We start from the raw sequence: 57,671 nt of genomic DNA, 5'->3' as shown, positions 1-57,671 counted from the left end.
TTGATACTTCAATGTCTTTTTGATAGTGATTATCGACACGACGAAACACATACTGAAGTCCTCGTTCGCCGTATTTCAGGTTAAACCGTTTGAAAATACGCCCTATCAAATTGCCAATATCATTGAAAGACAAAAAGTTGTAGGTAGTTTCAAAGTATTGATGGCTTCTTACAAAAAAATCTACCTGAAAATTTTTATACACTGTGCTAAACACTGCTCCTGCCGATTTGGATTGGCTAATGCCCAAGTCTTGAACAATTTCTTTTTGGGTTTGCTCCCAGCCGTTGGTGATGCCCGCCGATGATACTACAATATCCATATCGCCAAAATCGGGTTTATTGGTATAATAGCGGGGAATACGGTAATGTTGTCCAAGTTTTTGATCCAAGTATGCTTTGATTTCTGTTTCTATTTGTTTGTAATCGGCACGAGGTAAGCGCCCCAGTTTAAATAAGTTTCCACCCATAATAAGTAAGGTTTAATTCATGTAAGTTTGGATTTTTTTTGCAAATTTGAAAAAGCGAATGTACAATGTAAAACAAAAACTTTGGTACCCAATAATATATACTCTAACAAAAAGCTGTGATTGGAGTAGCAACAAGTAATTAGACTATCAACTACAAGCAAGGATAATTCGCTTATAGTGTGATAATTACACCTGGTCATTAGGTATGTTAGATTTTGCCTCAGCACTTACTTATCAATAGTTTACACTCATTCGTAATTCGTAATTAATTATTTATACATTTTGTTTATGAAACCATTCAATGTACACAATCTACTACAATGGGTAGAAGAAAATAAAGATGAGCTAAAGCCCCCAGTATGTAACAAAGAAGTATACCCTGGAGGAGATTTTATAGTAATGGTAATAGGAGGCCCCAACCTGCGTAAAGACTATCATTACAATGAAGGACCTGAGTTTTTTTATCAAATCAAGGGAGATATTACCCTAAAAGTGATAGAAGAAGGAGAGTTTAAAGATGTGGTGATTAAAGAAGGGGAAATGTACTTACTGAACCCCAAAGTGCCACATTCTCCTCAACGCCCAGAGGGGACTGTAGGGTTGGTAATAGAAGAAAAACGCAAGGACTATCAAACCGATGGTTTTCAGTGGTATTGCGATAGTTGCGGACATAAACTGCATGATGAGTATTTTAAACTGGTAAACATAGAAAAGCAATTGCCCGAAACATTTGCTAAGTTTAATGGCAATGTTGAATTACATAAGTGTAGCAACTGTGGTGATGTGCTCAAAGTACCCAACAAAGCAACAACTGCTAAGTAAAAGCAGAACCCTGCCTGATACTTTGGGCAGGTTCCTTTTCAGCTCTATACTATGAGCTCTTAGGAACGGTGTCAAAATAAATTTACATTCTTAACCTCATCTTTTTTAGACATGCTTCGTTAAAAAAACTTGCCATAGCTATGGCTATGCCGCGTTTTTTGACCTCGCCTGACCAAAAAATATTTCCTTAAACTATAGAACTTTATTTTTGCATCGTTCCTTAGGAATGGTGAGAAATTAAATTACCATTCTTGAGGTAGAAGTTTTGTTTTGAGACGAGGCTATTTTTTGCGCCCATAGCAGCGCTACGGGCAATAAAAATAACGAAGTATCAAGGCGAAAGATCACCTCTCAGAGTGTAAATTTATTTTTGAACAATTCCTTAGATTGAAATACAACCACATATATGGAAGCACCTACTCCACCTAAAAACGAGAAAGAGCGTTTAGAAAACTTACTTTCCTATCATATTCTTGATACATTTCCAGAAGAAGACTACGATGCCATCACTACCATTGCTGCACAGATTTGTGGTACTTCTATTTCGTTGATCAGCCTGATTGACGACAAACGTCAATGGTTTAAGTCTCGTTATGGTTTGGCGGTTCCCGAAACCCCCAAAGCATACGCTTTTTGTGCCCACGCCATCAATACTCCAGATGCTCCTATGATTATTAATGACTCGCGCAAAGATCCACGTTTTTACGATAATCCGTTGGTCACTGGTGCCCCTTATGTTATTTTTTATGCCGGCATTCCACTTAATACCAAAGAGGGTTTTCCGCTGGGTACTTTATGTGTGATAGATGAGCAACCTAAAGAGTTATCTGAAAAACAATTGAAAGCTCTTCAGGCATTGTCCAGGCAAGTCATTAGCTTACTAGAACTGCGCAAAAGCAAGCGGGAGCTTGAAGATACTAACCAAAGACTAGCTGAGGCAAACGAAAACCTCAATAAGTTTGTGCACGTGGTAGCCCATGATCTCAAAACTCCCTTAAATAATATCACCATGATTGTAGACATGTTGCTTACAGGTCAAAACATGACAGGAAAGCAAGCCCGCTATACCCAGATGATTGGAAAAGCTACCGGTAATCTGCGTCATATCATTGATCGTTTGCTGGAGTATTACAAGAGTGATGAAATAGGCAAAGCTAAAAAAGTAAACCTGGTACTCAGTGAATTGATTGATAATTTAAGGTCTTTGTTGAGTATGGAAGCTGAAATAAATATTCAGCTGCATACTGTGATTCATCAGTTAAATACCAATCAGGCAGTTGTAGAGCAAGTGTTGCTAAACCTGGTAACCAATGCTGTCAAGTATAATGATAAAGAGGTAGTTGAAATTAGCATTACAGTAACCGAAGACCCAGCAGTGTATGTGTTTCAGGTAAAAGACAATGGGGTAGGCATTGCCCCCGAATATCAGGAGAAAATATTTGAGATTTTTACTACCGTATCCAGGCAAGACCGTTTTGGGGCGCAAGGATCAGGCATAGGGTTGGCCACTGTTCAAAAACTGGTGAGTTCACAAGGAGGGGTGGTAAATGTAGTATCTGAGCCTGGACAAGGTTCAACATTTAGTTTTACTATTAAAAAATAACCTATGACCGACAATAAAACCATCCGCTATTTTGCCGATCCAATGTGTTCTTGGTGTTGGGGGGCGGCAGCATCTGTAACGCGTTTGAAAGAGCAATACCACGAATTTGACTTTGAATTGATAATGGGTGGTTTGCGCCCCTACGAGACCCGCCCACTAGATGCCAACAGCCGCGACAAGCTGATACAGCACTGGAGGCAAATTGGCGAAGCCACTGAACAACCTTTTGACGAGACTATTTTACACACCCCTGGTTTTGTTTATAACACCGAAGCTGCGGCAAGAGCGGTGGTTACTGTTAAAAAAATAAACCCTGCAATGACTTTTGTTTTTTTTAAAGCAGTACAAAAAGCTTTTTATGCAGAAGGCAAACACCCACAGCAGTTAAGCACCTATCTTGAGCTTTGCCAAAACATGGGCATTTCTGCGGAGGAATTTGCGCGTATTTTTGAGTTACAAACTACTAAAGAGGCTACTGAGGAGGAGTTTATGCGTGCCAAAACTTTTTATGGTATTACAGGGTTTCCCACATTATTGCTACAGTTTGGTGCTAAAGCCAAGCCTATAGCCAGAGGGTACCTGCCCTATGAACAAATGGAGCAAAACATAGAGCAAATTTTAATGAAATATGCTAAGTAGTAGTAAACGGTTAGTTAAGAACTGACATTCAGTGTTTAGGCTGAATTTGCCATTCTTAAGCCAATTTTGTTTTAATGCTTATACTTCATTGCTTCTAACTTGAAGCTTATCGCTCATAGCTTGTTGTTTCTATACTCATTTGTAATTGAATAATTTGTAATTGCTTATCATGGATTCTAATCAGAAAATTATCATTGTTGGAGCTGGACTAGCTGGCTCTTTATTGTCTATTTACATGGCACGCCGTGGGTTTCAGGTAGAAGTATACGAAAAACGACCCGATATGCGTAAGGCAGACATCAGCGCCGGAAGGTCAATCAACCTGGCTTTGTCGCATCGAGGCATTCGTGCGTTGGAACGTGCCAACATTGCCAAACAAATTCTTGCCGATGCCATTCCTATGAGAGGACGCATGTTGCATAGCGTAGAGGGTGCCCTTACTTTTGTACCTTATGGCAAGGACGATTCTGAGTATATCAACTCTATCTCTAGAGGGGGGTTAAATATTGCCTTGATGAACATAGCCGAAGCGTACGACAAGGTGAGCTTCATGTTTAACGAAGCTTGCGAATCTGTAGATTTTGAGGCGGGTACCATTGAGTTAAAAAACACCCAATCAGGCGAAAGCCGTCAAATAAAGGGTGAGGTGATTATTGGTGCTGATGGAGCTGGTTCGGCGATTAGAGCCGCTATAGATGGGCGTCTAAAGGAACAAGATGACTTTCAAAACACCACCGAGTTTTTGGCGCATGGTTACAAAGAACTGACAATTCCTCCGGGCGAAGCAGGTGCTTTTTTGATTGATAAAAACTCATTACATATTTGGCCACGGGGTTCTTATATGCTCATTGCTTTGCCCAATCTGGATGGAAGCTTTACTTGTACCTTGTTTTTTCCAAACGAGGGTGAAAATAGCTTTGCTACCTTAGATACGCCTGACAAAGTCAAAGCGTTTTTTGAGGCAACTTTTGCCGATGCAGTACCTTATTTGCCTGAGCTTACCCAAGAGTTTTTCGACAATCCTACTGGTTTGTTAGGTACTGTACGTTGTTATCCCTGGCACTTTGGTGGCAAGGCTGTGTTGGTAGGCGATGCTGCCCATGCCATTGTTCCTTTTTATGGGCAAGGAATGAATGCCTCGTTTGAAGATTGTATTGCTTTTGACGAATGCCTGGAGAAATATGGCAACGAAGGCTGGCAAAAAGTGTTTGAGGAGTATCAGACGTTACGTAAAGCCAATTCAGATGCGATCGCAACCCTTGCGGTAGAAAATTTTTACGAAATGCGCGATGGAGTGGCTGATCCGGCTTTTTTGCGTAAGCGACAGCTAGAACGTATGCTCGAAAACAAATACGACGATTATCACTCTAAATACTCTATGGTTACATTTAACCCTGCTATCTCTTATGCAGAGGCGCATAAGCGTGGCAATCGTCAAAACGAGTTTTTACTGGAGGTTTGCCGCAAGGTAGATTCGGTAGATGAGTTGAATGTAGACGAAATTTATGCACAACTAAAGGCCGCTTTGGTATAGGGGCGCTCTATATCAACCCTTACTTTTATATCGATTGCGCGTGTCCTCATGCGCAATTTGTGTTAACTTGCCACTTTATTATTGGGTTGTGATTGATTTGACGTTGGGGGCTATGCTTACATCGTTGATTAATAATGATTTATAACCTTTACTCTGAAGTTTGAATTACTATGATAAAATACGGCGAACATAATCGCTTAAGAATTAACCGCGAAGTAGATTTTGGTGTCTATTTGATAGACGATGATGGAACAGAAGTATTGATGCCTGCCAGGTATGTACCCGAAGATGCCCAAATAGGCGATGAAATAGAAGCTTTTGTATATTTTGACTCTGAAGACCGAATTGTAGCTACTACCGATACGCCCAAAGCCAAGGTAGGGGAGTTTGCTTACCTCAAAGCGGTGGCAGTGTCTAAGGTGGGGGCTTTTTTAGACTGGGGTTTACCCAAAGACTTAATGTTGCCTTACAGCGAACAAAAACGTAAAGTGTATACGGGCTCTCATTACTTGGTGCGGATATACGTAGACGACAAAACCAACCGTATAGTGTCTACTACCAAAGTGGGGCGCTATCTCGAAGACAGTGTACTTACTGAGTTGGAGGAAGGGCAAGAAGTAGATATTACTGTATGCGACTCTACCTATATGGGGTACCAGGTCATTGTAAATAAGCAATTTTTGGGTTTGTTATACAAAAACGAGGTTTTTCGTAACCTTGAGCCCGGTGAACAGACTAAAGGCTATGTAAAGAAGATTCGTTGGGATGACTTTAGGGTAGATGTACGTTTGCAACCCGATGGTTATGGGCAAGTAGAGCCAGCGGCAGAAACTATTCTACGCGTATTGAATGAGCGTGGTGGCAAGTTGCCATTGTCGGACAAGAGTGCCCCTGAAGAAGTGTATGAACAACTGCAAATGAGTAAAAAAGTATTTAAAAAAGCCATTGGGGGCTTATACAAAGATCGTAAAATAATTATTGGAGTAGACGAAATAAAACTGGCCATACCCAAACGTCGCCAACGTGAATAATTTTAATCAGGGAAACGATGTATATTACTGTACATGGTTTCCCCATCTTGCACCTTTAGGGCAAATTTATCAAAATTGAGAAATTACTCAGGGCAAGCTTTGAAAACAGGTATTCAAAAATAAAAAAGCAGAAGCCGTTGCCTTTGGTGAAAAAGGTGGGCTTCTGCTAGATAATTTATTCATTGAGTGTGGATCAAAAGCAAAGCAACACTAGAGAATATTATAAAATCGACTACTGATCAGTGCCCTGATTGTTCATTTTGGCTCTTAGTTTGGCCAAGTCATCATCTACATTATTGTCAGCACTTATTTGTTTTATTTCGTCGTCTAATGCTTTGTCTGCACTGCCCAAACTCTCGTAAGCTTCTGCCTCGGCTTCGGCCTTCATAATTTTTTCTTCGTATTTATCAAACTTGCCCAAAGCACTTTCTGCGTCAACGCCATTGCCCAGCTCTTTTGCCATTTTGGTGCGGGCTTGAGCTGCTTTTCCACGAGCAATGAGCATGCTTTCCTTGTTTTTAGCGTCCTGAAGCTTAGTTTTCAGGTCTTGTACCTGTTCGCGTAGCTTTACAGTATCGGTCTGTGAGCGCTCAAACATTGTTTTATATTGATTGGCTTGGGTTTCGGCTTCGCTCTTTTTTGATAAACACTGACGGGCAACGTCTTCGCTACCAGCCTGCAAAGCCTGCATCGCCTTATGTTCCCAGTTTTTAGCAGCACTGGCATTTTTCTTATATTCGTGCTCCATCTTTCGTTCCTGACTCATAGCCGTTGCCAAAGCCGATGTTGCCTGAGCTACCGCCTTTTGCATGTCAGTTACTACTTGTTTGATCATCTTTTCTGGGTTTTTTTCTTCAATTTTGTCCAGACGATCATTCACATTAGACTTTACTATATCCTTTATTCTTTTAAATATTCCCATAATGTTTGTTGCAGTTTGTGGTATTTAAACCAAAATATGTATAATAATACAAACTTTTTTTTGAATGTAAAAGTTGCGCTTTGAGATTAAATGCTAAAAATAATAAAGAAAATGTTGTTACGTAAATCGAAATTTTTTTATCTGCAGTGGTTACTTTGCTATTGTGTAATAGTTGGCATCAACGGAACTTATGCTACTTTACAAGCCCAAACTAATCCTACCACGACTCCAGATAGTGTTTTTACAAGAGCCCGTGAATACAACTTGTTTAGGTTCAGTTATCACCCTGCCAATGCCATCCCCAGCGACTCAGTAGTTATACATCTCAATACATCATTACCTTTGTTGCCTTATGTGGTCAATGCCCGCCTTGACTCAGTTTTTGCGGGTTGGTTTCCAGATGGAGAGCCCACCCAAACTTTGAAAAGAATGGCAGGATACCGGATCATTGTATACCGGGGAGTTTCGCATAAAAAAGCAGTGAGAACCCGCGAACTTATATACAAAAACTATGGTAAATGGAGGTCTTATTTGACGTTCAAAAACCCTAACTATATTGTAAAAGCTGGAGATTTTACTAACAAGCAAAATGCTGAAAAAGCCCGTGAGAAACTTAAAAAACGTTTTGGTGATATCTCTTTGGTACCCGATCGGATTACAATATGGTTTGCCACCTATTCAAACCCCTGGAAATAGTTTCTTATATAACAACCAATGTTGTCTGAAGTCGTTTGTAATGAAAACTTTACAAACTTAAACAAGCTCACTAATATTAAAAAAATGAAAACGAACCTATTCTCTAAACTATCTCTTGTATTGACCCTATTTTTTATGGGATCGATGACTGTAAAAGCGCAAACCCAGTTGACCCATAAAAGTGGCCTTAAAGTAACGGTGCCTGCCACCTGGAAACATGAAGTAGACGACGATGATATATTGACAATGGTAACCCCTGACGAAAATGTGGCCATGACTTTTGTAAATATCCCAGCAAGTGCTTTTGATGCTGCATTGGCTGAGGCCGAAAAGCAAATCAAAAGCGTGGTAAAAAACTTTAAAGAAAAAGGAGAAGGCAAAGAAACCAAAATCAATGGTATGGATGCCTTTATGGGAGAAGGTACCGGACAGGTAGAAGGGCAAGATGTAGAGGTAGGCTTGTTATTTGTAAAAAATGGCAATAATGTGTTGTTTGTGTTTGCCATAGGTGTAAAGGGCAAAACCGATGCGCACGACAACGCCATAGGTCAAGTCCTGAATAGTATTAAAAAGTAAAACAATGCATCTATCAATACTCCGCAGTGATTTTAGCCAAAGTTGACTACTGATTACCTTCGGTGAGCACCGATATACATCGGTATCTAAGGACTCGCCAGAGGCTTGGTTATCAGTAGGTTATGATTTTAAAAACTATTTAATTACACGGCGTAGACCTAAAACTGAAACCCTTTTAAAAATAAAGTAGGTAAACAACTTTAGTATAAACTACTGGTTTACAGGGTTTAATAAGGTAAATATTTACTCGAATCAGCTACGGACTATGGACTAAATACTATGGACTATTGATCTATAGATTAGCCCATATTGTAGAATATGGGTTAGTTTATACTAAAACTTTATCCTTACCTGTGCTTTTATCTCCGATCGTATACTGCCTTGCACCTCTTCTAAACCTGAACCTACCGTGTTTTGATTACGATAACTAAACTGTGCATAGCGTAACCAAATATTTATTTTTCGGCTAAGCCTGTAGCGTACCAAGGCATAGTTTCGAAAGCCTACCCCACTATAGGCAGGAATAGAGAAAGCCCACAGGACATCTTTTTCAAACACATATTGACGATTGTTAAAATCTTCGGTATCAAATAAACTAAAACGGATATCAATAGTAAATTTACCCACTTTAAAGCCTACATCTTGTACTAGGGCGTATCCCTGGGTGATGGGCATATCACCTTCCTGGTAAGAGCTCATCTGTAGTCTGGAGTGTAAAGTAAGTATTCTGGGGATACGGTAGTTTAGATTGATAATATAATTGCGTCGGGTAGTGTTGATTAAAAAATCGATATTGCTGCTATTGTTGGGTTGGTTTTTTTGTTTGACTTCCTCTCTGTATTGCCCAAATAGTTGAACTTGACGAGAAAATTTATAACTGGCTCTGGCTAGAAACTCATGACCACTGGAGGGGGCGTCTGCCTGGAATCTAAGCCAGGGAAAACGAAAGCGATCGTAGTATGCTGCTAACTGAATTTTTTTGAATGGTCTTATCTTGATTCCCCAGTAGATACCTTCTTCATTGATGTTGCGACTGCTTTCGCCCAGTGCCGAACCGTAAAAACTATGAAAGTTTTTGTCAAAATTACGATAAAGCATTGCCAGCTCTATGTGGGGTGCCAAGCTTGATACAAACCCTGCTACAGCACCTTTGCCACCACTTTTAGATTGAGCCCCTTCGCCAAAAAAAGTGAAATTTTGCCAGTTATAGCTCAGGTGTGCCCCAAGGTTGTAATTCTCTTGACCATTAAACTCAAATCTATTGTAAATCCGGTCTTCACGTTTTAACTCTTTACTGTAGCGTGTATGTAACACAATAGCGCCTGCCTGAAAGTTGCGATCTTTACTTCTATACAGCACATTACTGCCTACAATGCGTTCGCCTATATTGCCTTTGGCATTTATTTCGGTGGCTGTCCGGTGAAACCCACTGGTTTGAAAAGATTGAATGAAAGCTTCAGTTTGCGAAAGTGTATCACCACTATTTAGTACATTGGCATCCATTAAGTTATAAGAATAAAACCCGGTTACTTCAATCCTGTTAAATTGGTAGGTAGCAGCTACTCCTCTAAAAAAGCCTGATTCTAGTGTAGAAGTATAAGGTCTTATGCCCAGGTTACTCCGGCGAATGGTTTGTACTGTTTCTGCTCCTTTACCTACATTAAATCCCCCTGCCAATAGTAGACTTTGCCCAAACTGTAGTTGATAATCGCCCAGCGCCAAAGCTTTGAGCCTGCCTTGGTTCTCAACAAATGCGTGGAAAGAGAGAAAATCTGCCCCGTAACGCCGGGTGCGGGTATCCCAAGTTAACTGTTCACCATCATCTTTTTCTACAGTAAACCCCAAACTGAAGTCTTTGCGGTGGCTTACCCTATAGCGGGCATACATTCTGCCAGGTGAGCCTTCATAACGACTGTTGGGTTCACCTTTAGAGTTGGTGTCGGCAGGGGTAAAGCCTTTTTTCTTTTGCAACACACGGTCGTAACGCAAAATCAAGTAATTACTTTCCCGTTCCCGTAAAATGCGTTGCCAAAGTGGGCGGGCATCGATGTATAAACCCGCCGGACGAACAAATACAAAAGGCAACAAACGGTAAATAGTAGTGGCGTCAAAGTGAGGAATGGCTTGTATTTCATAGATGCTTAATAGCTTGCCATTGGTGTTAATGTGCTTGAGCAAACTATTGATTTGTAGTTCAGATAATACAAACAGCGATTCCAAATCTTCGCGATTGGCGGTGTTGAGGTTCAGCGGGCTCCGGTAAAACTGAAAAAGTGTTTCATATACATCTTCGTAGTTGATATCTTCACTTTGTACTGAAAAAAGCTCTTGAATGAAATTATCAATATCTATAGCCGGGCGTGGGTAATCTTGAGCCCTTACAGTACTAAAAAGACTCACAACAAGTAGCACAATAAACAGGGCAAGTACCTTGTTTTGTCGTTTTGATAAAAAATAACTAAACATATATAAAAAAGGTTAAAAGGCTATTTTTTACCTAGTTGATAAGTAAATGACAAATGGTGTGAGATGCCTAGCAGATTGTTGGTAGTGAGGGCATAATTTAAATGAAATCTTTTGGGCTGAAAGCCTACTCCAAAGTAATTGGTCATTGGTTGGGTTTGTATACCAGTACGGACATATATTTGAGGCACTATTTCATACTCTAGCCCAACTTTAAAAGTAGCGGGCAGGTCTATGTTTTTCTCAGTTTCTGCATTAATCATGAGTGCACTCAAAGGCTGGTAAGATATACCTGCCTTCATAATTACCGGAAGCTTTTCTTCTTCGCCCAAAGCGGTATTAAATACCCCTTGGTTAAAATTATAAATATGTGCTCCAAATAGCACTTCTTTACTTAGTCGGGCAATACCTCCAAATTCGAATACCAGTGTGCCTTTGCTCCCTAAATCCTGAATACTTACCTGTACATAGTTAATTTTGCCTCCCAGACTTACATTCTTTATTTGGTGGCTATATCCTAGTCCAATCCGTTGTTCGCTGTATAGATTGTCACCAAACCTAGACACACTTAAGCCTGCTGCCCCCACTTTGACCGGAGCCGTAATGCCCAAAGCAAAAGTTTGAAAATTGGCAATTCCAAAACGGTTATTGTAGGCTATCTGTCCTGTATATTTTTTTATTCCAGCCAGTCCTCCTATATTATTAAATATAGCCCAGTGGTCACGTATTGCTACTGAGGCATTGGCTATACCTTTTGCTCTGCCACCCATTGCTGGGTTTTCGAGCTGAGCCCACACTATTGGAAGCGAAGCAAAACAGCTGAGCCAGAAACTTAAAAAAAACTTACCCATTACTAAAAAAAACCTATTGAGGAGGCAATAAATAGGTTTATTCATAAAAAAACTAATGAGCGTAATTATAATTTTGTTAATAACAAATACGACTGTACAGAAATCAGTAAATTTGAGTAATAAGGCTTCGCACACCTGATTTTTTGGTAATAATTGCTTTTGTCAATCCTCCTAATATTACAAAGCAAATGTTAAAAAGTAGTTACCAATTATCCAGAACAAGAATTTATCGTTAACAGAATAGCCCAGTTTTTACATAAAACATATTTGCAGGTAAATGTCTTTGCTTGCAAATAATTTTTTTAATCAACTCAAAGCCTGAAAAGCTTTACCTTAAAATATCTGAAATTAATGTATAGTTGTTACTTCCTTAAAAGAACACTCGTTTTACTCTTGGCAGTGGTACTAAGTAACGCCACCATTGCCCAGATTATCCCACCTGTACAATTCGCCGGAGATGTTTGTACAGAAGCCAAATCAATCAATGTGGGAGATTGTAATGTCTTATTTGATATCCCTTCCACCTTTACCGACTCAGGAGAGCCTGTGGCAGGTTGTGCCTATTCAAAAGATGCTTGGGCGTCTTTTACTACAGACGATGCCGGAGACTACCTGATTCGCTACACCAATAATAGTGGTAGTCAGGATGCTGCCATTGCCATTTATAGTGGTACTTGTGGCGGGCTGACCCAAGTAGGTACTTGCGTAAACTCAGCTGCCAACCTCGATGAATTTGAGGCTACCGGATTAGCTGCCAGTACGACTTATTACATTCGTATTATGAATGTATTTGGAGGTTCTTCCATAGAAGGTTTTCTCTGTGTGACGAAAAAATACACCAGCGATGATGCCGCTACTGCCCTTGCTGCCAGAAAGTTGTCTGTAAATTCTTGTAATGTTCGCTTTGATGTAAATGGAACCGAAAGTGGCATTGCTGATCCTGGGGGAAGCTGTAGCACGATCAATCCAACCGCCAATGCTGCGTTAAATAAAGACGCCTGGATTACTTTTGACGCCACCGCCGGAGATGTATTGTCAGTAGAGTATCAGGCAGATAATAGCAGCGTGTTTCCTGCTATCGTAATTTATCGGGAAAACGGAGGTCCTGATGTAGATCTTGATCCAGGTACTGGCGGAAACCAACAAGTTTGTTACGATGGTAACAATACCTCCTCACCTTTTGCCAAAATAGATTTTACTGCTCCCACTACCGCTACCTACTATATCCGTGTTATTAATATGAACAATACCGGAAATATGGAAGGTGTCTTGTGTTTTTATAATAGTACCAAAAGAGCCTATGATAATGGCACCAATGCAGCAGCCAACCTCTTGACGATTGGCGACTGTAATATCCAATTTAACTTATTTGCGGGTGGTGGTGCTTTCAATCAAAATGATGGATCAACTACTATTCCTTGTGCTACTCCACCAGGTATTCCTTCTGATGCCTGGGGGGCTTTTACGGCTACCAATGGACAAGTAGTGACCGTGAAATACAACAATGACAACAACGACCCTTCTACAGCCACTACTACAGCACTGGAGGTGTATAGGGGAGGAACAGCCCCTGCAAATCGTCTGGAGTGCTCCAATGTAGTCACCGAAGGAATAGAAACCATTACTTTTACAGCCCCGGCAAATGACACTTATTATGTACGCATAGTCAATGTAAGTAACCCAACCGATGCTTCTACCATTAACGGCACCTTGTGTTTAGTGGATGGGACACTTACCAAAGAAGATTTATGTTTTACTTCGATAGGCATTGGAGTAGGCGACTGTGATGTAGACTTCAATGTAACCAATACTGGTTTTATTGATAACGAAAGTCGTAGCCTTCCCGCTTGTGCTGGCGCACCTGCCAACTATCGGGATGGTTGGATGAATTTTAAGGCTTTGACTGCCCGAACACGCATACAGTATAAATACGATGCGGGACAAGATGCGGTGTTGGCGGTTTATACTGGCGACTGTAGTTCACTTACTTTGTTAAGTTGCTCAAACTTAGTGACGGGTACAGGAACAGGCGGTACCGAAGACCTGGAAATAACCACTGTACCTGGGGACTCTTATTTTATAAGGGTGATTAATGTAACGGCATCGGGCGATATGACAGGAAGGGTTTGTGTAACCAATGTAGTAAACCGAGATGATTGTAATGATGCTGACATCCAAGAAATACCCGTAGGCTCTTGTAATGTTTTGTTTGATTTGCCTGCTTCTTATACTGCGTCAAGCCCCAACGCTGATGGAGGCTGTAGTGGAGGACCATTTGCTGTAGAAAAAGATGCTTGGGCACGTTTTACTGGAAACGGAGGAAATGTAACCATTAGTTATGAAAGTACTGACCCCAACAGCAATGCATTCATTGAAATATCAAGGGGTACTGGTTGTGGTGCAAGAACTTTAGAGGCTTGTTCAGGGCAAAATTGTAATTATAGTGGCGCTCAGACTGAACAGGTAACCATATCCAACACTACCAATGGAGCTACTTATTACATTCGGGTAATAAACACGAGCAGTGCCAACGGAGGAGTAATGACTGGTTACATTTGTGTGTATAACAGCAGCACAGTGCCACCTGTAGCGGTTACTTCTAAAATAGCTACCAATACTTGTGCTTCGGCAAACACCATTGAGGTGGGTGATTGTGGCTTAAGAATGAACATACTGAAAAGTAGCGCGGCTTGTGCCAGCGACTTGACCAACTTCACCAATTCAGGAGAGCCTTTGGGAGCTTGTACTCCCACCATACCTATTGGTGCGGTGACTGCCGATGCCTGGTCTACTTTCTCGGCGATCAACACAGCCACCCATACTATTGAGTATGGCAACGAAAATCAAGATTTATCAGCTGCCAATGATGTGGCAATTGCAGTGTATAGTGGTACTTGTGGTGGTCCTCTTACTTTTGTGGCTTGTGCCAACGACATTGGGGCAGGAGCCGAAGGGGTAGAAAAGCTTACTTTCCCTGCTACGGCTGGGGTACAGTACTATATCAGAATGATGAATATTTCGGCAAACAATACGGGTACTTATGGCAGGTTATGTGTATTTGAAGGCACCAGCCTTGCCTCAGATAACTGTAGTGCTGCACCTACCCTTGCCATTGGCACCAGCGATGAACAGTTCAACATAGAGTCGTCTTATTCTCTGGATGGTTCTAACTCTGCTGTGATTTCAAACTGTATACTTTCAGGAGCCGCCGAAAAAGATGTGTGGGCTAGATTTACCACCGCCGCTGATATTGATTCTACCATTACTGTAGTATATGACAACGACGATGGTGATGCCATTAAATCGTTAGACCCTGATGTAGTAAACGTAGGGGTGGTTATTTATGAACAAACTGGAGCTGATTGTAGTACGCTCAACTTGGTGGCTTGTGCCAACTCAGTAGGCGAAGGAAAAGAAACGATTACTTTCCAAACCAGAAATGATGGGGCAGGTAACATTATTCCCACCACTTATTATATCCGGGTAATTAGCACCAATTCTAGTGATGCAGTGCAAGGGAAAATTAGTATCTTCCCTTATTTGCAGTGTACCTTAGGGGGCGAACGGGTAAGAGATGGACATTTTACTGCTTTTGATAAAACCTATTCGGGAGACAATACTAATACAACTTTACTCAATGCTAAGCAACGAGTGCAGGTTTTTGCCAGTGAATATGGCTACCGTCCTGATGTAAATGGTGTATCCACTCGAAATGAGCTAAACCCAGAAGGGTATTATAGTGTGGCAAATACCGCCAATAATGTGCACTCTGCTTTTTATGCCTATGGCTACCCTTATACTGGTTGGGGACCCAACGGTTCTTATTGTAGTTCGGGAGGTGGAGTAGGTTCTGATGCTTGCCCTTATGTGAGCCCTACTACTATAGAATCAAGCCACGGTAATGATGCCAACTTGTTGATTGTAAATGGTCGTCGTCAAAGGGGGAAATTTTGGTGTCAAACCATTTATACCCTTACTCCGGGTAATTTTTATGTGTTCAGTGCTTGGTTCAATAGTTTGATTCCTACCAACCGTAGTTCTTTAGATGATCCCCAATTACGAATTACAGTATGTGAAGGAACCGCCACGAACCCTCTGTATGATGGTTCTGCGGGGAGCAAAGGAGTAACCTTAACTCCTGCTGACGCTACATTGTATGAAACAGCCCACCCCGGAAGCATAGGAACCATTACTGCCGCCGAAACCGCTGCCAATGTAGTGCACCGTCCTATTCATCCTGGCATAAATGGCAGATCAGGTGGGATTAGTTATCCTGAACTGGCACCAAGTGTTCCTTATGGAGCTGCCCGTGCTTGTGGCACCAACAACATAGACCTTAAAATCTTAAACTCAGATGTGTTTTTGCCCGAAAGCCCCGATCAGTGGGTGCCTATGCGTTGTATTTACAAAGCCCCTGATGCTGGTAACGAAGGTTATGATGTGAACCAGATTAACTTATGTATAGAAAACATTTCGGCTACTGCCAATGGTAATGACTTTGGAATCGATTTTATCTCGTTTCGTGAATGTACCAATTCTACCGATCCACAGGTAAGAAGTGTATTGCAAAGTACTAACTGTGAGTTAACAGGTAACCCTACTGTATTGGGTATTCCTTTGAACATTCGCTTGATAGAGTTAAATGGGATATTGAGAGGTAATAAGGTGTTTTTAGATTGGATTACATTAACCGAGCAAGGAGCTTCACGTTTTGAAGTAGAGAGGGCGGTTGCCGGAGGCGAGTTTAAAACTTTGGCAAATATCAATGCCAAAGGTTACTCTGATACACCTACTCCTTACAATTATGTAGATACTGACTTACCTTTAGGACAACAAGTAGTATTTTATCGATTAAAAGCGTTTACTGTCAATAATACTTTTGGCTATAGCCCAATTGTAAAAGTGAGCATAGATGCCTTGAATGACATGAAGCTCAAGCTGATTCCTAACCCTGCTACTACCAGTTCAGATAATGCTGTACTGCAGTTTGAGTCTCCAAAATTGGGTGAGGCCACTGTATCAATATCAAGCATTATGGGAGTACAAACCAACAAGTTTACAGTGCAAACCAATGCTGGTTTAAATCGTGTAGTACTTCCTGTTAAAAACTTGAAAGCGGGAATCTATATCATCCGGGTCACTCAAGGTTCGTTGATAGCCTCTAAAAAACTAGTGGTAAACCGATAAAAATATTTTGTTTATAATTCATCTAAAAGCCAGGCTTTACAAAGTCTGGCTTTTTGTATATAAAAATAAATGTAAATTTGCCATGACTTCATAACACTACACCTGATTTACAGATAAAAGAAACGGGGATAAAATATGCTCACAGATTATTGGGTAATTGCTTTATTATTGTCACAGTTAAGCTCTTTTGTATTATTAGCAGGCGCTGCTTTACTCAGTAGCCATATCATTAAACGATGGTCTGTAAACGGTTTCGGTGAGGAACAACTCATGCTGGAACGTAGAAGCTACTTGGTAGGCTCTATTGTACAATTTGTACTTATATTTCAGGTAGCAGCCCTGTTGATGTTTCTTAATGTCGCCAACCATCACCTGACAGGCGTAATCAAAGGTGCCATGTGTGCCGATGGAGTTTTAGGAGTGAATAGTTATGGCAAACCTCTACTATACATCAAAATGGGAGCAATGCTATTGTACATTGCTTATTTGTTATTAAATTATTTAGACAACAGCGAGCCTGCTTACCCTCTTACCCCAATAAAGTACTGGTTGATTTATCCTGTATTTTTGCTGCTAGGAGTAGAGCTGGTGTATACTGTGCTATTTTTCTATCATATAAAACCCGATGTAATTGCTACTTGTTGTAGTGTTACTTTTGTTGCTCAAAGTGGCAAAACAGGTTATTTTACTTTATTTGGCAGCGACTTTACATCATCTTGGTTGTGGGTATTTGGGTTGAGTGGTGGAGGGTTGATAGCTATTTTGCTGACCAGTAAGCGCTTGGCTTGGCTAAACCTTATATTGGGCTTTGCCTTTATTACTTCGGGCATCTATAGCCTCAAGCAGTTTTTTGTAAAGTACATTTATGGTTTACCTTCACATAATTGTTTGTATGATATATTTTGGATAAAGCACTATCTGATCGGATATGTCTTTTTTGGTGGATATTACCTGCTTGCCGGGGCATTACTTGGGGCATTTCTGTTGCAAATATTTAAGGCAAGACTACATCAACAGCATGCAAGCTTAGCACGTAAGATGCGTTGGGTGAGTATATTCACTGTCATTATTTTAATTCTACTTCCCCTATATTATTGGTGGAAGTGGGACGGAACACTTTAACAATAACTACCCGATGAACTTATTATATATTCATGGTTTAGACAGTAGTCCACGCCCCGACAAAGTGGCTGTGTTGCAAGACATTGCCGATAATGTGTGGGCTCCCCAGTTAAATTATCGCGAAAACCCAGATACCTTTGCCTATTTACTCGAAGGGGCTAAAAAACGTGAGATAAACTATATTGTAGGTAGTTCGGCAGGAGGCTTTATGGGATATTGGTTGGCGCCTCATTTACAATGTAAAGCTTTATTGTTTAACCCTGCCCTGGCTTTTCAATCAATAATTCAACAAATAGTTACTCTAACTACTGTTACATCTTTTCAACCATTTTATTCTATCATACTGGGTGGGCAAGACGAGGTGATACCACCACAAACTACCCTTGACTTTTTGATGAAGCATAACTCCCCAACACAGTACTATATAGACCATATAAATAGTCTTGGGCACCAAATAGATATGCCAACTTATGAGTATGCATGTTACAAATACATTGTTAAATAACAGGTCAATTGGAAGAGGCAAGATCTACTCCTTTATTATCATTAATTGTGGTTTATCGAAATCGTGATATTACGCGAGTAAAAAACTGTTTAGAGTCGTTGGCTTGGCAAACTAACCAAAACTTTGAGTTAATTTTTTTAGATTATGGTAGTAGTGACAAGTATAGCACACAAGTACAGCATTTGGTAAATTCACTCTCTTTTGCGCAGTATTTTTATACAGATACAAGAGGTATGTTTTGGAATCGATCGCGGGCACTTAATACAGGTATGAAGTATACAAAGGGTGCTTATATTGTCACTATAGATATCGACCTTATTTTTTCACCTGACTTTATTGAGGTTACTTATTCTGCCCTTTCAGCTACTCACTATATAAGATACAGCTATTATTACTTACCAAAAAATTTTAAACAACACCATTTACTGTTTGATGATTCCGTTTGCCTGTGGAAAACCCTCAAAAAAACCTCTGATGTAACCAACTATGGAGTGTTGGGATTTCAAAAAGAAGCTTTTGAAAAAATAGGAGGGTACGACGATTTTTACAAGCTGTGGGGGCTCGAAGACATAGATTTTGCTCGCCGACTAGAACAAGCAGGCATACCCTCAAAAGGCAGTATTCAAAACCTGCTTATTTACCATCAATGGCACCCGAAGTCTAAGCAAGCATTGCCCAATGGTTGGTATGATCAAATGTATAAGTACTATAAAGCAAAAAAGCATACTGAGTCAGGTACGTATGCAATGACAAGCTTGTACTATACTAAAAATCGTGTGGCGCTGCATTTAGCGAAAAAAGTAGGTTTTACCGATCAACTTACTTTTGAGTTTATGTACCCTAAAGAGCAGGTTTTTGTGAGCTTTTGTTGCCAGTTTAATAAATTGGCAGCAGGAGAGGCTTTAGTTGTGAGCCAAACTTTTAATCTAATTAAAAATAATAAGACAACCTGGACGAGTAAATTTTTGCATCGTTCTAATCAAATGCTTTCTAAAATAGGGATATCATATAGGTGGGTCGATATGGCAACATACAATTTAGAAGTTGTAACCAAGCAGGAGGTGAGAGATTTTTTATTTTATTTCTTGATCAACTATCAACCTCAAATTTTAGATTATTACTTTAACCACGAGGCTGCCAATGATCACTTATATTTGGTAGTGGTTAAGAAGTAACTCAATAGACTGACTAATGAGGGGTACCTAAGTTTATTTCAGCGTTATCACCAATGTTTAGGCTTTGGTTTAAACCTGTAAGTGATGTATCATTGCCAATGATAGAGCTTTCTAAAATTACATCTTTCAACTGGCTAAATGAGCCAATAATAGTGTTTTTTACTATAGTATGCTCCATAATGGTATTGTCACCAATGGCCACGTTAGGGCCTATAATAGAGTGATGTATCTGGCAGTTTTCGCCTATGCTTACTGGAGGGATAATAATAGTCTTGGGGTATTCTGGATATTTTTTATTTCTATACTCACTTAAGTTCAGCAATATAGCATTTGCCTCAAGCAGCGTTTCTTTTTTACCACAGTCAAACCAATTGTCTACCTGAATAGTATCTATACGTTCATCTTGATTAATCATTTGCATTAGAGCATCTGTCAGGTGAATCTCATTGTTAGTGCGGATGTCATTTTCTATCAAATGCTGTATAGCATTTAATAAAGTCATGGTATTGGTAATCTTGTAAATACCCACTAGTGCAAGGTTTGATTTAGGAATGCGTGGCTTTTCAACCAGTCGTTTAATTCTTCCTTCTTTGTTGGTTTCTACAATACCAAAATTTAGTGGATTACTGACTTTTTTTACTCCAACAATAGAGTGGGGGGACTTGAAAATCGCTTCCAGGTTTACATTGGCTATAGTATCACCCAATACAATCAACACTTCTTTTTCATCTTTGATATGTTCACGGCTAATCCATATCGCATGGGCAGAGCCTTCTCTGGGTTCCTGTACCACAAAGTCCATAGTAATACGATCACCATATTCGTGCAATAAAAAAGACTCGATTTTGTCGCCTAAATATCCTAAAACAAAAATAAACTCCTTTATACCACCTTCTATAAGTTGATCAACTATGTGTGCAAGCATGGGCTTGCCTGCAATAGGTACCAGTGTTTTAGGTTGTGTGTGTGTATGTGGGCGAAGTTTAGCTCCTATGCCAGCAACAGGTATAACCACCTTCATAGATAAGAGTAATTTATAAAGTTTAAAATATTATTATGTTTTCTCCAAAAAATCAACTATTATGCATTAATGAATAAGGAAAGGCGAGAAAAACTTAACAAACGTATTTTCAACTAATTATTAGTTTAAAACAAGCACAAAGTTAAACATTTAATTGATTCATGGTAGTAACCATAAATAAAATACTAACTAACAAAAAATGAACTTGTCTGTTTTGTTATACTAATCAAACTTTTACATAGAAAATACCAAATGTTTTTTCTTTATTACATACTTTTGACAATCAACACTCACTTATACAATGTATCAGGGGTGACTCAATTTATAACATCAATTATTTGTTTTAGAAATTATATAAGTGTAGAGTAATTGTGAAATTTTAACTTCAAGCTTCTTTCTTTAAGATCACAAAACATATAACATCAGATTAAAAATAATTTCAAATTATTTCTTAATATTACAAAAAGTTTGTACCTGTATTGTCTTGTGAATAGCAAACAAAGTGAGTTACAAAACTCTGTTTTTGGCTACTAAATTATACTACCATATTTAGCATGAAGTTTGTTTCTTGAGGTAAAGTCAAAAAGCAAAAATCACCGAAATACCAGGTCAGGGATTTAGTGTGCTAGTTAAGTCACTTACATACTCAAATCATACAAGCAAGAAGAGTTTCATCAATAAAAAAATCATAAATGTTCACTACTTACACTTGTGTAACAATATGCGCGAATTATTATGCAAGAGATTGAAATAACACAGTTACGCACATTGGTCGACATAGTAAAAAAGAACTATGACTACGACTTTTCTAATTATGCAATGTCTTCTTTCCGAAGGCGCATTCAGCGGATCATAGAACTGTACAAGTTTTCGTCAATAGAGGCGCTCTGTGAAAGACTATCAACGGGCGATGAGAAATTCTTTCATGATTTTTTATCTGAAATCACTGTCAATGTTACAGAAATGTTTCGTGACCCTTCGTTTTGGAGAGAACTACGCGACAATGTGATTCCTAACATTTTGTTGAACAACAAAAACATTAGCATTTGGCATGCGGGTTGTTCTTCAGGAGAAGAGGTCTTTTCGATGGCTATTTTGCTTAAGGAAATGGATTTGTTAGACCGTGCCCGGATTGTCGCTACTGACATAGACACTGCTATCTTAGAGAAAGCCGGCCAGGGAGCCTACTCCTTGAAAAACATGGAGCTTAATCAAAAAAACTACATTCGCTTTCAAGGCAATTTTAGTTTAGACAAGTACTACAAAGAAGAGAATAATAAAGCTGTAATGGACAAATCCTTGGTTGAGGGGGTGCAGTTTAAGGCTCATAATCTTGTTGAGGGTGCCTCATTTTCTAAATTTGACCTCATTCTGTGCCGTAATGTGATGATTTATTTCAATCAGACATTGCAAAATCAGGTACTGAAAATGTTTCACGAAAGCTTATACAAGTACAGTTACTTAGTAGTTGGTTCAAAAGAATCCTTGATTTGGTGTGAAATAGCCAACAAATTTATAGTAGTAAGTAACGAGGAAAAAATTTATAAAAAAGTAAAAGATTAAATTGCTTTTAACAGAAGACTACACTTTACGTATCTTATGACTCATTTCAATATAACAAAAACATATAAGGCAATTGTCATAGGTGGGTCGGCTGGAAGCTTTCAGGTAATAAGTAAAATCTTGAGTAGTTTGCCTAAAGATTTTGATATTCCTATCATGATGTGTTTACACCGATTGCGTCATGTGCGCAATGGGTTTGTAGAAGCACTGAATATTAAAAGTAATATCAAAATAGAAGAACCTTATGACAAGGAAACTATTAAAAGAGGGAAAATTTATCTGGCACCAGCAAATTATCATCTTTGTGTAGAATTAGGCAACACTTTTGCTTTATCAACCGAAGAACTCATCAATAATTCGCGACCTTCAATTGATATGATGCTGCAGACAGCTGCTTATGCTTACCGTGATAAACTGGTTGGTATATTGTTGTCTGGTGCAAATAAAGATGGCGCACTTGGCATGAAAAAAATTCACGATAGGGGAGGGTTAACTTTGGTACAAGACCCCAAAGAATGTTTGATTGACACAATGCCAAGCTCTGCTATAAAAATTACAGAAATAGATCATGTGTTGAGTGTGAATCGGATTATTGACTTTTTACTTGAGTTACACAAAACTTGTAAAATTGCTTAATTACTAATGATTGCATGAAATCGGTTTTCAGAATAATAGGTGGGGTTATGGTTGTCTCCTTTATCGTAGGGATAATTCTTTTAGTGAATTATTACTTCAGTTGGATGAGCGACCTGAAAAGCGACTTACAACTTGTTGACGACGAACAAAAGAAGACGCTTGGTAAAGCCATGGGGAAACTCATGATTATGATATGCGTAGAAATTACACTAGGCTTTCTGGCATTTCTCTTCTTTTTGTTAGGAGGAAGAGATTCTACACAAATTGTAAGCTTTTCCAATAATCAAGGAAACCAATACTCATCCGATCAGGGTGGTGTGGACAACATCACCAAAAGCCATACATCTGTAAAAAGTATTCAAGAGGTAGGGGCTATTCTGGAACAACACTTTGATTTACAACATAAAAAAATGGAAAAAGTTCTTTGGACAGTTGCTAACGACTTGGAAGCTGTTCAGGGAGCTATATTTTTGACCAAGCAAAAAGAGAGTGACTTAAAAATAATAGAGCTTTTTGCGGGTTATGCTTACTATTTGCCCGAAAGTAAAGTCCTTACTTATGAATTTGGTGAAGGACTTGCTGGTCAAGTAGCTAAAGATGGTAGACTGGTGAATATTTCTTCTATTCCAGAAGGGTATATATCAGTAATTTCGGGGTTAGGAAAATCATCTCCTACCAACCTGATTTTAGTGCCTATCAAAAACGAACAAGAAAAAGTACTTGGGGTAATTGAAATTGCTTCTTTCCAAAGTTTTAATCAAAAAGATGAACTCTTTTTAAAAGAAGTGGCACTACTTTTGGCAAACGAAATAGAAACGAATAAAATAACTGCTTAATCAATATAAACAAGCCTAAAGACTAACATTGAGTTTTAAGTTATGTTTAAAAAACTAAAAATAGGTACTAAAATTACTGCGTTGGTTATTGGAGTGGTACTTGCCTCTGTGATTGTGGTGAGTATTATTGCTTATAACCTGAGTAAGGGCTCCATCAACAGTCGTTATGCTGAGGCAATCAATGTAGTAGCCAACCTTAAAGCTCAAAAGATCGAGACCTTTTTCGATAATATCAAAAACGAAATACAGTTTGGAAAAGAACTTCAGGTTGTACAACAAAAAATACTTGCCGAAGCCAACCTTTCTCAAAAAGACTCCTCCATTACTACCGAGAAAAAAGAAGCACTCAATACTCAACTCAACATCATTGTAAACAATATCATCGGTTATAAAGATGTAAAAAACGTTTATCTGACAGATAACACAGGGAGCTTGTTGTATCAAGCCGAAGACAGAGGGCAAAACATTGACTCCATACTACGTGGTTTTGGTACCGACGTAATGCGGGGCACCAGTCAAGGTGGCGTTTTGTTTAGTGGAGTAAGTCAAAAAAATAGAACGCTATATGCGCTTGCCCAAGTAGATGGAGCAGATGCTCGCAATGCCAATATAGGCAAGATTATTTATGAAATTAATCTGAACTATATCTACAATCTTGTAAAAGACTCGACAGGGTTGGGTTCAACAGGGGAGACTATGTTGGTGCAAAAAGACAGAAACTATGCAACCTTCCTGAGCCCTTCACGTCATAAATCTGGTTTAGAAAAAATTAGGATAGGAAGCCGTACTGGTATTCCTGCTCAGCGCTCAATCCGTGATAAAAATACAAAAAAATCAGAAGTCACATTAGACTATAGTGGAGAAGAGGTGTTAGCCACCTGGCGTAATATTAAATCCATTGATTGGGGGGTTACTGTAAAAGTTGACCAAAAGGAGGTAAATGAACCTACTGACAAGTTGTTTGAGACTTTCTTGATTGTGGGAGCAGTTATTACACTACTGTCAATTGTGATAGGTTTTGCTTTCTCGCGTTTTCTTATCCGTCCACTATTGGTTTTGAAAGATACAATCAACCTGTTGGCAAAAGGTATTCTTCCTGACAAGTTAAGGCAGTCAACTACTGATGAAATAGGAGAAATGACTGTACAGTTAAATGAGTTGGTTGGTACATTGAAGAAAACAGCTGACTTTGCCAGGCAGATTGGAGAAGGAGATTATCAAGCTAACTTTAAACCCGTAAGCGACAAAGATACTCTAGGTATAGCTTTGCTTACCATGCGTGATAGTATTCAACAGTCGGCACACCGTGACGACGAGCGTAACTGGATTGTAACTGGTCTGGCTGAAATCGGTGATATTCTGGGAGGTGTAAGTGGTATTACAGAACTTGGAGAGCAAGTGATTGCTTATATAGCCAAAAAAATAAGTGCAGTTCAAGGAGCTTTTTATACTGTAAACGATGAAGATCCAGAAGATGTGTTCCTTGAAATGAATGCAAGTTATGCCTATAATAAAAAGAAATATTTAAATGCTAAGTTCAAGTTTGCCGAAGGTCTGGTAGGGCAAGCTGCTATAGAGCAAGCTACTATTTTAAGAACCGAAGTTCCAGACGACTATGTAACGATCACTTCTGGATTGTTAGGCGACCGTAAACCTAAATCTATATTACTTACCCCTTTGATTACTGATGATGGAAATGGAGAGAAAGTATATGGAGTACTCGAGTTTGCGGGCTTTGAAAAATTTAATCAACGTGAAGTTAACTTTGTAAAAGAAGTAAGTGACTTAATTGCACGGGCGGTATTTAATATCAAAGTACGTGAAACAACAGAACGTCACCTGAAAGATGAAATGAAAATGCGTGGGGAGCTGTTGGATAAAACCAAGGCTTTGCAGCAAAGTGCAGAAATAACAGAAGCTACTGCCGAAGCTCTAAGAAAAAGTAAAGCTGAGCTTGAGATAAAAGTAGACGAAGTACAACAAGCCAGTAATAGAACACGTCTGTTACTTGAAAATGCGTCAGAGGTAATTACCATTTACGATGAAGATAAAACTGTAAAGTATATCAGTCCTTCGGTAGAGAAGATCTTGGGCTATTCGCAGAACGAGATGATTGGTGTAAAAGACATTAAATATGTACACCGTAAGGGAGTTCTTGCAGTAGAACAAATGTTTGAAAAACTAATTGCAAATCCTTATGAACAAGAAACCATTCAGTTTAGTTATGCTACCAAGCAGCTGGATGAAAATGGTGATAAAATATGGATTTGGTTGGAAGCAACCGGTACCAACTTACTTTCTGACCCGGCAATTAATGGAATTGTAGTAAATGCACGGGATATTACAGAAAGAAGAAGGGCTGAATCAGAGCAGCGAATGAGGGGACAAATGCAAGCATTATCCGAAAATTCGCCTGACTTAATTACGCGTATTAATAAAGAGGGAAGGGTATTTTATATCAACCCTATCATTGAAACGTATACAGGGAAAAGCAAGGATGAATATTTGCAAAAACACCTCTCTGACATTGATTTGAATGAAGAGATCATTAGTTCTTGGCGTAATATATTAGACGAAGTACGCAACAAAAATAAGAAAATAAATATGGATGTAGAGTTCCCGTCTATTATGGGTAAACGAAACATGCTGATTAATGCCATTCCTGAATACAATGATCAACACAACATCGAGTCTGTACTACTGGTATCGCATGATATTACTGAGCGTAAGATTATCGAGTTAGACATTCAAAACAAAAACAAGAAAATTACAGAAAGTATTAATTATGCCAAGCGTATTCAGGAAGCCATTCTGCCAGATACAAGGTATATACAACAATATTTAGAAGAATCATTTATTATGTATCGCCCACGCGATGTGGTTTCTGGTGATTTCCCTTGGTTTTTAGAGAAAAATGGCGATATTTATTTAGCCGCAGTAGATTGTACAGGGCACGGAGTTCCAGGAGCATTGATCTCTTTGATTGGTTATTTCTTGCTCAACAATATAGTAAAAGAAGAAGGTGGAGGAAGTCCAGCCGAAATTCTTGACCTATTAGACGAAGGAGTAACTAGAACGCTTAAACAAAACGAGAGTAACAATTCTACACAAGATGGAATGGATATAGCCCTTTGTAAAATTAATAAGGAGAAAAATCAACTTGAATACGCAGGAGCTCATCGACCATTGTACTTTACATCTAAAAATGAATTGTACGAAATAAAAGGTAATAAATTCCCTATTGGAGGTGCCCAGTACAAGAATAGAGTTAGGTTTACAAATACAACCATAAACTATGAAGAAGGCGACTATTTCTTTTTGTTTTCAGACGGTTTCCCTGATCAGTTTGGCGGGCCCAAAAATAAAAAATTCTCTCCTAGAAGAATTAGGGAAATTATAAAAAATAATGCTAATTTGGGATTAAGTCAAGTGGAAAGAGTGATGGATGAAGAATTTGACAAATGGAAAGCAAATAATAAACAAACAGATGATGTGTTGATGATAGGCATCAAATTCTAGGCGTGATTTTTAGAAGATTTCGAGAAGAATTGTTACATTTAAAAGTATATTATCAACCTCACATACTGCAAAGTTGAAGGGTGGGTTTCAAACTAACTTGATATTATAAGATAGTCTTAAAAAAAATTATTAACATAAAGACTTATGAAGTATATCTATGAGTTACATAAGACGATGGTGGAGCGGAGCCTAATATTGGTTTATGAAGGGGAATTTACTCAAGAAATTACCAAATCTGTGCTGGCTATGGCCGAAAGAAATATGGATGCCATCGGTGAAACTTCTAATATCAAAAGAAAAGTCTTCAACGTAATGGTAGAGTGTCTTCAGAATATTGTAAAACACGCAGAAGATTCAGAGGAGGAAGAAGAGATAGAATCACCAAACGGTAGTGCAGTCTTTATGATTGGTCAAGAAGAAGATAAGTACATCGTTACGTCTGGAAATCCAGTGGTAAATGCCAAAGTAGAAATACTGCAAACCAAACTGGAACACATTAATAGCTTAGACAAAGATGGGCTAAAGACTTTATATAAGGAGATTATCAAAAAAGGACGAGAACAAGGCGAAGGAGGAAAAGGGCTTACCCAAAAAGGTGGCGCTGGCTTGGGTTTTGTAGACATGGCCAGAAAGTCTGGGCAAAAATTACACTTCGATTTTGAACCCATTGACGACCACTTTTCATTCTTCTCACTGAAGACAATCATTAGCAGAAATAAAGAAGAAAAAAAGTAGATTAGCTACTGATTTTCATTATTATTGCCAATAATTTACAGTGCTTTGAATAGTACCCTCATTTTCTCTTTATGAGTATAAAAGCACTTAGTTTATAGATAAAAATTAATCAAAATAATAGTAATTCATACGAATATGGAAGTTATAAACCAAGATGGTACTGAGGATACTCCAAAAATAATCTTAGATAAGAACAATGGCATTTTTGAGATCTCTGGACGATCTTTACCAGAAGACTCAGCCGAATTCTATCAACCGATATTAGATTGGCTTGATCAATATGGAGCAGACCCTAACCCAGAAACGGTTTTTATTTTCAAGCTAGAATACTTCAATACTGCTTCATCAAAGTTGATCTTGGATATTTTATCTAAACTGGAAACAATTGAAAGTACCACTATTAACTGGTATTTTCATGAAGATGACGAAGATATGGAAGAAGCTGGAACAGAGTTTTCTGAGTTGGTAGAAGTGCCTTTTGATTTTAAAACTTATTAATTGAAATATCACTTAGGGAAAATAACCTTATTTTCCCTAACCTTTCTATGGGCACTCTGTGCCCGTATGTGTTAGTAGCAGAAACATCTGTAACCTAACAAAGAATAATTTTCACCGGACTAATTCTAAAAATCATCCATACTGGGTAGTAATTTGATATGAGTGAAAAAATATTAGAAGCCCTTACACGCCTTTTTGGTATCATCACAAAACAAGATGGTGGAGCTAGAAAAGGAGAGCGCGATTTTGTTGTTAGCTATTTTAGACAAGAACTAGATCAAGACTCTGTTGAGGCATACACTAAATTGTATGATGACGTTTCTAATTATCCAAACCCTGGTTTTGATAAAATCAAAATGAGGGAAATGGTAAGAATATTAAAATATTGCCGGGATATTAATAAAGAATTAGCTCAACCTCAAAAAATAATTATTCTTGTAAAGTTACTCGAGTTGGTTGCTTCTGATGGTAACTTTACAGACCAACGAAAAGAGATTATTAGTACTGTATCAGATGCTTTTAATCTAAAAAGTGATTACAAACTCATCGAAAGTTTTGTAATCAAAGCCACCGCGTCCATTCCAGAGCTTAACTCCCCGAATATTCTTGTAGTAAGCAGTAGCGATAAACTGACCAACCCTGAGGCAAAACACATCTTGTCAGAAAAACTGCAGGGAGAAATTATGATTTTGAGAATTTCCCTGGAAGAAGGAGATGCGACTTACTTTGTGAAATATACTGGTGCAGAGGATGTAAAACTCAACGGTTTTACAATGAAAACCAATCAAGTATATTTATACTCTACCGGTAGTAATATCAAAACCCCCTTTGGCACTACGCTTTATTATAGCGATGTACAAGGCAAGTTTCTGCAAACACTTCAGGATACTAAACTTTCTTTTACAGCAAAAAATCTTGAGTTTCGTTTTCCCAACGGTACCATAGGTGTACAAGACATTACTATATCAGAGCCGCAAGGAAAGCTCATGGGAATTATGGGAGGTAGTGGAGCAGGTAAAACCACCCTCTTAAATGTACTGTCTGGTATTGAAAAACCCTCCAAAGGCCATTTATACATCAATGGCATTGACTTACATGAGAACAAAAGTGAAATAGAAGGAGTCATTGGTTATATAGCACAAGATGACCTTTTGATTGAAGAGCTTACTGTATATCAAAACTTATATTTTAACGGAAAGCTTTGCTTTAAAGACTTAAACAAAGAGGAACTTCATAAAAGGGTAATGGATACCCTGAAAAGTCTGGGTTTAGATCATATTGCCTCGTTGAAAGTAGGAAGCGTTTTGAATAAAAAAATTAGTGGTGGACAGCGTAAAAGGCTGAACATAGCACTTGAACTTATTCGTGAACCTTCAGTGTTGTTTGTTGATGAACCCACCTCTGGCCTGTCATCTAAAGACTCTGAAAACGTAATAGATTTATTAAAAGAACTTACTCTTAAGGGCAAGCTCATTTTTGTGATCATTCACCAACCATCTTTAGACATCTACAAAATGTTTGATAAGATGATTATCATGGATAAAGGGGGCTATCCTATTTATTATGGTAACCCGATTGAAGCTGTATCTTATTTCCGAAGAGCAACCAATCAGGTAGACAATGAAACAGCCAATATTAACCCTGAGGAAGTCTTTAATATTATAGAAGATGAAGTAGTTGATGAATTTGGACGATATACTGGCAAGAGAAAAATTAATTCTAAACAGTGGAGCATAAGGTATAGGGATAAATTTGAACCTGTACCAGAAACGGAGGTTGTACACGAAAAGCCTCCTGCGTCGTTGAATGTGCCTAATATATTCAAGCAGTCGGTCATTTTCACCACCCGTGATTTTCTGGCAAAGATTAGTAATACTCAATACTTATTAATAAACCTGCTTGAAGCACCCGTCTTGGCATTTTTATTAGCTTATGTTATTCGTTTTCAAAACGGACCTGATGGCAGCTATATCTTTCAGCATAACGACAATGTTCCAGGATATGTTCTTATTTGTATTATCATATCACTGTTTATGGGGCTCACTGTGAGTGCCGAAGAAATAATAAAAGATAGGAAAATTCAAAAGAGAGAGGCTTTTCTGAACCTGAGCAGGTTTAGCTATTTGTCTTCAAAAATTATTATTCTATTTTTATTATCAGCCATTCAAAGTTTTTTGTTTGTGTTGATAGGAAACACAATTTTAGAGGTACACGGCGAACTTATCAATTATTGGGTGGTGCTGTTTTCTGCGTCTTGTTTTGCCAATGTATTAGGATTGAATATTTCTTCCACCTTTAATTCAGTCATTACGATTTACATTACTATTCCCATACTTCTCATACCTCAGCTGATATTGAGTGGCCTGATATTTCATTATGATAAGATGAACGCCGACATAGCAGACAAAGGGGTGGTACCTTTGGTGGCAGACATCATGATCTCGCGATGGGCTTATGAAGCCATTGCTGTGAATCAATATAAATCCAATCCTTTTGAGGTTGATTACTATGATTATGAAAAAACAGAAAAAAGATATTCTTACCTAAGTAGCTTGTGGGGGCCCACAATGGAGCAAATTGTCTATAGAATTGCTGATAACACTGAGGTAGAGAAAAAAAATGACTCTATTAATCAGAAGATTCAAGACGATCTAGAGCTGTTAAAGGCAGAAATAGAAGCTGATAAAGAATTTAAAGCCAAATATCTGAAAGGGGTAAACTTAGACAAAGACTTGACTCCTAAAGGGTATAACCGTAAAGTAGCAGATAAGATCAAAGTATATCTTGATTCGTTGATGGATGTATCAAATAGGAAAATGATCAAGGTAAGCCGTGAGAAAGAGGCGAAAGAAATTGAAATGGAAAAAGACTATGAAGATTATAAAATAACTGAGTATAGAAAAAAATACTTCAATGATCAATTGTATAGAGCTGTTACTATACCAGCAAAACCATTGGAGCATATTTTGGAATATAAAGGTAGGTTATTACGACAAAAAAATGCAGTTTACAAAGACCCTACACCTACTGCTTGGTATGATTACAGAGCGCATTTTTATGCTCCTCGTAAACACTTTGCTGGCAAGTATTTTGATACGTACTACTTTAACATTTCTGTAATCTGGCTTTTGACATTTGTGATGTATATTACTCTTTACTTTAATTTCTTTAAGAAATTTTTAGACTCTTTGGGGAAGCTTAGATTGTATTTCGGATTCTTTGGTAGTTTAAAAAGTTTATTTAGAAAAAGTAAAATACAAAAGAAAGATTAGTCCTGTTTGGTGAGATTTTTGTAAAATTGTATCGAACTGAAAATAAAGTATTTAAAATAATTTAACCTGTTGAAAATGAAATCGTTACTGTATCCTCATATGAAAACAAAAGGTATAAGCATAGTTCTGATTTTATTTGTATTTCTTGTGGCTTGTGATGGAGGGAAGAAAAAGAAAAAGAAAGATCCTGAGACTGCAAAAGATACTACTAAAACTGAAGCTGCAACTAAAAAGAATGCGCATCCAAAATTATCGAGGGAAGTATTGAGTGATATTGTAAAGTCTATACCTTCACCTCTTGAAATCTCATTCCTTATCAAGGACTTAGGGATACAGTATGACAAAAAACTGTTGAACTCGGCAGATAACATTTCCAGTTATAACACTAACTATAAGAAGGCGTTGAACTTGGGAATTTATAGTACTGACCTTGGGTATGCCAATATCTATGAGCAAACTCAAGATGCTCTTTATTACTTGAACTCAGTAAAGGAAATGGCTGATGGGTTAAATATTGGTCAGTTCTTTGATTTTAAAACAATCAAAAGGTTAGCTACTAAAAGTAATAACTTAGATTCACTACTTTTGGAGACCAATACCAACCTTGAAAAAATCAATGACCATTTGCAAGATATAGGTCGGGCCGACTTGACAATCCTTATTCTAACTGGAGGTTGGTTAGAGTCGTTGTATATTACGTGCGAAATTGCAAAGAAATCTCCTAACGAGTTATTAAATAACCGTATTGGGGAGCAAAAAATTATCTTAGAGCAGTTACTTCTTTTATTGTCATTCTATGAGGAACTGCCCAACGTAAAGAATTTAATTGTAGACTTAAATAAGCTACAAAAAATATATGAAAACGTGAAAATAGATTTTCAGTACAACGATCCTACAACTACTACCAAAAAAGATGAGGATAACAATGAAATCTTAATTGTAGATGATAATACCTCTACTAAGATCAATTTCACTGCTGATGATCTAAACAAAATATTACAAACATCAAAAGAGATTAGAGGTAAGATTATTAACTAAAATATTTTTTGATACATATAGAAAATACTCAGTCTTGTTTATAAGAGACTGAGTATTTTTTTTGCCCTTATTGTAACTCTTAGGTAATGAATAGGCAGACAATAAATATCAATCGTTGTACTACAAAAACATAAATAAATGGGCGAGCCTGTTATGTGGTGAAAAATTGGTAAATTGATCCAAAAATCCATATAATTACAATAGTTATTATCAAATATCGTTTTTGTAAGAGATTTGATTAGTGCTTTTTGTTACAATAAATAATTAAACTTAAATCATCTTAGTTTTTTTGGCTATATAAAGTATGCTAATTTTGACATATCTTATGGGGATGATTTAAACATAAACTAAAATAATGTCAGTGTTATGAATAAAGTTATTATTTCTCACCTTACAAAAAAGCTTTTTTTGGGAACCTTCTTAATACTTTTGGGAGTGAATGTGCAAGCTCAAAAAAACAATGGCGAAATACTGGGTAATATCATGCCCTCTCCAGTAGAGCTATCTGCGTTGATAAAAGATGTAGGAGCAAGCTATGATAAGTCTATTCTGAATTCTTCGGATAAAGCAGAAGGGTATAGCAGCAAATATGCACGAGCACTTAACCTTGGGGTATATAGTACTGACTTAGGTTATGCTGCCATATACAAAGAAAATACTGATGCATTTATGTACCTGAACAGTGTGAGAAAAATTGCAGAGTCTTTAGGTATAGGCAAGTATATCGATTATGCAAATATCACAAAACTAGCCTTGGAAAATGATTTAAATGCGCTATTGGATGAAACCACTCGTACTTTTGAGGAAATCAATAAGCACTTTCAAAAAAATGGACAAGATGAGTTATCAGTAGCTATGTTAGCTGGTGGCTGGATTGAGTCTTTATATTTAACTTGTGAAATAGCAAAAAAGAAACAAAGTAAAGTATTAGATGTTAGAATAGCAGAGCAACAGCTAGTCTTGAGTCAGTTGTTACCAATTTTGAGAAAATATAAAAGCTCAGATATGAAAGCTTTGACTTATGACTTGACAGGTTTACAGAAGCTTTATAAAAACCTTAAAATAGATTACAAAGAAGGTGAAGTTACAACAAAAGAAGTAAACGGTGAATTGATTGTTCAGGAAAGTACTACTAGCAGCATTAAAATTAACCCAAATGATTTGAAGAAGATTTTGGATATGACTGGTAAAATCCGGGCAAAAATTGTAAAGTAACCTTAAGGCTTGCCAAGCAAACAAAAAATATAACCACTACTAAAGCAAGTAGCCTAAATACTGGGCTAACTGCACTTTTTGAGCTCTCTTATAGAGAATGCATGAAAAACTTATACAGATGAAGAAAATACTTTACATTGTAGTACTTTGTTTATTGACAACACCTTTTGGGTGGTCACAAAAAACAGAGAAGACAGACGTATTGAATAAAATGATACAGTCGTTTCCTTCCCCTGTGGAAGTTTCAAGTATTATAAAAAAAGCAGGGTTAAAATACAATGAAAAATTGTTGAATGCTGCGGCTAATAAAAACAAGTATCAAGGCGATTTTAAAAAAGCACTGAACCTTGGTATATACAGCACCGACTTAGGATACATTAATATTTATCAAAACAACCAGAATGCTTTTAGCTACCTGAGTGCTGTAAAAACAATGGCTGATGGCTTAAAACTAGGCAAACATATTGACCTTGGTGCCATTACTACTTTGGCACTTGAGAACAACCTCAATGCATTGTTGGCTGAAACAAGTGGTACATTTGAAAAAATGAATAATGATTTGTGGGAGCAAAAAAAAGCCAATTTATCAGCTCTGATACTTACAGGAGGGTGGCTAGAAACGTTATACCTGACTTGTGCAGTGGCACGCAAAAAGCCAAATGCAGCTAAAGCTTTTGAAATCAAAGAGTTAAACGAACAAATTGCCCAGCAAAAAATTATTTTAGATCAACTCTTAGAAATACTTAAAAAATATAGTAAAGGGGATGAAACAAAGAAATTGATTGGGGAATTAAAAGATTTACGTAAATTGTTTAATAACTTTAAATTGAAGGGAGGAACTACTGTAAAAACAGTATATAAAGCTGAACGTATGGGTAAACTCAACGTATTGGTGTACTCTTCAAAAAGACAAAAAACAGAGTTTAAAATAGATGCGAAAGATTTAGAAAAGATTTATACTAAATCGAAGGCGATACGCAAAAAAATAGTAAGTTAAATTAATAGCAATCTGAGGCTGAATGATGAAACAAGTACTTTGGGGTATAGTATTCTTTGTAGGGTTAGGTAGCCAATCCGTATTTGCACAAAAGTGCAATATGAAGCAATTTAAAGATAAATGTGTGACAGCTTTGCAACGACAAAGAGGGTACACTTTTTTAAAAAGCTACCCCCTCGATGGACAAGGAGGAGTAAAAAAGAAAATTAAATATTCATATATACTTAGCAGGGGTAATACTTACTTGCTTACAATGGCAAATCGACGAGCTGATGCTAAAGGAATCTCTGTAACAATTACTACCTCTAGTGGTAAAACGCTTCTATCAAGTTATGATGAGAGTAAAAAGAAATTCCACGCGGTAGTGGGTTTTAAACCAAAGGTAACAGGTATTTATTATTTTACTTTTGAGTTTCAAAACACCAGAAATTATTGTGCTGCCGGCGTATTAGGGTTTAAGAGGTAGGGCAAAACTTTATTAAAAAATATACAAGCGGTTGTTGTGTTTTGAGCATAGCAACTGCTTTTTTTGTTCGAGCACAAATAATCACTAGACATAATATGATTAATAACTATCACATGAAGGTAGAGCGTACCGCTCAATATAGTACTTATGGTATACTCACTAGCCAAACTGAAAATATATGGTGGGTTTGCCACGGATATGGGCAGTTGGCTCGTTATTTTCTTAAAAAATTTGAAGCATTGGATCCTCAAAAAAATTTTGTGATAGCACCAGAGGCATTGTCACACTTTTACCTAAAGGGGCATCAGCGAGTAGGAGCTAGTTGGATGACTAAAGAAGACCGTTTGCATGAAATTGAGGACTATTTATCTTATTTGAATACATTATATGATAAAGTTTGTCAACAAGATGCTTTTCCAGAAAAAGCGAAATCCTTAGTATTGGGTTTTTCTCAAGGTGTAGCTACTGTAGTAAGGTGGGTATACGAGCAGAAAATAAGTTTTGATCATTTGGTGATGTGGGCAGGAGGATTTCCACCAGATGTAGATTTTTCTAAAACTCAAACGGTGCTGGCAAACAAATCATTGTCGTTTGTATACGGCTTACAGGATGAGTTAATTACCGCAAAACAGTTTGAAACAGAGAGACAACGTATGCTTGAAAAGCAAATTTCACCAAAGGTGGTCACTTTTGAAGGTAAACACGAACTCAATGGTGAAATTTTACAACGTTTGATTGAATAATCACCTCAGTTTTTTTTATTGACAATTGTTGCCGAAGCCTGGGCGGTGGGTAAGATTAATAAGTCGGCAATATTGACATGTGCAGGGCGAGTAACCATAAAGAGAATAGTTTCGGCAATATCTGTAGCAGTAAGCGGTTGGTAGCCCTGATAAGTCTTTTTTGCTTTTTCTTCATCCCCTTTAAAACGAACCTTTGAAAACTCAGTTTCTACCAAACCAGGGTTAATAGCAGACACTCTTATGCCGTGTTTATGCAAATCCATCCTCATTCCTTTATTAATGGCATCTACTGCGTGTTTAGAAGCACAGTATACATTTCCGTTAGGGTATGCTTCTTTGCCTGCCAGAGAGCCCACATGTACCACCTGTCCTGTTTTTCTGTTTACCATTTGTGGTATAATGGCCTTGGTTACATAAAGTAAGCCTTTTACGTTGATATCAATCATCGCATCCCAGTCGTTCACGTCACCGTCTTGAATAGGAGCCAAGCCATGGGCATTACCTGCATTGTTTACCAGTATATCTATATTTTGCCAACTTTTAGGCAAGGAGCCAATAGCCTTATTTACTTCTTGTTGATTGCTTACATCAAATGTGAGCATATAGACATTTACCTTGGTTTGTAGTTCGTCTGCCAGTTCTTCAAGCCGATCTTGTCTTCGTCCACAAATTATTACGTCAAATTTATAATCAGCAAAAACCTCTGCTGTAGCTTTTCCTATACCTGAACTCGCCCCAGTAACGAGAGCTACTTTATTTGTCATAAAAAATAGGTTTAAAAAGTTGATTACTTTGAATATGCATTTGGTTGATTGGTGTAGATAGGGTGGTCAAAGTTGCAAAAAAAAGCAAGAAACTCATAGTAATCAAACAACTATGAGTTTCTTGCGCCATATATTCTCTATAAATAAAATCAGTTTTATTCAAAATGTAGGTATAGCGTTACATTATGAGTACTGAGCCTCTGTAAAGGAGTACTTAGGCGGTTGTTGTCTTGAATAAGGATATTACCAAGCCCATGTGAAAATCTTATTTCAGGAGAGAAACGGAAGAATGAAAAATACACATCAAACCCAAACCCATATTCGATAGAAATGTTGGTATTAGCTACACGTAATATTTCTTTGTCTTCGGCTTTTTGGGCTGATACTGAAAAAGCTGGTTTTACCCCAGCTACCAGGTACATGCCTTTGGTTCCTCTAAGTTGAGAACGATATTTAAGCAAGAGAGGTACTTCTACCATATTGGTAGCAACCACGGCAGTGGTACTGCTTGAGTCGGCAAATAAGTAGTCTATGTTTCGTTCGTAAATACTATAAGTAGGTAGTAAGCGAATCGCCCAGGTTCGGTCAAGGTTAAAGTTCATTACAAAACCCAGCGATAACCCAATAGAGTTTTTTGGGGTTACTAATAATGACGTATTACTGGATGTATCGGCGGTTGTACCAAGGGCAGTAGAGTGTTCTCCAATGTATTTGGTGCTACCTGCGCCAATAAAAAAACCGTAGTTTAAGAACTTCATTTGTTTTTTATTACGCGATCTGCCAGTAATGGCACGAGAGCCTGCATTACGGCTGTTTTTTTTGTAGCTATTGCTATATACACTTCGGGTTGCCCTATTTTTTTTTGTTTGAGCAAATGAGTGTTGACCAGATAATAAAAAAGCAAGCGTAAAGCAACAATAAACTATTTGGTTCCGGTGTATATTGAGCTTATGCCAAATGTTAGAGGTATGCATTTTGTATGATTAAATCCAGTATTATTAAGAATATTCACGAACTCTTTACCATAAGGAAAAGCGTGTACAGATTCGGGCAGGTAAGTATAAGCTGCCTGGTCTTTTGAGACAATCTTTCCAATTAATGGCAAAATGTATTTGAAATAGAAATTATAAATCTGCTTAAAAGGAAAACTGGTAGGTTTTGAAAATTCCAGAATAACTACTTTGCCACCAGGTTTGGTTACTCGATAGATGTCCTGAAGACCTTTTTCCAGATTTTCGAAGTTTCTTACTCCAAAAGAAACGATTACAGCATCAAAATAATTGTCTTCAAACGCCAGTTTTTCAGAGTCTCCCAACTCAAGACTGATCATATTCTCCAGACCTTTCTTTTTAATTTTTTGTTTGCCTACTTCCAACATACCAGCCGATATGTCTACCCCTGTTACTTTGGTAGGCTTTGCTTTGAGGGCAGCAATGGCAAAATCACCTGTGCCAGTAGCAACATCAAGTATGTGAGAGGGTTTATGAGGTTTTAAAAGTTTGATGGCTCGCTTACGCCAGTATATATCTATACCTAAGCTAAGGAAGTGGTTTAAAAAATCGTATTTGGGAGAGATATTGTCAAACATTTTGGCTACTTGAGCCTTCTTATTGTTTTTATCTTCTTTATAAGGAACTACTTCAACCTTGTTCATATAAAAAGTTATTTCAATTGAATTACAAAGAACCGGAATTTTTAAATCAAAACACAACCTTTAATAGAATTGTTAAAAATCCGAGGGAGAATTTTGGAGAAATATAATTGTAGTAGCCGAAACACCCCCTTATGCTGTGTTTATGAGGGTGTTAATAGTATTTTTTAAACAATTTCTTCGTGAGGAATAAACTTAAAAGGAAGGTTGGTAAAAGAACTAAAGTAGGTGCCAAGGTCTTTCATGTCTTCATCGTCTGACTCAAAAGACCATACTACATTTACCTGGTGACCTTTAGCCTGAATAGACTCAAATATCTTAAGTATACGGGAGACCATAGCTGAGGTACTGGTGTTGATATATAAAAAAGTAAAGGTGAGATGGTGCTTTTTTGCCGTTGGGTTTTGTGCATACTGTTCAAGTGTTTGTGCTATTGGGTTATAAAAACCCTGGGTGTCTTCTGGAATGGATAAACCCTTGAACTCAAAAAGCCCTTTTGCAAAATCAAACTCTACTCTTGGAGTAGTATCCGTCTCTTCTATTACAACGTTTTTCATAATGGATTTTTTTCACTATACACTTGTAAACTGACTTTATTGTTAGACAAGTACACAAAAATACAAATTACAACCTAAAAAACTAAATTATAATTTGGGTTTTGTAAATAGGTTAATGGTATGGTTTTCAAAAGATTGTACAATGATTTTAGTTGAAAAGTTGTGAGAATAAATTTATTTCTGAAAAAGATGTAAGATTATGACAGAAATAAATGTTTTCGAACTCTTTTACCTAAGATAACCATTAATATTGAGTTTGTTCAACTTATTATTTACTTTTTTGCTTATACTATATGTGTTTAGAGTATGTTTAAAAATCATAATCTGGGCTAAAAAAGTGATTTTTACGCGCTGACTTCGTTAATTTTTGCGTCAATAGCTAAAGCTATTCACTTAAAAATATATCTCGCCAGCACAAAAAACTCATCATTTTTAACTCCGAAGACAAAATTTAAACATACTCTTAGAATTTTTATCATACCTCAAATAACTAAAAATAAAAATGTTTACTGTACAACAAATCACCAAGCATTTAGAAGACTTTGCTCCAAGAATATACCAAGAGAGCTATGACAATTCGGGACTGATTGTAGGTGATCCAGCAATGAAAGTAACGGGTGTATTGGTATCGTTAGACGCAGTGGAAGCTGTGGTAGATGAGGCAATTGAACGGGGGTGTAATATGATTGTAGCACACCACCCTATTGTTTTTAAAGGGTTGAAAAAGTTTAATGGGCGCAACTATGTAGAGCGAACTGTGATCAAAGCCATCAAACATGACATTGCTATTTATGCCATTCATACCAATCTGGATAATGTAAAAGGAGGGGTAAACTTTAAGATAGCAGAAAAATTAAACCTGGAAAAGGTACAGATTCTTGCTCCTAAAAAACAAAACCAGATGAAACTCACAGTGTTTGTGCCACCAAGTAATGTAAGTACTTTGATAGATGCACTGAGTAAGGCTGGTGCAGGGCAAATAGGTGATTATGACCACTGTAGCTTCAGGGTTACTGGTATGGGGACTTTCAGAGGTAATAAAAATGCTAATCCCACTATAGGAGTAAAAGAACAGTTGGAAGAAGCGAAAGAAGAACGTCTTGAGATGATTTTCCCGACTTATTTGGAAGGAAAAATAGTACGTACTTTGCAAAAGCACCACCCTTATGAAGAAGTAGCCTATTACTTACAATTACTCGAAAACACCAATTTGGCGATAGGTGCTGGTGTGGTAGGTTACTTACCCGAAGCCTTGTCTGGTGAAGTATTTCTGCAGTATTTGAAAGAGCGTATGGAGTTAAAGTGTATCCGCCATACTCATTTAATTGATACCCCGATTCAAAAAGTAGCCTTATGTGGAGGTTCTGGTAGCTTTTTGCTGCGCTCAGCCATGGCACAAAGGGCTGATGTTTTTATCACGGCTGACTACAAATACCATGAGTTTTTTGATGCCGAAGGGAAAATTCTGATCGCTGATATAGGGCATTATGAAAGTGAGAAGTACACCAGTGAGTTGCTAAGGGATTATTTGAAACCTGCTTTTGAAGCACTTAATATTTATATTACTGAAAATAATACAAACCCAATTCACTATTTTTATTAAAATATAGCAGAATTAGTAGGTTTTTATCTTAAAATTTTACGAATATTGTGGTTTTGTTATTGATACATCAATATAACCCTATCAACAATTCACGAATTTCATGGAAAGGACAGTATCGCAAAAGTTAACGGCACTTCTCAAAATGCAATCTATCGATTCTAAAATGGACGAGTTAAAGAAAATGCGAGGGGATTTACCAGAGGAAGTACAAGATTTAGAAGACGAGATTGCAGGGTATGAGACCCGTATCGATAAGTTCAATAGAGAGACCAAAGGTTGGGAAGACGAAATATCTGCCAAAAAGCAACGAAAAAAGGACGCTGATAAACTGATTTTGAAGTACAAAGATCAGCAAATGAACGTTCGCAATAACCGTGAATACGATGCTTTGAGCAAAGAGGTTGAGTCTGAAGAACTTGAAATACAACTGGCAGATAAGAAAATAAAGGAAGCTAAAGCCAAAATTGAAAGCAAAAAAGGGGAGATTGACAAAACCAAACAAATATTGGATGAGCGTCAGAAAGACTTAGCTGGCAAGAAAGAAGAGCTTGACAGTTTGTTAAATGAAAGTCAGGACGAAGAAACTAAATTATTAAAAGACCGTGAAAAACAATCTAAGAATATTGAAGATAGATTGATGCGTTCTTATAATAAGATCAGAAAAAACGCGATCAATGGACTTGCTGTAGTATCAGTAAAAAGAGACGCTTGTGGTGGTTGTTTCAATGTGGTTCCCCCACAAAGACAAGCAGAAATCAGAGAGCGTAAGAAAATTATTGTTTGTGAGCACTGTGGTAGAATATTGGCAGATGTAGAGGAAGTAGTAGTAGAAGAAAAACCAAAGAAAACCACGCGCCGTAAAAAAGCTGCGAAGTAAGAAGTATCATTTGCATATAAAATATAATCTACCCTAACCTATATAAGGTTAGGGTTTTTTTATGCTTTAAATATACCAAACTGTACCAGTTTATACCTAAAGCAATATAGATTTAGGTGGTTGTTTCTCTTATTTTTATTATCTTGATAGAGATGAAAACTGCCAAAAGAAGATTGTTGATTACTATGATTGTGGGTTTAAACCTATTCAATGCCATGGTGATATATAAGTTATGGTGGTCAGAGCTACAGCAAGTGGGGAATACTAAGAAAAAAAAGTTAGCACAACCTACGAAGGTAAAGTCTCATTTAGCTACAGATACCGCCATATGTGCGCAAGTATTTATGCCTATCAAAGGGCACTCCTATAAACTAAGTACTGTTGCTATGCAAAAGTTACAGGATTACCGGACACAACAACGAAAGTTGGCAATGAGATACCCTGGGCTTGTTTTTTTTAATGGAGATACCGCTAGAAAAGAAGTGGCACTTACGTTTGATGATGGTCCTGATGGACAAGTAACGCTCCAGGTGTTAGAGGTATTGGCAAAGTATAAGGTAAAAGGCAGTTTCTTTTTTGTAGGTAACTATGTGCAAAAGTACCCACAAATTGCCCGGCAGGTATACAAACAAGGGCACTTGATTTTGAATCATAGCCATACACATCAATCATATATAAACAAAAGCAAGCAATGGATCAAACAAGATTTATTGGCTGCAGAAAATGCCATAGCTCAAGCTATTGGTAAGCGTCCAGCAATGTTTCGTCCTCCGTATGGCGACATAGATTCGGTAATGATAGAAGAGGTACACGCAAATAAATATAAAAATATTATTTGGTCGTATGATACCCTCGATTGGACAGGAATAGTAAAAGACTCCATAGCTCAAGGAGTAAAGAGTGGCATACGCGCAGGAGAAATTATTTTAATGCATAGCCGCCAAGGCACTATGCCTACTGCTCAGGCATTACCTGATATTATAATGTATTTGCAGGATGTAGGATATACGATTGTGAGTTTAGACAAAATGTTAAACCTAAAAGCATATAAATAGGTGTGAATCAAGAGAAATTTTGTGAAAAAGGATATTTTGCAGAATTTTTACGCATTCATAGATTATTTATTGCCTAAAAATGTTTTAATTAGAGATAGCAGATGATGACACCATTACGTATTTATGCCAAATCAGAAAATAGTTTTCTTGAACCTGCTGATTTGTGTGCTGTTATTTTGGAAAGGCGTGCAGGCACAGGCACCACAAAAAATTACGGATCAGCAAACTTCAGTATCGTTTAATAGCAATACTTTGTATTTTTTTGAAGACACTCAAGGTTCACTTGATTTTACACAAGTCAAGCAACAGGCTTTTGTGCCTGTGAAGTATCCAGATAATAGCTTTGGTGTTTCAAAGTCAGTATTTTGGTTTCGTTTTCATTTACAAAACCATCATCCTACCCAAAAAAAATGGTTACTAAAGGTTGCTCACCCCTTGTTAGATCACCTTACATTGTATTACAGAGTAAATGAAAAGTGGCAAAAGTTAGCTTTAGGTGACAAAAAAATCTTTGCTCAAAGACCTATTGATAGCCGTTATTTTGTGATCCCGTTACGGCTCAGTGGTACCAAACGGCAAACTTACTATTTAAAGGTTCAAAGCGAAAGTAGTATACAAGTACCCCTGACATTATATACACCCAAAGCATTTTATAAGCAGCAAAGCAATGAGCAGTTTTTGTACGGCATGTATTTCGGGATATTGTTGGTGATGGCATTATATAATTTACCTATATTTTTAAGCACCAAAGACCAATCATACCTGCTGTATGTATTGTTTATCTTTGCCACTGGATTGTTCAATGCCGCACTTGAAGGGTATACTTTTCAGCATTTATGGCCAAACCAGGTGTGGTGGAGTAGCGTGAGTGTGATTTTTTTTGGAGGCATATCAGGCATGTGTTTATTTTGGTACACTAGTGTGTTCTTAAATACAAGAAAGTACGCCCCACATTTGCGAAAAATGCTATTAGGAGCTGGGGTTTTGTGTGGATGTACCAGTTTACTTTCGTTTTTTAGTGTCATACTGTCTACCCAAATATTGCCGTTGCTTTATGTATTTAGTTTGCCCACCATTTTATATAGTGCCATCGTATGTTATAAGAGAGGAATGGTAGCTGCAAGGTTTTTCTTGCTTGCGTGGACATTGGTGGTGTTAAGTGTAGTGATCTATAGCTTATCAGTTACAGGTATATTACCATCCAACTTATTTACTCACCACCTCCCTGAAGTTTCATTAGTAGTAGCCATTATATTATTGTCATTAGCTTTGGCAGACCGTTATCGCCAATACAAACGAGAAAAAGAGCAAGTGAGTAACCATATTTTAGAACTACAAAGCCAAACCAATGAGTATCTCGAAACAAAAGTAAAAGAGCGTACCCATGAACTACACAAGAAAGGGGAAGAAATAGCCACCCAAAACGAAGAACTTAAACAGCAGCAAGAAGAGATCATTGCCCAGAGTGAGTTTATTGCTGAAACCAATGCCCAGCTTAAAAAAGAAAGCAAGAAAACCAAAGAAAGCATTCAGGCTGCGCAAGCAATTCAAAATGCTATACTGCCAGGAAGAACTCGCCTACAAGAATTGTTTGATGATCGTTTGTTTGTACTTTATCAGCCTAAAGACATTGTTTCCGGAGATTTTTATTGGGTAAATAAGGTAAAAGAACAGTCACAAGTAGAAAACTTATTGGCAGAGGCAAAAGCATACGGACAAGAAGGCAAGTTTCCATCGACTATCAAGCCCTTGCAGCATACAGAAGCCACTTTTGTAGCTGTGGTAGACTGTACCGGACATGGTATTCCTGGGGCTTTCATGAGCATGATTGGTAATTCTTTATTGAATGAAATTGTCAATGAAATGCAAATTTATGAGACCAACCTAATTTTAGACATGCTGCACAAGAAATTGGTAGGGGGGCTTAACCAAGAAGAGGATGACACGATGGATCAAGGAATGGATGTGTGTTTGTGCAAATGCGAAAAAATGCCGGATGAAACCACCAAGGTTACTTTTACTGGATCTAAACGCCCATTGTATTATATAAAAGATGGCAAACTGGGAGAGTTGAGGGGAGACCGTACCCCGATTGGAGGATGGAGTTTTCGGGCAAGGAAAAAATTTAGCGCCAATACCTTGTATCTCAACCCTGGTGATATGCTGTACCTTACTACAGACGGTTACATAGATTTGCCCAATCGTAAGCGCAAAAGCTTTGGTACACGTCGCCTTAAAATGATGTTTGAAGCCAACGCCCATTTACCTGTTGACCAACAAAAAGAAAAATTCACTCAGGTAATGAAAGAGTTTTTGTTAAACTCTGAACAAAGAGATGACATTACTATAGTAGGGCTTAAGATATAAAAGACCACTGTTTATGGAGCAGGTACCAAGGCATCAACTACGCCATAAAGAACAAGGGGGGCTTAAGATAGAAGATATTGCTTACTCAAACCCTTATGACTATACTCAACTACATCGCCACGACTATTATGAAGTTTTATTGATTAGGCAAGGGGGAGGGAGACAAGTGATTGACTTTGAAGAAACTGACCTCCAGTCGTTGAGCGCCTACATGGTGTTTCCAGGACAAGTACATTTGCTTCAGCGTGCTCCTGATGCCAAAGGTAGCGTAGTGCAATTTACCCAAGAGGTGTTACTTGAGTCGTTGCCATTGTATAATATAGAGTCTATTATAGCACAGCCCGTTGTTTTTGAAGAATTACATACTGTACTTCATTTGCTACAGCAAGCATTAGACTTGCAAGACCCAGTGTCGCAGCAAGTAGCCAGGCACTACCTACATATTTTATTATGGAAAATGATCCAGGCACAACCTCTCAATACTACTCCAACCAAAACCCCTGCTTTGTTAAAACAGTTTCTAAGCTTGCTCGAACAACACATTGCTCAAAGCAAAGCTGTAAAACAATATGCTGAATGGCTGGCTGTTTCGCCACGTAAGCTAAACGAAGTGTGTAAAAATCATTGGGGCAAAACAGGCTTACAAGTAATTCATGAGCACTTGTTGTTAGAAATTAAGCGCTTACTCATGACACAAAGCTTGTCACACAAAGAAATTGCCTATTTGTTAGAGTTTGACAGCCCAGCAGCGTTTAGTGGCTTTGTCAAGCGAAAAACCAATCGTACACCCACTGAGTTACAAGTACAACTTGAACAAATTTATAAGTGATTTACCCTTTTTTGTAAGTTGTACCTGTAGTATATTTTATACATTTGTTTTCAAACAACAATACAAACAATGAACAATCAAGAGTTTAGAAAAAACGCCCACCAATTGGTAGATTGGATGGCTGACTATTTCGAAAACATAGAACAGCATCCTGTCAAATCACAAGTAGTGCCCCGTCAGGTATACAATAGTTTGCCTGATGAATTGCCCTTAAAAGGTGAAAGTTTTGCCGATATTTTTAAAGATTTTGAAGAGAAGATTATTCCAGGAATGACGCACTGGCAACACCCTTCGTTTTTTGCTTATTTTCCAGCCAACGGCAGCTTTCCTTCGTTATTGGCAGAAATGCTCATGTCTGCCATGGGAGCGCAGTGTATGATCTGGGAAACTTCGCCAGCTGCTGCTGAGTTGGAAGAAAAAATGATGCATTGGCTTAAGCAGTTAATGGGAATACCAATGCATTTTGAGGGAGTAATTCAAGACACCGCATCTACTGCCACTTTATGTGCTATACTCACTGCCCGTGAATACTATACTGATTACCAAATAAATATACGAGGTTTTCGGGCAGAGAAATTTACTATCTATTGCTCTGAGCATACCCATTCATCTATAGACAAAGCCGTAAAAATAGCAGGCATAGGAAGTACTCATTTACGTAAAGTAGCGGTAGACGATACATTTGCTTTGCGTCCTGAGTCACTCGAATCACTTATTCAGCAAGACATTGCCCAAGGGTATACCCCACTTTGTGCCATTGCTGCAGTAGGTACTACCAGCTCTACTGCAGTAGACCCAGTGCAGGCAATGGGAACTATTTGTAAAAAGTACAATGTATGGTTGCATGTAGATGCAGCCTATGTAGGAACTGCCACGATGCTGCCCGAAAAACGATGGGCAATTGATGGATTAGAAACGGCTGACTCTTATGTGTTTAACCCCCATAAGTGGATGTTTACCAACTTTGATTGTACGGCATATTTTGTCAAAAGCAAAGAAGCACTTATTAGAACTTTTGAGATAATGCCCGAATATTTGAAAACTAAGTCTGATGGGCAACAAATCAATAATTACCGCGACTGGGGGGTACCTTTAGGGCGTCGTTTTCGTGCGTTGAAATTATGGTTTGTAATGCGTTCGTTTGGAGTAGAGGGATTGCAACAAAAAATAAGAGGGCATATTCAGCTGGCGCAAGATTTGACCGAAATAATCAAACAACGAGAAGATTTCGAGATTTTGGCACCAGTAGAATTTAACTTAATATGTTTTCGTTATAGCCCGGCAAACACAAGCGAAGAAACTTTGAATCAAATCAATGCGCAAATCTTGCACGCCATCAACGAGTCAGGCAAGGCTTACCTGACTCATACCAAGCTTAACGGCAGGTATACCTTACGTTTAGTAATAGGACAAACCAATGTGACTAAGAAACATGTAGAGGCGGTATGGGCACTTATTTTAGCTGAGGTAGCCAAAATACAGACAGCTTTGTTGGTATAATGTGTTGCCTTTCTATATAAAAGAATATCGAATACTGGTTAATGAAAGTGTTTGGGTATACCTTGCTATCAGTAAATTAATCAGTGTTTGAATCGATTGACCAAACCCTTTAATATTACTTAAAACTTCATAAAATAGGTGCCAATGATATGGCTTTCGGGCAGCAACCCCCAATGACGCGAATCCTGGGCATTGTGGCGGTTGTCACCCAGCATAAAGTAATAGTTTTGCTTGAAAGTATATACTTTAAACTCCTGTCCATCTATTACTAGCTTGTCAGCGTAAACCTCTACTTTTTTATTTCCCTCATAATGTTGGATGAGTTTACCATACAACAATAAGTTTTTAGCATTGATAGGCAGTCGCATTCCTTGACGAGGAACTTTTAACGGACCGAAGTGGTCTGCATTCCAGGCAATGTCTTGGTGGTAAGGGTATACAGCCGGGTCAAAACTGCCCACTGCTTTGCGTTGCACAGTGGTTTGGATGTTGGCATTCTTGAAATCTTGCTTTATTTTTTGAATAAGAACAGGGCGGGTATGTACCAAAAAGTTTTTATCCATATAGCCTTGCTCTGGTGTCATTCCGTTGACAAGCAGCGACTTTTTAGGAATAGACACATTGCTTACCATTTTATATAAATATTGTGTTTTTGGAGGGGCAACCTGTTTACGACCGTTTACAAACACTTCGCTGTTACTTATTTTTATTTGCTCACCACTAACGGCTGCACACCTTGCTACAGTGATTTTTTTTGGTAAACGAAAAACTGTAATGTCGCCTCGTTGAACAACCGGGAAAAATGTGTACACTAAAAAACTGCTCTTGGCAGCCAAAGTTCCTTCCATCGAGGAGGTAGGCACTACTACTTGTTTTAATGCATACATAGCAAAAGCAGCAGTGACTATCACTACCACAAGTAGAAACATGAAAAAACGCCTCATAATCTTGTAATTCCTTGAGTTACTAATCGTCAAAATTTATGTTTTTCTGAATAGCCTTACGAAACTTCTCCGGCTTATGAATGTAGGTAAACTTGGTGGCTGCCCCTCCCGAACCAGTAATTTCGATATGCCCAAAGCCTAATAACCTTGCTGTAAGTGTTTGGTCTACCTCTACTGCTTCTATTTGGGTGAGCATCATAGAAGTGGTTTTTCGCCTAAAAACTCCTTCTTGCACAAACACTCGTTGGTTGGTGACTACAAACTCTGATGTATGATGATGGATATATTCTTTCAGAAAACTGATAAGCCCTATACCAGCCGTAATGAGTCCCAAGTACAATATATAGTTAGAAAAATCGCCCAGGTTGAGCTTTTTTTGTAATGTCATGAGGGCTAGTACGCCACCAAATATAATGACTAGAGATGGTGATATGAAGTATAACCAGTGTAAGTGAGTTCTGAAAATCACCTTTTCTTTAGCAAGTAAATTCTGTTTTATGCCCATGGTGTTTAGCTGTAACTATTGTGTGATGAATAAGCCTATGTATAGTGAGAGTTAAAAAAGCCTGTGAATTAGAGGCTTTCAATGAAGAGCAAATATACCAAAAAACTTAGACCTTGTGGGAATTTTATATTTTGAGAGCAAAAAATGTAATTCTTGCCAAAGATGAAGTGTAAAAAGTGGAGTTAAATGACTTTTTTGCAATAAAATATATGATGAAAATGCAGATAGAATTATTCGGGTAAAACCTTAGGAATGGTGTAAAAATAAATTTCTATAGTTTAATAAAATATTTTGTTGCTAGACGCGGTAAAAAATCGGCTAATAGCATCGCTATTCGGCTATTTTTTAACAAAGTATAGCCTCAAAAGATGAGGTTAAGAATGTAAATTTATTTTGGTACCATTCCTTAACGGGTGTTTGACTAAAAACCTCAGGTTGCTAAAATTGAGTCATCTGTGAACTTATCTATACTATACTGAGTAAAATAACTACTTTATGAAACCAAACCCTTGGCTTATGTGTATAAACTTGTTCCTTATGAATTCACCCACATTTTATTCATCATTATGTGTTTACTTTGCAATACGAAATATAACAAAATAAATCACTTACAATAATGAAAAAGACCTTAATATATTTGTCAATTTGCATCACATTACTTGCTTTTAATAGTAATTTATTTGCCCAAAAGTCAGGAAAGTTCTATGCATTTGCAAGTAAGAGAAAAGTAAAAAGAGCAAAAGTAAAGTATAATACTCAGAAAGATGTAGTGGAAGTGAAGCTAGCTGGAGTAAATTATGTATTTAAAAGAGAACGTGTTAAAAACCTAAAAGAAAAAGTATATTCTGCTGCAAACAAGAGGATGTTTTACCTGGAAGACGATGGTTCTTGGATTATTACAGGTAACTTACGAACTAACCCAAGTTGTAAAATTAAATACAGTGAGAAATCATATAGTTTTGGTATTGCTTACCTTTCTACTGACAAAGCAAAAGTGTCAAGTATGAATAAAGAAAAGGGAGTCAAGATAGTAGAAGAAGCTTATGCAAAGCTTTGTCAGGCATATCGTGTGATTGAAGAAGCTAAAATAGCAAAGGTACCATTACCAGAAGAAGGAATGAAAAATGCTAAATTATTACCAGAAGCCATTAAAGTTTCAAAAAGGTGGATTGCAGGCAAGCGTTGGAAAGAAAAAATTATAGGAGGTTATTTCTTTTCTAAAGAATGGAATACGATCCGTCATAAACGTTCAGGAAGAGTTTTGGGGCGTCGTGTTCGTTTAATTGGCTTGATGAAAATGCCTGATGGAAGATGTAAATTTGGTCATTTCTTTATCAGACAAAATTTCAATGGAACTAAATATGGAGTTACATTTTGCGAAGCAAACTCTCGCGTATTTGAGGTAAGCTGCGATAAAGTACAAGCAAAAATAGGAAAGTAATTCTTTTAAATATACGATCAAAAAGCACTACTTGATGCCAAACATGGCATCAAGTAGTGCTTTCTTATTTAATGAGGTGTTTAAATTGCATTTAGAGTTCTGTTTCACCATTGAAAATGAAACAACAAACTAATTTTTAAATACACTCTAAAAATGTAGACTCTATTGTAATAAACAGCGTATGGCAGTAATGATGATAAAATGTGTAAATGATTGATAATTAGCACTTTAGTGTTTTTAATGAAAAAAAGTAATTAAAAATGTCATTTTTTCGTACCAGAGGCATTGTTATAAGTGAAATCGCCACCAGTATATGCATTCATTTTTATCCTAAGATCCTGAAATCTCATAAGCAACCAATAGTTATGCAAATCAACAACCAAGCATGCATCCTGCGATTTCAAAATCAATAACCAGTGTGCACATCCATCAACAACAAAAAAGCAAAAGCGTGAAAATTAGCTAGTTTTCACGCTTTTTTACATTTATAAGCTTTTACAATTTCCTACTTTACTCCTCTGCGTCATTATAATCTTCCAATATTGTTTGTTTCTCTTCTGGGCTTAGCATAGCATCATCCAGAATACTTTCAAGTTCTTCCTTTGAAATGCCCCACATGGCAAAGTTCAAAGGAGGGGTAACTTCTTGTTTCATTGGTTTTGAAGTTTTTAGGTTAGCAGAATGTTTGTTGCGATTATTATGTATTTTTGCCTTATGAGCTAAATACGATACATTTTATGCACGAAAATATAGATTAAATATTGCACATAAGCTTGAGTAATACAACTAAAATATCTTAAAAGAGTTAAACCTATAGAGTCAAACCTACAGGTAGCATTACTTGAAGATAGTGCAACTTGTATAAAAAAACATTGTCTATGAAAGTAGGTAAAATAAGAGAGCTAAAATCACCTTTGAATACAGGGCTCATTGATTATGGCGCTACTTTTGTCTTAGTAATCAGTACGATAGCAAAAAAAAGGCTATCTTTGGGCTTGAAATGAACACAATACAGATAGAAAAAAATACTCGACTTGTAAAAAAGAAGGCTAAAGACCTGGGTTTTGAGTTTTGTGGTATATCAGAAGCTACTTTCTTAGAGGAAGAAGCGCCTCGCCTTGAAGCTTGGCTTAAGCAAAAAATGCAAGGAGAAATGGGGTATATGGCAAATCATTTTGACAAGCGTCTTGACCCAAGATTACTGGTAGACAATGCTAAATCGGTAGTTTCGTTGTTGTACAACTACTACCCTCAGGAAGATATAGCCCAGACACAACAAAACGAAAGTTATAAGGTATCAAAGTATGCGTATGGCACAGACTATCATTTTGTGATCAAAGATAAGCTCAAAGAGTTATTTGCTTTTATTCAGCAGGAAATAGGTGAAGTAGGAGGAAGAGTTTTTGTAGACTCGGCACCAGTAATGGACAAAGCCTGGGCACAAAAAAGTGGGGTAGGGTGGATCGGTAAGCATAGTAATTTGCTTAACCGAAAAATGGGTAGTTTTTTCTTTATTGCTGAGCTTATTTTAGACTTGACACTGACGCCTGATGCACCTACTAAAGATTATTGTGGTACTTGTACCCGCTGCATAGATGCTTGCCCAACTGATGCTATTGTAGAGCCTTATGTGGTAAATGGCAGTCAATGTATTTCATACTTTACCATTGAGCTAAAGGATGAAATACCTCAGGAAGTAAAAGGGAAGTTCGAAAACTGGATTTTTGGCTGTGATATATGTCAGGATGTATGTCCCTGGAATCGTTTTTCCAAGCCTCACCAAGAGCCATTATTTGAACCAAAGCCTGGTCTTAAACAGATGACTAAACAAGATTGGGAAGAAATTACCGAGGATGTTTTTAGAGACTTATTTCGAAAGTCTGCCGTGAAAAGGACAAAAATAAAGGGTTTGAAAAGAAACATAAGTTTCGTATCAAACCCCTAAGAATTTATGAAATGCTAAATCTAAATATAGTTACATTAAGTAAAAAAAATTAAACCATTGAGTGATTGAAGCAACGATCTAATATCTGAGGATAGGTTGGATTAAACATTTGGTAACACCAATCACGGAATTCTTCTACTTCGTTGGGTTTTAAGTATTTAGAAATAGATTTATTTAGCTCTTTTTCAAATAGAATTTTGTCAAAACTGACTTTTTGGAGAATGGTTTTTACATATTCTAACATATTGAAAAAATTAATTTTTGGTGTGTGTAAGTTGAAAAGTACAATATTACTACGAAGTTTAACCGGAAAAGTTCGGTAAATGTTCAAGTATTTTTTTAGTCTAATTATATGTTGTAAAAATACAATTTACTTGTGATTTTACAAAATTAAATACATCATATTTTACAGTGGAATTATTAAATTATAAAAGAGCTTTCCTTGCTTTAACTATATTAACTGCCTGTTTGTCAGTTGGTTGGACGCAAAAACCTCCCTATATAGAATTAGGTAAAACTACTATTGCGCTCAATGAGGCGTTTACAGTCACAATTAAAGTAGAAAACGGAAAAGTGAAATCTTATGCCCCTTTTCCAAACATTCCCAATTTTAAGAAAAACACCATAGCCTCAGTTACTTCATCTAACAATAAAGGCAATGGACAGGTAACTTCTATTGATGCCGTTATCCAAAATTATTATGCAGAAAAAGAAGGTACTTTTGTCATCAAGCCATTCTCTATTAAGGTAAATGGGCAAGTAGTAGAATCACCAGGCATCACAGTAAGGGTGGGCCCTTATGACAAAAACCTTGGAGAACCCTCAAAACTTACTCCCGAAGATTTTATCGACCTTGAAAAAAACAAAGAATATGTAGATATTCAAGAAGATGCTTTTCTGGGATTGTCAACCAACAAAAGTCAAGTATATGTAGGGGAGGGGTTTACAGTAAGCCTTGCGTTTTATGTGGCTTCAGTAAACAAAGCATTTATGGAGTTCCCTCCAGATTTAGGCGATCAGTTGGGGGACATTTTAAAAAAAATACGTCCGGCAAAATCGTGGGAAGAAAACTTCCAAATAGAAGAAATTTCCCCAGTTGAAGTAAATATCAACGGAAAAAAATACAAGCAACATAAACTCTATCAAGCCACCTTTTATCCGCTGAACAGCGAACCCATTGTTTTTCCACGGGTGGGGCTTAAAATGATCAAGTTTAAAATAGCTAAAGACGAAAAAGACCCCACTTCATTAGAAGCCCGTCTGAACATGAAGAAGTCACATAAGTATTTTTATACGCTGCCTAAGCGCATCGAAGTCAAAGAGTTACCCGCTCATCCTCTGAAAGATCAAGTACCTGTAGGTGTATTTTATTTACAAGAGTTTGCTCCCAAAAAACAAATACGTACCGGGTCAAGTTTTGAGTATGGTTTCAGGGTATGGGGAGAAGGGAATATTGCCGAAATTCATGCACCTGAGATTGAAGAAAATGATCATTTTAATTTTTACCCACCAAGCATACAGCAGTCGGTTCAGCGTGCTGGACAAAGGGTGAGTGGCTGGAAAACTTTTACTTTTCACTCTATACCCAAAGAGTCAGGGGTGTATAACTTTAAAAACTACTTTAGCTGGATATTTTTTAACCCCAATACCCAACAATATGATACATTGCGTGCTAAAGCCAAGGTAGAAGCTTCAGGCGAAAGTTTGCGTAACCTTGAAATTTCGTCGGCAAATGTGGGTGATTTTTATGAAGATATCAGTACACAAAGCAACTCACTGAGTCATAACAACTTTAGGCAACAGGTAAGGCATATTGTCAATATAGTCATGCTGATTATGTTGTCAGGGGCGTTGTTTTTGATTTATTGGAGTTATAAAAATAAGCACCTTCAACAACGCAAAGAAAAAGAAAACTAGAATAGGTAAGATTTAATTTGTGACCTTTGTTGCAAAACCCATTTCTAAGTTTTTAATTGCCTGTTTTATAATACTTTATAAACGCATGGCAAAATACCTGACTTCCTACTTTGTTTTTTTGATCATTGTTGGTGGCGACCTTACTGGGCGTATCATTCAATCTGAAACCCTCGATTATATTTTCAAGCCTTTGCTGATGATCTGGTTATTGGGGTTTTATTACCAACAATTGGGAGGAAAACTGGATACTTTTGCCAAGTTAATTATTGGAGCCTTGGTGTTTTCCTGGGGTGGCGATGTATCACTCATGTTTGTAAAGCAGTCAGAACTTTTCTTTATGGTAGGTTTGGCCAATTTCCTTATTGCTCACGTGTTGTATGTAGTGGCTTATCAAAAGTCGGTAAATATGAGTGGGCAAAAGGGTTTTATAAGCCGAAATCCCCTTTGGGCTTTGCCATTTTTGCTATTAGGCGTAGGGTTGTATGCCTACTTATTTCCCCACCTCAAAGAGCTGGCAGTTCCAGTATTGATATATGCCTCTACTATTGTGCTCATGGCAGTTTTTGCGCTCAATCGAAAAGGGTGTACTCATCCCATAAGTTTTCAATGGGTATTTTATGGAGCATTATTATTCGTTGTATCCGATGCTGTAATCGCCATCAATAAATTTGTGGTGCCCGTACCACAAGCTGGACTAGTCATTATGATCACCTATATTGCGGCTCAATGCCTCATTGTAAAAGGTTGTATCGCCCAGGTTCACCATAATTGACCTGGCTTTATGGAAAAAACATTGGTGCCAACGGCAAGACCATTCTCAATGATACCATGTGGCGATTGGTATGTTGTAGATTATCTCCAATAATAATGTTGTAGCCATACATCAAACTAAACAAATTGGCTCCTATTCCTATCTCTGGTCGGATGGCAGCAGCTTTTTGACCATCATCCAGGTAAAATGTCGCTTGCATTCCCAGTGCAATCAGGGCATTTACCCACCCCCCAAACTTTACCCCCTGCATTTTGCCATTGAGGTTAAACTCACCTCCTATACCATAGTGATAGGTAATAAAGTCTTTTTTGAAACCCTTGACTACCCCTGCCTCTATTACACTTTGACTACCTTGTTGAAACCCTGCGTATACCCCCCAGTATTTACCTGCATATTTAGGGTCATATTTAAACTCAGTATTGGGTTGAGCAGTTTCTACATCGCGCTTATTTTTTTTAGAAAACCCCCTATCCCAAAAAAACGCAATATGAAGGTTATCTAACCCCTTAAGTTCTTGGGGGAGTTTTCGGAACCAATTATGGTTTAAGTCGAGCCAGTAGAGCGAATCTAGTTGGTTAAATGAAGGAGGTAGCTTGCGTAAGCAGTTGTCAGGTAGGTGTAACTCTTTTAAATGCGAAAGTTGCCCCAGGTTATTGGGGAGCTTTCTTATTCGGTTACTACCCAACCGCAGGCTTTTGAGTTGGGTGAGTTGCCCAATTTCTGGAGAAATAGTTTTTACCCGATTGCCAAAAAAGTGAAGGGTTTCCAGAGTATTGATTTTAAAAATACTCATAGGTATTTGCCTAAATCGGTTATTGGCCAAGTCGAGGTATTTGAGTTGGCGAAGGTTTTCAAACCCTTGAGGCAATTTTTTGAGCTTATTTTTCTGGAGCTCAAGGTGCTCTAGTTTGTTCAGTTTTATAAAACTATCGGGCAATTTTTTTAGTTTATTCTCTCCCAGTAGTAGCTTTTGCAAATTGACCAACTGATCAATATTATGAGGCAGTTTTGATAGTTTTTTCTTACTAACATCTAGGATATATACTGTTTTAGGTGTTTTAAATGCCTCCTCAAACGAAGTGTATACTTTGGTGTTATTGAGCAAAGCCTGCGCTTGGGCAATGGCAGGAATCCAACATGCGACTACTAAAGCTATAATTGTTTTTTTCACGGGTACTTGAAAAGCGTTGGGTAAATGTTATCAAAAATCAAAACTACTAAAGTTTTTCCATAAAAAAGCATTAGACAAGCAAAGCCCTCCTAATAGCCATACATCAAATACTAGGGGTTTAGCCAATGGGTAGCTTCTTGGGGGGTGTCAAAACTTGCTACTTCTATATTATAGGTTTTGATGTCTTCCAAGGCCTGGTCCAGCGAAAGCTGTACGTGCATATTTTGACTGATCACTATAGCCATATATTTGAGTTTGTGCATCAAAAAGTAAGGGAAAACTTCTTGGTTGAGCCAGTTTTGTGTGTTGGGCAATATAGGGTAGCTCAGCGCCTGCGCGTTGATTAATAGCTTGAAAGGATGATAAGTTTTTGCCAAATCAGTCAACTCGTCAAACTCTTGCTGAAGCTGGTGAGCCTCCAGGTTTTCTGTGTCAGCATGCCATATTTGCGTAAGTGTTTCGTTTGCCTGAGTATAATATGCTATTTGGTAGGGTGTGGTGCGACAATCTATAGTTTTGCCAGTAAGCCATTGGCTGGCTTGGGATATTTGATCAAATACCTTAATCGTTTGGTGTGGGGCTGTTTCCAGAGCGTCAAAAGTTTGCTCCATAGACATTTGCACCAGCGTATTTTTACTTGTAACGAGCGCACTTTTAGTAATACTGCCTGATTTTATCCGGACAAATACATGTTGGTTGTGCCAATCTTGCAAGTCAGGAGAAATAGGATATTCAAAGTTACGGGCATCAATCAGTACCTTGTCTATTTTGTCAAAGTAAGGTGCCAATACTTCATTAGTCAATAAAAACTCTTTTTTATAAATTTCATCGTTGAGATCTTCGCTGGCACTGTTCCATATCTCTATCAAAAGTGCTTCTTTGGCAAATAACACAAAGGTTTGATAAGTACTTCGGTATATTTCTTCCATAATTAGTACAAACGAAAAGATAGAACAAATAGGTGTTACCCCGTTTTTTTCTCAGTTCTTCCGGCTATCAATACAGCCCCAAGCAACGCTACCATTAGTAAAACAGCAATTACCTCAAATACCAAGACATATTGGGTCATTAGTTGTATACCTAAGCCTTGTACTGTAGATTGCTTGATCACTTGTTGGTTTTGAACAGCTTGCTTGATCCAAGGCATTTGCCCCAGGTTAGCCTTATAGATAGCAAACACCAGTATTGCTAATAACCCCAGCCCCAAGACTATACCAGCCAAATTATTTCGAGTTTTGGTCACGGGCTGCACATCTGATGTTTCATCTTGTTGAAAAGGGTTACTGAACCTAATACTAAGATTTTGTGGAGGTCTATTAGTAAGCATAATACCAAATAATAGCAATACCAATATGCCTCCTACATAAATAATGATTTGAGTCACTGCCAAAAAATCGGCTCCTGCAAATACATACAGTGCTGATATACCCAGCAAAATCAATAACAACGAAAAAGCTGCATACAATACCTTACGTGTGCCCAGCAGCACCAAGGCTGATATACCTATTAAGGTAACAAAACCAAAAAAAACTATCTTCAATATCATTGTTTTTGCTTTAATGTTTCATTCTAAGGAATGGTGAGAAATTAAATTACCATTCTTGAGGTAGAGGTTTTGTTTTGAGACGAGGCTATTTTTTGC

At 37.7% G+C, this 57,671-nt stretch carries 49 protein-coding genes (1 of these 49 running past the window's edge); 33 read left to right on the top strand and 16 right to left on the bottom strand.

The window, feature by feature from the left end:
* A protein-coding gene (locus Q0954_RS08325; RefSeq protein WP_299455782.1) for a hypothetical protein crosses the window boundary here: on the bottom strand, window positions 1-466 show its 5' end (the start). Its footprint begins 524 nt before the window's first position; only the first 466 of its 990 coding nucleotides appear in the window; its start codon is at window positions 464-466; its stop codon lies off the left edge, out of view.
* Between the two features lie 288 nt (window positions 467-754).
* Here Q0954_RS08325 and Q0954_RS08320 point away from each other — a divergent pair, with 288 nt between their 5' ends.
* From Q0954_RS08320 to Q0954_RS08300, 5 genes are all read left to right on the top strand, one after another.
* The gene (locus Q0954_RS08320; RefSeq protein ID WP_299455780.1) at window positions 755-1,288 is read left to right on the top strand and encodes a 3-hydroxyanthranilate 3,4-dioxygenase; all 534 of its coding nucleotides are present in this window, start codon (window positions 755-757) and stop codon (window positions 1,286-1,288) included.
* A gap of 406 nt (window positions 1,289-1,694) precedes the next feature.
* Window positions 1,695-2,891, top strand: coding sequence for a GAF domain-containing sensor histidine kinase (locus Q0954_RS08315; protein ID WP_299455778.1), 1,197 nt, complete (start codon window positions 1,695-1,697; stop codon window positions 2,889-2,891).
* A 3-nt stretch (window positions 2,892-2,894) separates the two neighbouring features.
* A complete protein-coding gene (locus tag Q0954_RS08310) occupies window positions 2,895-3,530 on the top strand; it encodes a DsbA family protein (RefSeq protein ID WP_299455776.1) in 636 nt (211 codons plus the stop codon).
* Window positions 3,531-3,699: 169 nt separating this feature from the next.
* Window positions 3,700-5,064 (top strand): NAD(P)/FAD-dependent oxidoreductase, encoded by a 1,365-nt coding sequence (locus Q0954_RS08305; protein WP_299455773.1) that lies wholly within the window; start codon window positions 3,700-3,702, stop codon window positions 5,062-5,064.
* 170 nt (window positions 5,065-5,234) lie between these two features.
* On the top strand, window positions 5,235-6,095 hold the full coding sequence (locus tag Q0954_RS08300; RefSeq protein ID WP_002695981.1) for a S1-like domain-containing RNA-binding protein: 861 nt from the start codon (window positions 5,235-5,237) through the stop codon (window positions 6,093-6,095).
* Between the two features lie 232 nt (window positions 6,096-6,327).
* On the opposite strand, the gene Q0954_RS08295 is transcribed toward Q0954_RS08300, so the two are convergent.
* A complete protein-coding gene (locus tag Q0954_RS08295; protein WP_299455768.1) occupies window positions 6,328-7,017 on the bottom strand; it encodes a PspA/IM30 family protein in 690 nt (229 codons plus the stop codon).
* 111 nt (window positions 7,018-7,128) lie between these two features.
* Here Q0954_RS08295 and Q0954_RS08290 point away from each other — a divergent pair, with 111 nt between their 5' ends.
* Both Q0954_RS08290 and Q0954_RS08285 read left to right on the top strand, forming a co-directional pair.
* Window positions 7,129-7,713, top strand: coding sequence for an SPOR domain-containing protein (locus Q0954_RS08290; protein WP_299455766.1), 585 nt, complete (start codon window positions 7,129-7,131; stop codon window positions 7,711-7,713).
* Between the two features lie 84 nt (window positions 7,714-7,797).
* Entirely contained in the window at window positions 7,798-8,289 is a 492-nt protein-coding gene (locus tag Q0954_RS08285; RefSeq protein WP_299455764.1) for a hypothetical protein, read from the top strand.
* A 333-nt stretch (window positions 8,290-8,622) separates the two neighbouring features.
* On the opposite strand, the gene Q0954_RS08280 is transcribed toward Q0954_RS08285, so the two are convergent.
* Together Q0954_RS08280 and Q0954_RS08275 are read right to left on the bottom strand one after the other, a co-directional pair.
* On the bottom strand, window positions 8,623-10,755 hold the full coding sequence (locus Q0954_RS08280) for a hypothetical protein (RefSeq protein WP_299455762.1): 2,133 nt from the start codon (window positions 10,753-10,755) through the stop codon (window positions 8,623-8,625).
* A 20-nt stretch (window positions 10,756-10,775) separates the two neighbouring features.
* A complete protein-coding gene (locus Q0954_RS08275; protein ID WP_299455760.1) occupies window positions 10,776-11,522 on the bottom strand; it encodes a hypothetical protein in 747 nt (248 codons plus the stop codon).
* 480 nt (window positions 11,523-12,002) lie between these two features.
* Here Q0954_RS08275 and Q0954_RS08270 point away from each other — a divergent pair, with 480 nt between their 5' ends.
* The 4 genes from Q0954_RS08270 to Q0954_RS08255 all read left to right on the top strand — a co-directional run bounded on the left by Q0954_RS08270 (window position 12,003) and on the right by Q0954_RS08255 (window position 19,592).
* On the top strand, window positions 12,003-16,790 hold the full coding sequence (locus Q0954_RS08270) for a T9SS type A sorting domain-containing protein (protein ID WP_299455808.1): 4,788 nt from the start codon (window positions 12,003-12,005) through the stop codon (window positions 16,788-16,790).
* A gap of 135 nt (window positions 16,791-16,925) precedes the next feature.
* Complete coding sequence (locus tag Q0954_RS08265; protein WP_299455759.1) at window positions 16,926-17,912, top strand: hypothetical protein; 987 nt, start codon at window positions 16,926-16,928, stop codon at window positions 17,910-17,912.
* Window positions 17,913-17,925: 13 nt separating this feature from the next.
* Window positions 17,926-18,417, top strand: coding sequence for a YqiA/YcfP family alpha/beta fold hydrolase (locus Q0954_RS08260; protein ID WP_299455758.1), 492 nt, complete (start codon window positions 17,926-17,928; stop codon window positions 18,415-18,417).
* Window positions 18,418-18,464: 47 nt separating this feature from the next.
* Entirely contained in the window at window positions 18,465-19,592 is a 1,128-nt protein-coding gene (locus Q0954_RS08255; protein ID WP_299455806.1) for a glycosyltransferase, read from the top strand.
* Between the two features lie 13 nt (window positions 19,593-19,605).
* Here the strand turns inward: Q0954_RS08255 and Q0954_RS08250 are convergent, their stop codons facing one another.
* On the bottom strand, window positions 19,606-20,613 hold the full coding sequence (locus Q0954_RS08250) for a sugar phosphate nucleotidyltransferase (protein ID WP_002695995.1): 1,008 nt from the start codon (window positions 20,611-20,613) through the stop codon (window positions 19,606-19,608).
* A gap of 735 nt (window positions 20,614-21,348) precedes the next feature.
* Here Q0954_RS08250 and Q0954_RS08245 point away from each other — a divergent pair.
* From Q0954_RS08245 to Q0954_RS08190, 12 genes are all read left to right on the top strand, one after another.
* Window positions 21,349-22,176 (top strand): protein-glutamate O-methyltransferase CheR, encoded by an 828-nt coding sequence (locus Q0954_RS08245; RefSeq protein WP_002695996.1) that lies wholly within the window; start codon window positions 21,349-21,351, stop codon window positions 22,174-22,176.
* 36 nt (window positions 22,177-22,212) lie between these two features.
* Window positions 22,213-22,812: a chemotaxis protein CheB gene (locus Q0954_RS08240; protein WP_002695997.1), complete on the top strand. Its 600-nt coding sequence runs from the start codon at window positions 22,213-22,215 to the stop codon at window positions 22,810-22,812.
* Between the two features lie 14 nt (window positions 22,813-22,826).
* Window positions 22,827-23,648 (top strand): GAF domain-containing protein, encoded by an 822-nt coding sequence (locus tag Q0954_RS08235; RefSeq protein WP_299455757.1) that lies wholly within the window; start codon window positions 22,827-22,829, stop codon window positions 23,646-23,648.
* Between the two features lie 42 nt (window positions 23,649-23,690).
* Window positions 23,691-27,167 (top strand): PAS domain S-box protein, encoded by a 3,477-nt coding sequence (locus Q0954_RS08230; protein WP_299455756.1) that lies wholly within the window; start codon window positions 23,691-23,693, stop codon window positions 27,165-27,167.
* A 144-nt stretch (window positions 27,168-27,311) separates the two neighbouring features.
* A complete protein-coding gene (locus Q0954_RS08225; RefSeq protein WP_299455755.1) occupies window positions 27,312-27,902 on the top strand; it encodes a SiaB family protein kinase in 591 nt (196 codons plus the stop codon).
* 135 nt (window positions 27,903-28,037) lie between these two features.
* On the top strand, window positions 28,038-28,400 hold the full coding sequence (locus tag Q0954_RS08220) for a DUF1987 domain-containing protein (protein WP_045113384.1): 363 nt from the start codon (window positions 28,038-28,040) through the stop codon (window positions 28,398-28,400).
* A gap of 158 nt (window positions 28,401-28,558) precedes the next feature.
* A complete protein-coding gene (locus Q0954_RS08215) occupies window positions 28,559-31,672 on the top strand; it encodes an ATP-binding cassette domain-containing protein (protein ID WP_299455754.1) in 3,114 nt (1,037 codons plus the stop codon).
* 75 nt (window positions 31,673-31,747) lie between these two features.
* On the top strand, window positions 31,748-32,710 hold the full coding sequence (locus tag Q0954_RS08210) for a hypothetical protein (protein ID WP_299455753.1): 963 nt from the start codon (window positions 31,748-31,750) through the stop codon (window positions 32,708-32,710).
* Between the two features lie 366 nt (window positions 32,711-33,076).
* Entirely contained in the window at window positions 33,077-33,925 is an 849-nt protein-coding gene (locus Q0954_RS08205; RefSeq protein WP_299455752.1) for a hypothetical protein, read from the top strand.
* Between the two features lie 118 nt (window positions 33,926-34,043).
* A complete protein-coding gene (locus tag Q0954_RS08200; RefSeq protein WP_299455751.1) occupies window positions 34,044-34,922 on the top strand; it encodes a hypothetical protein in 879 nt (292 codons plus the stop codon).
* 100 nt (window positions 34,923-35,022) lie between these two features.
* Window positions 35,023-35,388, top strand: a complete 366-nt coding sequence (locus tag Q0954_RS08195) for a hypothetical protein (protein ID WP_299455750.1) — start codon at window positions 35,023-35,025, stop codon at window positions 35,386-35,388.
* Window positions 35,389-35,483: 95 nt separating this feature from the next.
* Window positions 35,484-36,131 (top strand): phospholipase, encoded by a 648-nt coding sequence (locus Q0954_RS08190; protein ID WP_299455749.1) that lies wholly within the window; start codon window positions 35,484-35,486, stop codon window positions 36,129-36,131.
* A 5-nt stretch (window positions 36,132-36,136) separates the two neighbouring features.
* On the opposite strand, the gene Q0954_RS08185 is transcribed toward Q0954_RS08190, so the two are convergent.
* The 4 genes from Q0954_RS08185 to Q0954_RS08170 all read right to left on the bottom strand — a co-directional run bounded on the left by Q0954_RS08185 (window position 36,137) and on the right by Q0954_RS08170 (window position 39,103).
* A complete protein-coding gene (locus Q0954_RS08185) occupies window positions 36,137-36,895 on the bottom strand; it encodes an SDR family NAD(P)-dependent oxidoreductase (RefSeq protein ID WP_299455748.1) in 759 nt (252 codons plus the stop codon).
* Window positions 36,896-37,050: 155 nt separating this feature from the next.
* Window positions 37,051-37,653, bottom strand: a complete 603-nt coding sequence (locus Q0954_RS08180; RefSeq protein WP_299455747.1) for a porin family protein — start codon at window positions 37,651-37,653, stop codon at window positions 37,051-37,053.
* Between the two features lie 164 nt (window positions 37,654-37,817).
* The gene (gene ubiE, locus Q0954_RS08175; RefSeq protein ID WP_299455746.1) at window positions 37,818-38,549 is read right to left on the bottom strand and encodes a bifunctional demethylmenaquinone methyltransferase/2-methoxy-6-polyprenyl-1,4-benzoquinol methylase UbiE; all 732 of its coding nucleotides are present in this window, start codon (window positions 38,547-38,549) and stop codon (window positions 37,818-37,820) included.
* A gap of 164 nt (window positions 38,550-38,713) precedes the next feature.
* Entirely contained in the window at window positions 38,714-39,103 is a 390-nt protein-coding gene (locus Q0954_RS08170) for a DUF1987 domain-containing protein (protein ID WP_299455744.1), read from the bottom strand.
* Between the two features lie 502 nt (window positions 39,104-39,605).
* Here Q0954_RS08170 and Q0954_RS08165 point away from each other — a divergent pair.
* The 6 genes from Q0954_RS08165 (at window position 39,606) to Q0954_RS08140 (ending at window position 47,334) form a co-directional block, all read left to right on the top strand.
* A complete protein-coding gene (locus Q0954_RS08165) occupies window positions 39,606-40,706 on the top strand; it encodes a Nif3-like dinuclear metal center hexameric protein (RefSeq protein ID WP_299455743.1) in 1,101 nt (366 codons plus the stop codon).
* A 100-nt stretch (window positions 40,707-40,806) separates the two neighbouring features.
* Window positions 40,807-41,583: a C4-type zinc ribbon domain-containing protein gene (locus Q0954_RS08160; RefSeq protein WP_299455742.1), complete on the top strand. Its 777-nt coding sequence runs from the start codon at window positions 40,807-40,809 to the stop codon at window positions 41,581-41,583.
* Between the two features lie 152 nt (window positions 41,584-41,735).
* Window positions 41,736-42,638 (top strand): polysaccharide deacetylase family protein, encoded by a 903-nt coding sequence (locus tag Q0954_RS08155; RefSeq protein WP_299455741.1) that lies wholly within the window; start codon window positions 41,736-41,738, stop codon window positions 42,636-42,638.
* A gap of 123 nt (window positions 42,639-42,761) precedes the next feature.
* Window positions 42,762-45,005, top strand: a complete 2,244-nt coding sequence (locus Q0954_RS08150) for a 7TM diverse intracellular signaling domain-containing protein (protein ID WP_299455739.1) — start codon at window positions 42,762-42,764, stop codon at window positions 45,003-45,005.
* A 13-nt stretch (window positions 45,006-45,018) separates the two neighbouring features.
* Window positions 45,019-45,834: an AraC family transcriptional regulator gene (locus tag Q0954_RS08145; protein ID WP_299455737.1), complete on the top strand. Its 816-nt coding sequence runs from the start codon at window positions 45,019-45,021 to the stop codon at window positions 45,832-45,834.
* A 69-nt stretch (window positions 45,835-45,903) separates the two neighbouring features.
* On the top strand, window positions 45,904-47,334 hold the full coding sequence (locus tag Q0954_RS08140; protein ID WP_299455735.1) for an aminotransferase class V-fold PLP-dependent enzyme: 1,431 nt from the start codon (window positions 45,904-45,906) through the stop codon (window positions 47,332-47,334).
* A gap of 119 nt (window positions 47,335-47,453) precedes the next feature.
* On the opposite strand, the gene lepB is transcribed toward Q0954_RS08140, so the two are convergent.
* Both lepB and Q0954_RS08130 read right to left on the bottom strand, forming a co-directional pair.
* Entirely contained in the window at window positions 47,454-48,278 is an 825-nt protein-coding gene (gene lepB, locus Q0954_RS08135; RefSeq protein WP_299455733.1) for a signal peptidase I, read from the bottom strand.
* A gap of 22 nt (window positions 48,279-48,300) precedes the next feature.
* Window positions 48,301-48,666 (bottom strand): PH domain-containing protein, encoded by a 366-nt coding sequence (locus tag Q0954_RS08130; protein WP_299455731.1) that lies wholly within the window; start codon window positions 48,664-48,666, stop codon window positions 48,301-48,303.
* 733 nt (window positions 48,667-49,399) lie between these two features.
* Between Q0954_RS08130 and Q0954_RS08125 the strand changes: the two genes are divergently transcribed.
* Window positions 49,400-50,224 carry a hypothetical protein gene (locus Q0954_RS08125; RefSeq protein WP_299455730.1) on the top strand — a complete coding sequence of 275 codons (825 nt, stop codon included), beginning with the start codon at window positions 49,400-49,402 and terminating at the stop codon, window positions 50,222-50,224.
* A gap of 510 nt (window positions 50,225-50,734) precedes the next feature.
* On the opposite strand, the gene Q0954_RS08120 is transcribed toward Q0954_RS08125, so the two are convergent.
* Complete coding sequence (locus Q0954_RS08120) at window positions 50,735-50,878, bottom strand: hypothetical protein (protein WP_299455729.1); 144 nt, start codon at window positions 50,876-50,878, stop codon at window positions 50,735-50,737.
* Window positions 50,879-51,224: 346 nt separating this feature from the next.
* Here Q0954_RS08120 and queG point away from each other — a divergent pair, with 346 nt between their 5' ends.
* On the top strand, window positions 51,225-52,169 hold the full coding sequence (gene queG, locus Q0954_RS08115; protein ID WP_299455728.1) for a tRNA epoxyqueuosine(34) reductase QueG: 945 nt from the start codon (window positions 51,225-51,227) through the stop codon (window positions 52,167-52,169).
* Between the two features lie 49 nt (window positions 52,170-52,218).
* On the opposite strand, the gene Q0954_RS08110 is transcribed toward queG, so the two are convergent.
* The gene (locus Q0954_RS08110; RefSeq protein WP_002696042.1) at window positions 52,219-52,413 is read right to left on the bottom strand and encodes a hypothetical protein; all 195 of its coding nucleotides are present in this window, start codon (window positions 52,411-52,413) and stop codon (window positions 52,219-52,221) included.
* 167 nt (window positions 52,414-52,580) lie between these two features.
* On the opposite strand from Q0954_RS08110, the gene Q0954_RS08105 reads away from it, so the two are divergent.
* Both Q0954_RS08105 and Q0954_RS08100 read left to right on the top strand, forming a co-directional pair.
* A complete protein-coding gene (locus tag Q0954_RS08105) occupies window positions 52,581-54,086 on the top strand; it encodes a BatD family protein (protein WP_299455725.1) in 1,506 nt (501 codons plus the stop codon).
* An 85-nt stretch (window positions 54,087-54,171) separates the two neighbouring features.
* On the top strand, window positions 54,172-54,858 hold the full coding sequence (locus Q0954_RS08100; RefSeq protein WP_299455723.1) for a lysoplasmalogenase: 687 nt from the start codon (window positions 54,172-54,174) through the stop codon (window positions 54,856-54,858).
* Between the two features lie 7 nt (window positions 54,859-54,865).
* Here Q0954_RS08100 and Q0954_RS08095 read toward each other — a convergent pair whose 3' ends face one another.
* The 3 genes from Q0954_RS08095 to Q0954_RS08085 all read right to left on the bottom strand — a co-directional run bounded on the left by Q0954_RS08095 (window position 54,866) and on the right by Q0954_RS08085 (window position 57,575).
* On the bottom strand, window positions 54,866-56,029 hold the full coding sequence (locus tag Q0954_RS08095; protein ID WP_299455721.1) for a leucine-rich repeat domain-containing protein: 1,164 nt from the start codon (window positions 56,027-56,029) through the stop codon (window positions 54,866-54,868).
* A gap of 110 nt (window positions 56,030-56,139) precedes the next feature.
* Entirely contained in the window at window positions 56,140-56,958 is an 819-nt protein-coding gene (locus Q0954_RS08090; RefSeq protein ID WP_299455719.1) for a hypothetical protein, read from the bottom strand.
* Window positions 56,959-56,993: 35 nt separating this feature from the next.
* Entirely contained in the window at window positions 56,994-57,575 is a 582-nt protein-coding gene (locus Q0954_RS08085) for an NADH-quinone oxidoreductase subunit J (RefSeq protein WP_299455717.1), read from the bottom strand.
* Window positions 57,576-57,671: the final 96 nt, after the last annotated feature.

Source organism: uncultured Microscilla sp. (assembly GCF_947493425.1).
Taxonomy (GTDB): Bacteria; Bacteroidota; Bacteroidia; order Cytophagales; family Microscillaceae; genus Microscilla.
The sequence above is the reverse complement of the archived record's forward strand: the minus strand, read 5'-3'. Positions and strand labels throughout refer to the sequence as shown.

Coding starts and splice junctions, on each gene's coding strand:
- Q0954_RS08265 (WP_299455759.1), top strand. CDS start 16,926: ATGCTCACAGATTATTGGGTAATTGCTTTATTATTGTCACAGTTAAGC.
- Q0954_RS08185 (WP_299455748.1), bottom strand. CDS start 36,895: ATGACAAATAAAGTAGCTCTCGTTACTGGGGCGAGTTCAGGTATAGGA.
- Q0954_RS08290 (WP_299455766.1), top strand. CDS start 7,129: ATGTTGTTACGTAAATCGAAATTTTTTTATCTGCAGTGGTTACTTTGC.
- Q0954_RS08310 (WP_299455776.1), top strand. CDS start 2,895: ATGACCGACAATAAAACCATCCGCTATTTTGCCGATCCAATGTGTTCT.
- Q0954_RS08285 (WP_299455764.1), top strand. CDS start 7,798: ATGAAAACGAACCTATTCTCTAAACTATCTCTTGTATTGACCCTATTT.
- Q0954_RS08210 (WP_299455753.1), top strand. CDS start 31,748: ATGAAATCGTTACTGTATCCTCATATGAAAACAAAAGGTATAAGCATA.
- Q0954_RS08275 (WP_299455760.1), bottom strand. CDS start 11,522: ATGGGTGGCAGAGCAAAAGGTATAGCCAATGCCTCAGTAGCAATACGT.
- Q0954_RS08155 (WP_299455741.1), top strand. CDS start 41,736: ATGAAAACTGCCAAAAGAAGATTGTTGATTACTATGATTGTGGGTTTA.
- ubiE (WP_299455746.1), bottom strand. CDS start 38,549: ATGAACAAGGTTGAAGTAGTTCCTTATAAAGAAGATAAAAACAATAAG.
- Q0954_RS08125 (WP_299455730.1), top strand. CDS start 49,400: ATGAAAAAGACCTTAATATATTTGTCAATTTGCATCACATTACTTGCT.
- Q0954_RS08085 (WP_299455717.1), bottom strand. CDS start 57,575: ATGATATTGAAGATAGTTTTTTTTGGTTTTGTTACCTTAATAGGTATA.
- Q0954_RS08300 (WP_002695981.1), top strand. CDS start 5,235: ATGATAAAATACGGCGAACATAATCGCTTAAGAATTAACCGCGAAGTA.
- Q0954_RS08295 (WP_299455768.1), bottom strand. CDS start 7,017: ATGGGAATATTTAAAAGAATAAAGGATATAGTAAAGTCTAATGTGAAT.
- lepB (WP_299455733.1), bottom strand. CDS start 48,278: ATGAGGCGTTTTTTCATGTTTCTACTTGTGGTAGTGATAGTCACTGCT.
- Q0954_RS08315 (WP_299455778.1), top strand. CDS start 1,695: ATGGAAGCACCTACTCCACCTAAAAACGAGAAAGAGCGTTTAGAAAAC.
- Q0954_RS08130 (WP_299455731.1), bottom strand. CDS start 48,666: ATGACATTACAAAAAAAGCTCAACCTGGGCGATTTTTCTAACTATATA.
- Q0954_RS08140 (WP_299455735.1), top strand. CDS start 45,904: ATGAACAATCAAGAGTTTAGAAAAAACGCCCACCAATTGGTAGATTGG.
- Q0954_RS08110 (WP_002696042.1), bottom strand. CDS start 52,413: ATGTTAGAATATGTAAAAACCATTCTCCAAAAAGTCAGTTTTGACAAA.
- Q0954_RS08190 (WP_299455749.1), top strand. CDS start 35,484: ATGATTAATAACTATCACATGAAGGTAGAGCGTACCGCTCAATATAGT.
- Q0954_RS08120 (WP_299455729.1), bottom strand. CDS start 50,878: ATGAAACAAGAAGTTACCCCTCCTTTGAACTTTGCCATGTGGGGCATT.
- Q0954_RS08240 (WP_002695997.1), top strand. CDS start 22,213: ATGACTCATTTCAATATAACAAAAACATATAAGGCAATTGTCATAGGT.
- Q0954_RS08090 (WP_299455719.1), bottom strand. CDS start 56,958: ATGGAAGAAATATACCGAAGTACTTATCAAACCTTTGTGTTATTTGCC.
- Q0954_RS08245 (WP_002695996.1), top strand. CDS start 21,349: ATGCAAGAGATTGAAATAACACAGTTACGCACATTGGTCGACATAGTA.
- Q0954_RS08205 (WP_299455752.1), top strand. CDS start 33,077: ATGAATAAAGTTATTATTTCTCACCTTACAAAAAAGCTTTTTTTGGGA.
- Q0954_RS08235 (WP_299455757.1), top strand. CDS start 22,827: ATGAAATCGGTTTTCAGAATAATAGGTGGGGTTATGGTTGTCTCCTTT.
- Q0954_RS08225 (WP_299455755.1), top strand. CDS start 27,312: ATGAAGTATATCTATGAGTTACATAAGACGATGGTGGAGCGGAGCCTA.
- Q0954_RS08200 (WP_299455751.1), top strand. CDS start 34,044: ATGAAGAAAATACTTTACATTGTAGTACTTTGTTTATTGACAACACCT.
- queG (WP_299455728.1), top strand. CDS start 51,225: ATGAACACAATACAGATAGAAAAAAATACTCGACTTGTAAAAAAGAAG.
- Q0954_RS08215 (WP_299455754.1), top strand. CDS start 28,559: ATGAGTGAAAAAATATTAGAAGCCCTTACACGCCTTTTTGGTATCATC.
- Q0954_RS08250 (WP_002695995.1), bottom strand. CDS start 20,613: ATGAAGGTGGTTATACCTGTTGCTGGCATAGGAGCTAAACTTCGCCCA.
- Q0954_RS08280 (WP_299455762.1), bottom strand. CDS start 10,755: ATGTTTAGTTATTTTTTATCAAAACGACAAAACAAGGTACTTGCCCTG.
- Q0954_RS08260 (WP_299455758.1), top strand. CDS start 17,926: ATGAACTTATTATATATTCATGGTTTAGACAGTAGTCCACGCCCCGAC.
- Q0954_RS08145 (WP_299455737.1), top strand. CDS start 45,019: ATGGAGCAGGTACCAAGGCATCAACTACGCCATAAAGAACAAGGGGGG.
- Q0954_RS08220 (WP_045113384.1), top strand. CDS start 28,038: ATGGAAGTTATAAACCAAGATGGTACTGAGGATACTCCAAAAATAATC.
- Q0954_RS08230 (WP_299455756.1), top strand. CDS start 23,691: ATGTTTAAAAAACTAAAAATAGGTACTAAAATTACTGCGTTGGTTATT.
- Q0954_RS08320 (WP_299455780.1), top strand. CDS start 755: ATGAAACCATTCAATGTACACAATCTACTACAATGGGTAGAAGAAAAT.
- Q0954_RS08305 (WP_299455773.1), top strand. CDS start 3,700: ATGGATTCTAATCAGAAAATTATCATTGTTGGAGCTGGACTAGCTGGC.
- Q0954_RS08165 (WP_299455743.1), top strand. CDS start 39,606: ATGTTTACTGTACAACAAATCACCAAGCATTTAGAAGACTTTGCTCCA.
- Q0954_RS08160 (WP_299455742.1), top strand. CDS start 40,807: ATGGAAAGGACAGTATCGCAAAAGTTAACGGCACTTCTCAAAATGCAA.
- Q0954_RS08170 (WP_299455744.1), bottom strand. CDS start 39,103: ATGAAAAACGTTGTAATAGAAGAGACGGATACTACTCCAAGAGTAGAG.
- Q0954_RS08100 (WP_299455723.1), top strand. CDS start 54,172: ATGGCAAAATACCTGACTTCCTACTTTGTTTTTTTGATCATTGTTGGT.
- Q0954_RS08150 (WP_299455739.1), top strand. CDS start 42,762: ATGCCAAATCAGAAAATAGTTTTCTTGAACCTGCTGATTTGTGTGCTG.
- Q0954_RS08195 (WP_299455750.1), top strand. CDS start 35,023: ATGAAGCAATTTAAAGATAAATGTGTGACAGCTTTGCAACGACAAAGA.
- Q0954_RS08180 (WP_299455747.1), bottom strand. CDS start 37,653: ATGAAGTTCTTAAACTACGGTTTTTTTATTGGCGCAGGTAGCACCAAA.